The 55,783-nt window shown below is 68.9% G+C and carries 56 protein-coding genes and 2 pseudogenes (1 of these 58 cut by a window edge); 24 read left to right on the top strand and 34 right to left on the bottom strand.

Features of this window, described 5'->3' with window-relative positions; all coding sequences use genetic code 11:
• Window positions 1–98 precede the first annotated feature (98 nt).
• A complete protein-coding gene (locus OPU70_RS11580; protein ID WP_042541200.1) occupies window positions 99–1,343 on the bottom strand; it encodes an extracellular solute-binding protein in 1,245 nt (414 codons plus the stop codon).
• 290 nt (window positions 1,344–1,633) lie between these two features.
• Between OPU70_RS11580 and OPU70_RS11585 the strand changes: the two genes are divergently transcribed.
• The 5 genes from OPU70_RS11585 to OPU70_RS11605 are packed head-to-tail and all read left to right on the top strand — an operon-like array spanning window position 1,634 to window position 6,165.
• Entirely contained in the window at window positions 1,634–2,530 is an 897-nt protein-coding gene (locus OPU70_RS11585; RefSeq protein ID WP_498557833.1) for an SIS domain-containing protein, read from the top strand.
• Between the two features lie 24 nt (window positions 2,531–2,554).
• Window positions 2,555–3,547 carry an ROK family protein gene (locus tag OPU70_RS11590; protein ID WP_079111945.1) on the top strand — a complete coding sequence of 331 codons (993 nt, stop codon included), beginning with the start codon at window positions 2,555–2,557 and terminating at the stop codon, window positions 3,545–3,547.
• On the top strand, window positions 3,544–4,485 hold the full coding sequence (locus OPU70_RS11595) for a 1-phosphofructokinase family hexose kinase (RefSeq protein WP_079111946.1): 942 nt from the start codon (window positions 3,544–3,546) through the stop codon (window positions 4,483–4,485). The genes OPU70_RS11590 and OPU70_RS11595 overlap by 4 nt, the downstream gene beginning before the upstream one ends.
• Window positions 4,482–5,369 carry a class II fructose-bisphosphate aldolase gene (locus OPU70_RS11600; RefSeq protein ID WP_079111947.1) on the top strand — a complete coding sequence of 296 codons (888 nt, stop codon included), beginning with the start codon at window positions 4,482–4,484 and terminating at the stop codon, window positions 5,367–5,369. The genes OPU70_RS11595 and OPU70_RS11600 overlap by 4 nt, the downstream gene beginning before the upstream one ends.
• A gap of 19 nt (window positions 5,370–5,388) precedes the next feature.
• Window positions 5,389–6,165: a DeoR/GlpR family DNA-binding transcription regulator gene (locus tag OPU70_RS11605; RefSeq protein ID WP_079111948.1), complete on the top strand. Its 777-nt coding sequence runs from the start codon at window positions 5,389–5,391 to the stop codon at window positions 6,163–6,165.
• Between the two features lie 8 nt (window positions 6,166–6,173).
• Here OPU70_RS11605 and OPU70_RS11610 read toward each other — a convergent pair whose 3' ends face one another.
• The 5 genes from OPU70_RS11610 to OPU70_RS11630 form a co-directional block, all read right to left on the bottom strand.
• The gene (locus OPU70_RS11610) at window positions 6,174–6,602 is read right to left on the bottom strand and encodes an META domain-containing protein (protein ID WP_153302113.1); all 429 of its coding nucleotides are present in this window, start codon (window positions 6,600–6,602) and stop codon (window positions 6,174–6,176) included.
• 307 nt (window positions 6,603–6,909) lie between these two features.
• Entirely contained in the window at window positions 6,910–9,408 is a 2,499-nt protein-coding gene (locus OPU70_RS11615; RefSeq protein ID WP_228385618.1) for a CHAT domain-containing protein, read from the bottom strand.
• 184 nt (window positions 9,409–9,592) lie between these two features.
• A complete protein-coding gene (locus OPU70_RS11620) occupies window positions 9,593–11,167 on the bottom strand; it encodes a S8 family peptidase (protein WP_498557834.1) in 1,575 nt (524 codons plus the stop codon).
• A 186-nt stretch (window positions 11,168–11,353) separates the two neighbouring features.
• The gene (locus OPU70_RS11625) at window positions 11,354–11,836 is read right to left on the bottom strand and encodes a hypothetical protein (protein WP_042541211.1); all 483 of its coding nucleotides are present in this window, start codon (window positions 11,834–11,836) and stop codon (window positions 11,354–11,356) included.
• Window positions 11,833–12,459 carry an RNA polymerase sigma factor gene (locus OPU70_RS11630; protein WP_231567584.1) on the bottom strand — a complete coding sequence of 209 codons (627 nt, stop codon included), beginning with the start codon at window positions 12,457–12,459 and terminating at the stop codon, window positions 11,833–11,835. Before OPU70_RS11630 ends, OPU70_RS11625 begins: the two co-directional genes overlap by 4 nt.
• 91 nt (window positions 12,460–12,550) lie before the next feature.
• Here OPU70_RS11630 and OPU70_RS11635 point away from each other — a divergent pair, with 91 nt between their 5' ends.
• Complete coding sequence (locus OPU70_RS11635) at window positions 12,551–12,769, top strand: SCO4848 family membrane protein (RefSeq protein WP_042541213.1); 219 nt, start codon at window positions 12,551–12,553, stop codon at window positions 12,767–12,769.
• 30 nt (window positions 12,770–12,799) lie between these two features.
• On the opposite strand, the gene OPU70_RS11640 is transcribed toward OPU70_RS11635, so the two are convergent.
• Window positions 12,800–13,258: a GyrI-like domain-containing protein gene (locus OPU70_RS11640; RefSeq protein ID WP_498557835.1), complete on the bottom strand. Its 459-nt coding sequence runs from the start codon at window positions 13,256–13,258 to the stop codon at window positions 12,800–12,802.
• 224 nt (window positions 13,259–13,482) lie between these two features.
• Between OPU70_RS11640 and OPU70_RS11645 the strand changes: the two genes are divergently transcribed.
• Window positions 13,483–14,070 (top strand): hypothetical protein, encoded by a 588-nt coding sequence (locus OPU70_RS11645; RefSeq protein ID WP_498557836.1) that lies wholly within the window; start codon window positions 13,483–13,485, stop codon window positions 14,068–14,070.
• A 47-nt stretch (window positions 14,071–14,117) separates the two neighbouring features.
• On the opposite strand, the gene OPU70_RS11650 is transcribed toward OPU70_RS11645, so the two are convergent.
• Window positions 14,118–15,524 (bottom strand): MFS transporter, encoded by a 1,407-nt coding sequence (locus OPU70_RS11650; protein WP_498557837.1) that lies wholly within the window; start codon window positions 15,522–15,524, stop codon window positions 14,118–14,120.
• 75 nt (window positions 15,525–15,599) lie between these two features.
• On the opposite strand from OPU70_RS11650, the gene OPU70_RS11655 reads away from it, so the two are divergent.
• A complete protein-coding gene (locus OPU70_RS11655) occupies window positions 15,600–16,181 on the top strand; it encodes a helix-turn-helix domain-containing protein (protein WP_498557838.1) in 582 nt (193 codons plus the stop codon).
• Between the two features lie 3 nt (window positions 16,182–16,184).
• Here OPU70_RS11655 and OPU70_RS11660 read toward each other — a convergent pair whose 3' ends face one another.
• The 7 genes from OPU70_RS11660 to OPU70_RS11690 form a co-directional block, all read right to left on the bottom strand.
• Window positions 16,185–17,330: an FUSC family protein gene (locus tag OPU70_RS11660; RefSeq protein WP_498557839.1), complete on the bottom strand. Its 1,146-nt coding sequence runs from the start codon at window positions 17,328–17,330 to the stop codon at window positions 16,185–16,187.
• 158 nt (window positions 17,331–17,488) lie between these two features.
• Entirely contained in the window at window positions 17,489–18,175 is a 687-nt protein-coding gene (locus OPU70_RS11665) for a hypothetical protein (RefSeq protein WP_498557840.1), read from the bottom strand.
• Entirely contained in the window at window positions 18,175–19,092 is a 918-nt protein-coding gene (locus tag OPU70_RS11670; protein ID WP_498557841.1) for an ABC transporter ATP-binding protein, read from the bottom strand. Before OPU70_RS11670 ends, OPU70_RS11665 begins: the two co-directional genes overlap by 1 nt.
• Window positions 19,089–19,496: a GntR family transcriptional regulator gene (locus tag OPU70_RS11675; RefSeq protein WP_042541223.1), complete on the bottom strand. Its 408-nt coding sequence runs from the start codon at window positions 19,494–19,496 to the stop codon at window positions 19,089–19,091. Before OPU70_RS11675 ends, OPU70_RS11670 begins: the two co-directional genes overlap by 4 nt.
• Before the next feature lie 200 nt (window positions 19,497–19,696).
• A complete protein-coding gene (locus OPU70_RS11680; RefSeq protein ID WP_498557842.1) occupies window positions 19,697–20,497 on the bottom strand; it encodes an ABC transporter permease subunit in 801 nt (266 codons plus the stop codon).
• Window positions 20,494–21,504 (bottom strand): ABC transporter ATP-binding protein, encoded by a 1,011-nt coding sequence (locus OPU70_RS11685; RefSeq protein ID WP_498557843.1) that lies wholly within the window; start codon window positions 21,502–21,504, stop codon window positions 20,494–20,496. The genes OPU70_RS11680 and OPU70_RS11685 overlap by 4 nt, the downstream gene beginning before the upstream one ends.
• Complete coding sequence (locus OPU70_RS11690) at window positions 21,501–22,157, bottom strand: TetR/AcrR family transcriptional regulator (RefSeq protein WP_052492974.1); 657 nt, start codon at window positions 22,155–22,157, stop codon at window positions 21,501–21,503. The genes OPU70_RS11685 and OPU70_RS11690 overlap by 4 nt, the downstream gene beginning before the upstream one ends.
• 61 nt (window positions 22,158–22,218) lie before the next feature.
• Between OPU70_RS11690 and OPU70_RS11695 the strand changes: the two genes are divergently transcribed.
• The 5 genes from OPU70_RS11695 (at window position 22,219) to OPU70_RS11715 (ending at window position 28,911) form a co-directional block, all read left to right on the top strand.
• Complete coding sequence (locus OPU70_RS11695) at window positions 22,219–23,421, top strand: class I SAM-dependent methyltransferase (protein WP_498557844.1); 1,203 nt, start codon at window positions 22,219–22,221, stop codon at window positions 23,419–23,421.
• Between the two features lie 469 nt (window positions 23,422–23,890).
• On the top strand, window positions 23,891–25,192 hold the full coding sequence (locus OPU70_RS11700; RefSeq protein WP_042541227.1) for a quaternary amine ABC transporter ATP-binding protein: 1,302 nt from the start codon (window positions 23,891–23,893) through the stop codon (window positions 25,190–25,192).
• A complete protein-coding gene (locus OPU70_RS11705) occupies window positions 25,192–26,214 on the top strand; it encodes an ABC transporter permease (protein WP_042541229.1) in 1,023 nt (340 codons plus the stop codon). The genes OPU70_RS11700 and OPU70_RS11705 overlap by 1 nt, the downstream gene beginning before the upstream one ends.
• 88 nt (window positions 26,215–26,302) lie before the next feature.
• Window positions 26,303–27,220 (top strand): glycine betaine ABC transporter substrate-binding protein, encoded by a 918-nt coding sequence (locus OPU70_RS11710; RefSeq protein WP_042541230.1) that lies wholly within the window; start codon window positions 26,303–26,305, stop codon window positions 27,218–27,220.
• A 215-nt stretch (window positions 27,221–27,435) separates the two neighbouring features.
• Window positions 27,436–28,911, top strand: a complete 1,476-nt coding sequence (locus tag OPU70_RS11715) for a lipase maturation factor family protein (RefSeq protein ID WP_498557845.1) — start codon at window positions 27,436–27,438, stop codon at window positions 28,909–28,911.
• A 303-nt stretch (window positions 28,912–29,214) separates the two neighbouring features.
• Here OPU70_RS11715 and OPU70_RS11720 read toward each other — a convergent pair whose 3' ends face one another.
• Genes OPU70_RS11720 through OPU70_RS11735 form a run of 4 tightly spaced genes read right to left on the bottom strand, consistent with a single transcriptional unit; the run spans window position 29,215 to window position 31,490 of the window.
• On the bottom strand, window positions 29,215–29,982 hold the full coding sequence (locus OPU70_RS11720; protein WP_498557846.1) for an ABC transporter permease: 768 nt from the start codon (window positions 29,980–29,982) through the stop codon (window positions 29,215–29,217).
• Window positions 29,979–30,764 (bottom strand): ABC transporter ATP-binding protein, encoded by a 786-nt coding sequence (locus OPU70_RS11725; protein WP_498557847.1) that lies wholly within the window; start codon window positions 30,762–30,764, stop codon window positions 29,979–29,981. Before OPU70_RS11725 ends, OPU70_RS11720 begins: the two co-directional genes overlap by 4 nt.
• Entirely contained in the window at window positions 30,761–31,132 is a 372-nt protein-coding gene (locus tag OPU70_RS11730) for a DUF1048 domain-containing protein (protein ID WP_042540622.1), read from the bottom strand. Before OPU70_RS11730 ends, OPU70_RS11725 begins: the two co-directional genes overlap by 4 nt.
• Window position 31,133: 1 nt before the next feature.
• Complete coding sequence (locus tag OPU70_RS11735; protein ID WP_498557848.1) at window positions 31,134–31,490, bottom strand: PadR family transcriptional regulator; 357 nt, start codon at window positions 31,488–31,490, stop codon at window positions 31,134–31,136.
• 180 nt (window positions 31,491–31,670) lie between these two features.
• Between OPU70_RS11735 and OPU70_RS11740 the strand changes: the two genes are divergently transcribed.
• Complete coding sequence (locus OPU70_RS11740) at window positions 31,671–32,627, top strand: FUSC family protein (RefSeq protein WP_498557849.1); 957 nt, start codon at window positions 31,671–31,673, stop codon at window positions 32,625–32,627.
• On the opposite strand, the gene OPU70_RS11745 is transcribed toward OPU70_RS11740, so the two are convergent.
• The 4 genes from OPU70_RS11745 to OPU70_RS11760 all read right to left on the bottom strand — a co-directional run bounded on the left by OPU70_RS11745 (window position 32,624) and on the right by OPU70_RS11760 (window position 37,020).
• Entirely contained in the window at window positions 32,624–33,952 is a 1,329-nt protein-coding gene (locus tag OPU70_RS11745; protein WP_498557850.1) for a threonine/serine exporter family protein, read from the bottom strand. The genes OPU70_RS11740 and OPU70_RS11745 overlap by 4 nt on opposite strands.
• Window positions 33,953–33,969: 17 nt before the next feature.
• Window positions 33,970–35,325, bottom strand: coding sequence for an anaerobic C4-dicarboxylate transporter family protein (locus OPU70_RS11750; protein WP_498557851.1), 1,356 nt, complete (start codon window positions 35,323–35,325; stop codon window positions 33,970–33,972).
• Window positions 35,322–36,062, bottom strand: a complete 741-nt coding sequence (locus OPU70_RS11755; protein WP_498557852.1) for a Type 1 glutamine amidotransferase-like domain-containing protein — start codon at window positions 36,060–36,062, stop codon at window positions 35,322–35,324. The genes OPU70_RS11750 and OPU70_RS11755 overlap by 4 nt, the downstream gene beginning before the upstream one ends.
• Window positions 36,063–36,288: 226 nt before the next feature.
• Entirely contained in the window at window positions 36,289–37,020 is a 732-nt protein-coding gene (locus OPU70_RS11760) for an SGNH/GDSL hydrolase family protein (protein ID WP_498557853.1), read from the bottom strand.
• Between the two features lie 40 nt (window positions 37,021–37,060).
• On the opposite strand from OPU70_RS11760, the gene OPU70_RS11765 reads away from it, so the two are divergent.
• The gene (locus OPU70_RS11765) at window positions 37,061–37,588 is read left to right on the top strand and encodes a cytochrome C5 (RefSeq protein ID WP_309692829.1); all 528 of its coding nucleotides are present in this window, start codon (window positions 37,061–37,063) and stop codon (window positions 37,586–37,588) included.
• Window positions 37,589–37,600: 12 nt separating this feature from the next.
• On the opposite strand, the gene OPU70_RS11770 is transcribed toward OPU70_RS11765, so the two are convergent.
• The 4 genes from OPU70_RS11770 to OPU70_RS11785 form a co-directional block, all read right to left on the bottom strand.
• The gene (locus tag OPU70_RS11770) at window positions 37,601–38,602 is read right to left on the bottom strand and encodes a magnesium and cobalt transport protein CorA (protein WP_042540628.1); all 1,002 of its coding nucleotides are present in this window, start codon (window positions 38,600–38,602) and stop codon (window positions 37,601–37,603) included.
• Window positions 38,603–38,882: 280 nt separating this feature from the next.
• The gene (locus OPU70_RS11775) at window positions 38,883–39,722 is read right to left on the bottom strand and encodes an SDR family NAD(P)-dependent oxidoreductase (RefSeq protein WP_498557854.1); all 840 of its coding nucleotides are present in this window, start codon (window positions 39,720–39,722) and stop codon (window positions 38,883–38,885) included.
• A complete protein-coding gene (locus tag OPU70_RS11780; protein WP_079111973.1) occupies window positions 39,719–40,474 on the bottom strand; it encodes a polyamine aminopropyltransferase in 756 nt (251 codons plus the stop codon). Before OPU70_RS11780 ends, OPU70_RS11775 begins: the two co-directional genes overlap by 4 nt.
• The gene (locus OPU70_RS11785) at window positions 40,471–41,340 is read right to left on the bottom strand and encodes a hypothetical protein (RefSeq protein WP_079111974.1); all 870 of its coding nucleotides are present in this window, start codon (window positions 41,338–41,340) and stop codon (window positions 40,471–40,473) included. The genes OPU70_RS11780 and OPU70_RS11785 overlap by 4 nt, the downstream gene beginning before the upstream one ends.
• A gap of 101 nt (window positions 41,341–41,441) precedes the next feature.
• Here OPU70_RS11785 and OPU70_RS11790 point away from each other — a divergent pair, with 101 nt between their 5' ends.
• The 3 genes and pseudogenes from OPU70_RS11790 to OPU70_RS11800 all read left to right on the top strand — a co-directional run.
• On the top strand, window positions 41,442–42,014 hold the full coding sequence (locus tag OPU70_RS11790) for an ArsR/SmtB family transcription factor (protein ID WP_079111975.1): 573 nt from the start codon (window positions 41,442–41,444) through the stop codon (window positions 42,012–42,014).
• A gap of 103 nt (window positions 42,015–42,117) precedes the next feature.
• Window positions 42,118–42,444, top strand: a pseudogene (locus OPU70_RS11795) (serine hydrolase); the annotation flags it as partial.
• A 41-nt stretch (window positions 42,445–42,485) separates the two neighbouring features.
• Window positions 42,486–43,559: pseudogene (locus OPU70_RS11800) on the top strand (serine hydrolase domain-containing protein); the annotation flags it as partial.
• Window positions 43,560–43,668: 109 nt separating this feature from the next.
• Here OPU70_RS11800 and OPU70_RS11805 read toward each other — a convergent pair.
• Entirely contained in the window at window positions 43,669–44,019 is a 351-nt protein-coding gene (locus OPU70_RS11805) for a TraR/DksA family transcriptional regulator (protein ID WP_309692843.1), read from the bottom strand.
• 169 nt (window positions 44,020–44,188) lie between these two features.
• On the opposite strand from OPU70_RS11805, the gene phnD reads away from it, so the two are divergent.
• From phnD to OPU70_RS11830, 5 genes are all read left to right on the top strand, one after another.
• Window positions 44,189–45,091 carry a phosphate/phosphite/phosphonate ABC transporter substrate-binding protein gene (gene phnD, locus OPU70_RS11810; protein ID WP_042540639.1) on the top strand — a complete coding sequence of 301 codons (903 nt, stop codon included), beginning with the start codon at window positions 44,189–44,191 and terminating at the stop codon, window positions 45,089–45,091.
• Between the two features lie 140 nt (window positions 45,092–45,231).
• A complete protein-coding gene (gene phnC / locus OPU70_RS11815) occupies window positions 45,232–45,984 on the top strand; it encodes a phosphonate ABC transporter ATP-binding protein (protein WP_311877642.1) in 753 nt (250 codons plus the stop codon).
• Window positions 45,968–46,861, top strand: coding sequence for a phosphonate ABC transporter, permease protein PhnE (gene phnE / locus OPU70_RS11820; protein ID WP_231567516.1), 894 nt, complete (start codon window positions 45,968–45,970; stop codon window positions 46,859–46,861). The genes phnC and phnE overlap by 17 nt, the downstream gene beginning before the upstream one ends.
• Entirely contained in the window at window positions 46,858–47,622 is a 765-nt protein-coding gene (locus OPU70_RS11825) for a tyrosine-protein phosphatase (RefSeq protein ID WP_079111979.1), read from the top strand. The genes phnE and OPU70_RS11825 overlap by 4 nt, the downstream gene beginning before the upstream one ends.
• Window positions 47,623–47,630: 8 nt before the next feature.
• Window positions 47,631–48,257, top strand: a complete 627-nt coding sequence (locus OPU70_RS11830; protein WP_228385624.1) for a TetR/AcrR family transcriptional regulator — start codon at window positions 47,631–47,633, stop codon at window positions 48,255–48,257.
• Window positions 48,258–48,321: 64 nt separating this feature from the next.
• Here the strand turns inward: OPU70_RS11830 and OPU70_RS11835 are convergent, their stop codons facing one another.
• Window positions 48,322–48,645 (bottom strand): cupin domain-containing protein, encoded by a 324-nt coding sequence (locus OPU70_RS11835; RefSeq protein WP_153302115.1) that lies wholly within the window; start codon window positions 48,643–48,645, stop codon window positions 48,322–48,324.
• 96 nt (window positions 48,646–48,741) lie between these two features.
• Entirely contained in the window at window positions 48,742–51,282 is a 2,541-nt protein-coding gene (locus OPU70_RS11840; protein ID WP_498557855.1) for an MMPL family transporter, read from the bottom strand.
• A gap of 72 nt (window positions 51,283–51,354) precedes the next feature.
• On the opposite strand from OPU70_RS11840, the gene OPU70_RS11845 reads away from it, so the two are divergent.
• Window positions 51,355–51,924, top strand: coding sequence for a TetR/AcrR family transcriptional regulator (locus OPU70_RS11845; RefSeq protein ID WP_231567518.1), 570 nt, complete (start codon window positions 51,355–51,357; stop codon window positions 51,922–51,924).
• 223 nt (window positions 51,925–52,147) lie between these two features.
• On the opposite strand, the gene OPU70_RS11850 is transcribed toward OPU70_RS11845, so the two are convergent.
• The 4 genes from OPU70_RS11850 to OPU70_RS11865 form a co-directional block, all read right to left on the bottom strand.
• Complete coding sequence (locus OPU70_RS11850; RefSeq protein ID WP_164481679.1) at window positions 52,148–52,291, bottom strand: hypothetical protein; 144 nt, start codon at window positions 52,289–52,291, stop codon at window positions 52,148–52,150.
• Window positions 52,288–54,621, bottom strand: a complete 2,334-nt coding sequence (purL, locus tag OPU70_RS11855; RefSeq protein WP_079111983.1) for a phosphoribosylformylglycinamidine synthase subunit PurL — start codon at window positions 54,619–54,621, stop codon at window positions 52,288–52,290. The genes OPU70_RS11850 and purL overlap by 4 nt, the downstream gene beginning before the upstream one ends.
• Window positions 54,622–54,705: 84 nt before the next feature.
• Window positions 54,706–55,389 carry a helix-turn-helix domain-containing protein gene (locus tag OPU70_RS11860; RefSeq protein ID WP_498557856.1) on the bottom strand — a complete coding sequence of 228 codons (684 nt, stop codon included), beginning with the start codon at window positions 55,387–55,389 and terminating at the stop codon, window positions 54,706–54,708.
• A protein-coding gene (locus tag OPU70_RS11865) for an amino acid permease (RefSeq protein WP_475123312.1) crosses the window boundary here: on the bottom strand, window positions 55,386–55,783 show its 3' portion. It continues 1,114 nt past the right edge of the window; the window shows 398 of its 1,512 coding nt (coding positions 1,115–1,512); its start codon lies off the right edge, out of view; it ends in the stop codon at window positions 55,386–55,388. Before OPU70_RS11865 ends, OPU70_RS11860 begins: the two co-directional genes overlap by 4 nt.

The following is a 55,783-nucleotide window of genomic DNA, read 5'->3' on the forward strand; positions in this document are numbered from 1 at the left end:
GCCGGTGGCCCCCCCCGCGAGGTTCGAGGATTCTTTCGTCTGGCTCATGGGAATTCCCGAACCTCTCCGTCGCTTGATGTGGGCAGGGTCAGCGGGACTCAGCCCGCGTCGACCTGCGCCTGGATCTCGGCCAGGACGTCCTGGGCCGGCTTCGACTGCAGCTGGCCGAACAGCGCCTTGAAGGCTCCGTCGGTCGCCGACCACTTCGGGTTCGTCGACGGGTAGAACTGCGCGTCGGGCAGCACGTCGAGGAAGGGCTTGAGCGCCTCCTCGCCGGCGAGCTGCTCGGCACCCGACTTGGTGACGGGCAGGAAGCCCTCGGCCTGCACCCACGGCACGTACACGTCGGCCGAGTAGTAGTAGTCGAAGAAGGCGGTGATCGCCTCCTGCTTGTCGCCGTCGTTCTGGAACGCCATCAGCTGGTCCATGACGCCGAGCGTGAACGGGGAGCCGTCTTCGGTCGGGATCGGGACGATCGAGTAGTCGAGCTCGGGGTTGCCCTCTTCGATCTGGCCCACTGTCGGCGGCAGGCCGACCTGCATGCCGATCTTGCCCTGGATGAAGATGTCCATCAGGGGCGAGCGCTGCGTCGAACCGGGGTCTGCCTGAGTGGCGCCCGCGTCGATCATCTTCTTGATCTGCTCGGCACCTGCGAGGTTCTCGGGGGTGTCGATCGTGATCTCAGAGGCATCGCCGAACGATCCGCCGCCGCCCCACAGCCACACGGCCGCTTCGGCCTGGGCCTCTTCGGAACCGAGCGGCATGCCGTAACCGGCCACGCCGCCGCCGAGTGCCGACACCTTGGTCGCGGCATCGAGCAGCTCGTCCCAGGTGGTCGGAGCCTCGACGCCCGCCTGCTCGAGCAGCGCGTTGTTGACGAACAGGGCGCGGGCCGATGCGATCAGCGGCAGGGCGTAGGCGGTGCCGTCGACCTCGGCGTTCGCGAGGAACGCGTCCTGGAAGTCGGAGTAGGTCTCCTCCGAGACCACGTCCTCGACCGGGTAGAGCAGCTCGTCGCCGACGAATCCGGCGAAGGGTCCGCCGTTGTAGATGTCGGGCGCCTCGCCGGCCTGGATCTTGGTGGAGACGACCTTCTCGAGGTTGTCCCACGACTGCACCTCGAGGTCGACCTTGATGTCGGGGTTCTCCTTCTCGAACCCGTCGATCACGTCTTCCCACAGACCCTTGGTGGCGTCGGAGTAGCTGGGCACCAGAAGGTTGAGCGTCGTCTCGCCCTCGGCGTCTCCGCCGCCTCCTGTCGAGCCGCCGAACCCGCACGAAGCGAGCGTGAGCGTGGCGGTCGCCGCCAGGGCGACGGCACCGAATCGCAGTGACTTCTTCATGTGTATTGCATTCCTCACTGTGTAGGTGGTGCACAGTCGCAAGCACAACTCACGCGACGGTGCGTGTGATCGCCTTCGCCGGTGGCTGGGCGATCGGTTCAAGCCGGGTCGGCTCGAGGAACCCTCCGCGGACCGGATCTGCGGAGGGGCGGTGGAACTTGTTCGATTATTTGTCAGGAGAATAAACAAATCAAGAGGAACCTTGCAGGATTTCCTCGTGTCGAAATACTATGATCGAATCAGCACTTAAACGATCACAAACTTGCAACATCTGGTCCGGAGGGCCCGACATGACCGAACTTCTGCCCGGCGCACACATGCGCGAAGAACTGAACTCGCAGCCCGAGACGTGGACCCGCGCGGTCGAACTCCGCGACATGCAGGCGCTGCTGCCGGCATCCGGAGCCCGCATCGCGGTCGTCGGCTGCGGAACGTCGTGGTTCATGGCGCAGTCCTATGCGTTCCTGCGCGAGACCGCCGGGCAGGGTGAGACCGACGCGTTCGCGGCCTCCGAGTCGTTCGTCGACCGCGGCTACGACGCCGTCGTCGCGCTGACGCGCTCGGGCACGACGACCGAAGTTCTCGAACTGGTCGAGCGCATCAAGGGCCGAGTGCCCACGATCGGCGTGATCGGCGACGAGACCTCGCCGCTCGTCTCGCTGGTGGACGAAGCGGTGCTGCTGCCGTTCGCCGATGAGAAGTCGGTCGTGCAGACGCGCTTCGCGACCACCGCTCTGGCGCTGTTCCGCGCCTCGCTCGGTGAAGACCTCACGGGTGCGATCGACGATGCCGCCGCCGTGCTCGCGGCAGAGGACGACGACGAGCTGCGCGATGCCGAGCAGTACTCGTTCCTCGGCCGCGGGTGGACCGTCGGTCTCGCACACGAGGCCGCTCTGAAGATGCGCGAGTCGTCGCAGTCGTGGACCGAGTCCTACCCGTCGATGGAGTACCGCCACGGTCCGATCGCGATCGCCGCACCCGGCCGCGTGACCTGGCAGTTCGGCGAGGCGCCCGAGGGTCTGGCCGCGCAGGTCGAGGCCACGGGGGCGCGTTTCGTGCAGCATCCGATCGACCCGCTCGCCGACCTCGTGCGCCTGCACCGCGTCGCCCTCGACCGCGCTGTCGCCAAGGGTCTCGACCCCGATCAGCCTCGCAACCTCACGCGATCCGTCATCCTGGATGCATGACCCGATCCACCCGCGGAGAGTTCGATGACCAGCCCTGAGGATGCCGCGAGCATCGTCGACGACGTGAGCGACGCGTCCGGCGAGAAGCTCGCCGCCGCACGTCCTCTGGGCAGCGGCGCTCCGGTGCTGGCCTTCGACGTGGGCGGCACCGACATCAAATCGGCGCTGTTCGACGCAGACGGCACGGCGCTCGGCCTTCGTCGCACGCCGACCCCCGTGGCCGACGGCGACCGCACCGAGGTGCTGATCGAGCGACTCGGGGTGCTCGCCGCCGAGCTGCGGGCAGACCACCCGGACGTCATTCCGCAGGCCGCAGGGCTCGTGGTGCCGGGGATCGTCGACGCGGAGGCCGGGCTCGGCGTCTTCGCGAGCAACCTCGGCTGGCACGATTCTCCGCTGCGCGATCTCGCCTCGGCGAAGCTCGGCCTGCCCGTCGCCTTCGATCACGACGTGCGGGCGGCGAGCTGGGCCGAGCATCGTCTCGGTGGAGCGCGCGCGTACTCGAACTCGGTGGTGCTCGTGATCGGCACCGGCATCGCGGGTGCATTGCTCGTGGGCGGAGAGCCCTACACCGCGGGCGGCTATGCGGGTGAGATCGGCCACTCGCCGATCGCCGATGGACCGGTGTGCGCGTGCGGTGCGAGGGGCTGCCTCGAGGCGGTCGCGTCGGCAGGTGCCATCGCTCGTCGCTACCGCGATGCGACCGGCATCAGCCCCGATGGCGCGAAGGACGTGATCGCCCGTGCCGCGGCCGGCGACCGCGTCGCATCCGAGATCTGGAACTCGGCGCTCGACGCCCTCACCCTGTCGCTCGCCCAGCTCACCGCCGTCGTCGCCCCCGAGGCCATCGTGATCGGCGGCGGGCTCTCGCGCGCCGGTGGGGCGCTCTTCGACGAGCTGCGTGCCCGGCTCGCCGAACGCCTGAGCTTCCATCGACTTCCCGAGCTCGTACCGGCCGAGCTGTCGGGCAACGCCGGCATCCTGGGCGCGGCGCTGCGCGCGAGGGAGCTCGCATGATCCTCACCGTCACTCCGAACCCGGCCCTCGACCTCACCTGGCACGTCGACCGACTGACCCTCGGCGAGACGCACAGAGCGGATGCCGGCGCCGTGCGCGCCGGCGGCAAGGGCCTCAACGTCGCCAGGGTCGCGCACGCGCAGGGCGCCTCGGTGCTCGCGGTGTCGACGGCCGGAGGTCGCAGCGGCGTCGAGCTCGCCGCCGAGCTCGGTGCGAGTGGGGTGCGCCACCGGCTCGTGCCTGTGGTGGGACCGACTCGGCAGAGCATCGCCCTGGTCGACGAGGCGCTCGGAGACACGACGATCGTCAACGAACGGGGCGTGAACCCGTCCGATCCCGAGTGGGCGGCGCTGCTCGGCGAGGTCGTCGACGCCCTCCCCGGCGCACAGGTGCTGGTCATCTCGGGCAGCCTTCCGCCCGGGGCGCCTGAGACGCTCCTTCCGCTGCTCATCGGCACGGCGCGAGACGCGGGTGTGCCGGTGATCGTCGACACCTCGGGTCCGGCTCTTCTGCACGCGGCGGATGCCGGAGCATCCGTCCTCAAGCCCAACGCCGCCGAGCTCATCGAGGCGACCGGCATCACCGACCCGGTCGAGGGCGCACGCTCGCTGATCGAGCGGGGCGTCGATCTCGTGCTGCTGTCGCTCGGTGCCGACGGAATGCTCGCGGTCACGGCATCCGAGGTGCTGCACGCTCGTCTCGACGCTCCGCTCGCGGGCAACCCCACCGGCGCCGGTGATGCCGGAGTGGCCGCGTGCGCGGTGCTCTATGCCGACGGCATCCGTGATCCGGAGACGATCCTGCGCCGCGCGACCGCCTGGTCGGCTGCCGCCGTGCTCATGCCGCTCGCCGGCGAGATCTCCGACGACTGGCCGGCGCTCGAGCAGCGCCTGGTCGTCGCCCCCTATGACCCCATCGTTCGAGAGGACCCTCTGTGACCCTGGTCTCCGCCCGCGAACTGGTGACGGATGCCGCGGCACGCGGCACCGGCATCGGCGCGTTCAACGTGATCCACCTCGAGACGGCCGAGGGACTCGTGCGCGCCTCCGAGGCAGCGCGCCTGCCCGTGATCCTGCAGATCTCGCAGAACTGCGCCGACTATCACGGGGGTCTCGAGCCGATCGCGCTGGCGACTCTCGCGGTGGCGAGACGCGCGCAGACGCCGGTCGCGGTGCACCTCGATCACGCCGAGCGCCCCGAGCTCGTCGATGAGGCGATCGCCCTCGGATTCGGCTCGGTCATGTTCGACGGCGGCGCGCTGCCCTACGACGACAACGTGGCCATCACCGCGGCCGTCGCCGAGCGGGCGCATGCTGCGGGCGTCTACATCGAGGGCGAGCTGGGCGAGGTCGGCGGCAAGGACGGAGCCCACGCACCCGGTGTGCGCACCGACCCCGATGAGGCCCGCGCATTCGTGGCGGCGACCGGCGTCGACGCGCTCGCCGTGGCGGTCGGTTCGTCGCATGCGATGACCGATCGCACGGCATCCCTCGACCTCGAGCTGATCGGACGACTGCGCGAGGCGCTCGAGCGCAGCGGTCGTGACGAGCAGGCCGTGCCCCTCGTGCTGCACGGATCCTCGGGCGTCGCGGATGCCGTGATCGCCGACGCCGTGCGCGCGGGCATGACCAAGATCAACGTCTCGACGCATCTGAACGGCTTCTTCACCCGGGCGATCCGCTCGACGCTCGACACCGATGAGAAGCTCGTCGACTCGCGCAAGTACCTCTCGCCCGCGCGCGAGGCGCTCGCAGGCGAAGCCGCGCGGATGCTGCGGCTGTTCGCGCTCGAGTCCGCCGGAGTTGCGGGGCGACCCGCGTGAACACGGGCAGGATGGTGACATGAAGCGCGCCGCCCGCCTGAATGCGATCCTCGACCTGCTGGCCGAGGACGGCGAGGTGAACGTCGACGAGCTCGTCGAGCGCTTCGGCGCCTCGGCCGCCACCACCCGTCGCGATCTCGACTCGCTCGCCGAGCAGCGTCTGCTCACCCGCACGCACGGCGGGGCTGTCGCGCACTCGGTCGCCTACGAGCTGCCGATCCGCTACAAGAGCCACCAGCGCGCGCACGAGAAGGAGAGCATCGCCCTGGCGGCCGCCGCGCTCGTCGCACCGGGCATGGTCGTCGGGTTATCGGGCGGAACCACGACCACGGCCATCGCCGCAGCGCTCGCCGCTCGCGACGATCTCGCGGCGGGGCCCGGCATCACCGTCGTCACCAATGCCGTGAACATCGCCGCCCAGCTCGCGACCCGGCCTGACATCAAGGTCGTCGTCACCGGCGGGGTGATCCACTCGCGCAGCTATGAGCTGGTGGGCCCGTTCGTCGAGCAGCTGCTGAGGGGGGTGCGGCTCGACATCGCCTTCATCGGGGTCAACGGCATGGATGCGGTGGCCGGAGCCACCACGCAGGACGAGCGCGAAGCCGCGGTGAACCGCATGATGGCCGAGCGAGCCCGCCGCGCCGTGGTCGTCACCGACAGCAGCAAGATCGGCACGGTGGCGTTCGCGGCCGTCGGCGGCTCGGAGCTGTTCCCCGTTCTCCTGACCGACGACGGGGCGGATGCCGCGGCGCTCGCCGCGTTCCGCGATGCGGGCTACGAGGTCCTGACGGCCTGACCTGCCGATCAGTCCTCGGACCGCACCAGCTCGCCGGTCGGTCCATCCGTGGGCCCGAAGAGCGCGAGCGTGTCGCCGCGCATCGTCGCCCCGTCGGACAGTGCGAGCCACGGCACGACGCCCTCGGGGCAGCCGGCTTCCGTATGCCCCCCGAACTCGAGGTGGATGGTTCCACCGTCCGGGCCGCTCCAGACCCCGGTGTGCGCGTTGCAGCCGTCGAAGCCGACCAACGACCCATCTGCATTCAGAGTCAGGTTCACGTCCGGACCCTCCGCCGCGGCCCATTCGCCCACCACCGCCGCACCCGGTGAGGGTGTCGGGTCAGCGGCCGTGGGGCTCGGCGTCACGGAACCCTGCCCCTGGTCCGTGCAGCCCACGGACACCGCGGCGCAGATGAACGCCACTGCGACGACTGCAAGCACTCGTTTCGACCTCATCACGACCAGCTCTCCGCACGCCGGGGCACCCTGACGTCGGTGCCGAATGTGCCTGTGATCTTGGCACGCGGACACGAGCCTGACAAGCCGAGAACCGTGCGGACTCCTGGTGGGGGTGCCGCGACCCCTCTCGCGGCACCCCCGGAGTAGATGGTGACCTGTCGTTCCCTCACACTCCCCAGTGCACGAGGGTTTCCCCAGTTCGACTGCGCCTCCCTCGCGCTTCGTTTCCGAAGCCCTTCGCCGGCACCTTCTAGAGATAAGGAGCGGGCCACCGATGTTCTGATACATCGAGTGGAGAAAAGATTCAGAGACCGCTTCCGTGGCACTGGAACGGTGCACGGAGTCCGGTGGATTCGGCTGCGGCCGCCAGCGCGACGGCCGGGGGCGCACCGGCCGCCAACTCGACGTGCACGGCGCCGAGCAGCTCGCAGGCGATGTCGTCTGCCACCACCACCGGTGCGGCGATGACGCAGCCGGTGCCGGCGTGCAGCCAGACCCTCGTCATGCCCAATGCCTCCTCGCCCCAGCGCACCGACGAGCGGCCCAGCTCGCAGGCCGAGAGCACCACGGTGGCCGGCGCCCGCGAGATCAGGTCGACGTCGTAGCCGAACAGTGTGCCGTCGTGGAGCTCGAACCCCGAGAACAGCGGGTTGTCGACCGCGTGACGACCGTGGGCGGCGATGTGCAGCACGTCGACCTGCTCGGCGAGCTCGGTGACGGCCGACACCCGCGCGCGCTCACCGGTCAGCATCCGCGCGTCGCGCCACGCTCCGGCGGCGCGGCGCACCTCCTCTTCGGCGCGCGCGACCCGAGGGCCGGTCGCGAACCCTGCCGTCGGGGCCGGTGTGGAGGCCCCGTCCGTGCGTGAAGGCGCCATCTGCGAGGCGTCCGCCAGGCGAGATGTCGACGTGGAATCGGGACGTCGAGGCGACTCGCCGAGCCAGCGCGACACCGAGGTCGCGATCGTGAACGGCGTTCCGCGCATGCCGGGGAGCATCGCCCAGGGGATGCCGCCGAGGATGCCGGGAACCGTCAGCGTGAGACGGGCAGCCCCTCCCGCCGCCGCGCGGGCAGGCGCGAGGAGGGCCTCGTCGAGTCGGCGCAGCCTCTCGTCGAGAGACCGCTGAACGACCGGCGCCATCGGCCCGCCATGGGTGAGCGCTGCGACGTCGAGGTCGGCGCGGAGACCGTCGAGCGCAGCCTCGATGCGCGGCAGCGACAGCTCGACGATCGACGACGCGGATGCCGTCACCACGACGCAGAGCAGTTCGTCACGAGTGAAGACGTACGCGAGGATCGCCGTGTCATCGTCGAGCCGGGCCCTGGTCTCGCGCAGCCCGAGGCGTTCGTGGCTTCCGCCGACTCCGGTCGACGACCACTGCCGGTCGCGAACCCGATCCCGCAGCTCGCGCACCCGGGCATCGGTCGTCCAGTCCGACCCCGCGAGGTCGGCGCGCAGCATGCGCAGTTCGGCCAGGTCGGCCGACAGCTCCTCGTCGTGCGGTGGGCGAACGGGAGCGACCTGCTGGCTCAGATGCCTGGCGCGCTCCGACCACTCGAACAGCACCTCGGGGTCGCGTGATCGTGCGGCGGCGGCGAGTCCGGTGAACATCAGCTCGGTGCCGTGCATCGCGACGGACGCCTGCAGGTCGAGCGCGCCGAACGACTGCTGCCACGCGGTGAGCAGATCGAGGCCGGCGGCGGCGGCACGGCGGGCATCGGCATCCTTGCCTGCATACGCCGCGCGCACCGCACGGACCTCGTGCTCGCGCAGGCGCAGGGGAGTCGGGGCATCGCGGGTGAGTCGTGGCAGTCGCCCTCCGTCAGCGAGGCGTGCCGTGAGAGACAGGGCAGTGGCCTCGGTGCGGAATCCCCCGCGGGCGAGCGCTGCGGCGGTGCGCGCGAAGTCCTCGCCATTCGGCGTGGCCTTCGGGTGAGCGAGCAGTCGGGCTTCCAGTCGCACCGCCTCGGCACGCGCTGCCCAGCTCTCGCTTCCCAGCGCGGCGAAGCGGCGGGATGCGGTCGCGGCGGCACGCTCGGCAGAGGCGGCGTCGTGCCGCAGCAGCGACCGGGCGAGGTGGAACTCGGCCTCGCCGCGGGCCTGTCGCATCCGCTGTGCTCCGAACCGCACCGCGACCGTGCCGAGCAGCTCCTCGGCCTCTGTGGTGAGTCCGGCGTCGCGCAGCACCTCGGCGCGGTCGAGGTCGCTGATCGCTGCGGCGAGGTCGCTCGTGGCCGCGAGGATCGGCCGCGATCGGGTCATCAGCCCGAGCGCTGTGACGAGGTCGCCTCCGAGCAGCGCGGCGTAGCCGAGGTTGTGGCGGGCTTCGGCGAGCGGTGCGTCTGCCCCGTGGGCCTCATAGGCGGCGATGGCTCGCTGCAGGTCGGCCGAGCAGTCGTCGAGTCGGTGCCGCTGCATGCTGACGATCGACCGGCTCATCAGGCAGTTCGCGCTCTCGATCGAGCCCTCGTCGAGGCCGTCGATCGCCTTCGTGAGAAAGAGGTCGGCCTCATCGAGGCGTCCGCCGTGCATGAGCAGGGTGCCCAACTGCCCGTTCGCGAGGGCGACAGTCTCTTCGCTCAGCCCCGGTCGAGACAGCGCTGCGCGCGACAGGCGCTCGGCCTCCGCGGGCTGCCCCGTCTGAGCGAGGACGTAGGCCATGGTCCCGTCGATGCGCGCGCGCAGATCGGCGTCGTCGGTGCGCGCGGACGCGGTCGTCAGCGCACGCCGCGCCTGCGCGAACCGTCGGGAGTTGGCTGCGTCGACGCCGCGCTGATGCAGCTCGGCAGCAGACAGTGGCACTTCACCAGAATGGCGGTATGTCGCGTCTCAGGGAAGGCTTGCGGCCGCATCCGGCTTTCTGAGTCCGGATGGCTGGCCTGGGCGGGTGGCCGACCTGGGCCGGGTGGCTGGCCGATGCACGGATGGCCGCCGAACCGGCCCTGTGCGGGCAGCCATCCGGGGGATCCTCAGCCGAACTGCCCGGCTACCCGCCCGTCACCGGCGACGGCAGCGTCTTCAGCACCGCGGCTACGGCCTTGGCCGCGGCATCCGCAGTGACGCCCTGCGCGGGCACCGAGCCGAGCTGAGCGGCGACGCGCCCTGCGACGTACGGCGCCGCGAACGACGTGCCGCTCCAGATCGAGAAGCCCCCGCGGTAGTCGTCGGGGTCGATCGTCTCTCGGCGCAGGCCGTCGACATCCGCCCTGGTGGTCGCCTGCTCGCCACCGACGAAGGCGGGTGACGTGCTGACCACGGCGGCCCCGGGCGCGTACACCTGCACCCACGGGCCGACGTTCGAGAACAGCGCGACCGACCTGCCCGACGGGTTGAGGGCTCCGACCGACACGTGCGGGGCGTCCTTGTCGCGAGGGATGCCGTTGTCGGCTCCGGGCCACGGCCAGAGGGAGGCCGGGAACGACGGCCGGTCGATGGCGTCGTTGCCCGCCGAGCAGACCACCACGCACCCGAGCTCCCGCGCCTTCGTCAACAGGGCGTGCAGCGTCCTGCTGAAGAGGCCATCCGTCGGCGTCTCGTGGTAATACCCGAGGGACAGGTTGAGGACGTCGATCGGATGCCCCGTCGAGGGGTCCTCGCGGTGCCGCCGCAGCAGTTCGACGACCTGGGCGACCGTGGTCAGGAAGGTGCTCTCGTCGATCACGCCGAGCGCGCCGGCCATGCGGATCGAGAGGATGTCGGCATCCGGTGCCGTCTGGCGGATGATTCCCGCGATGAACGTGCCGTGCCCGGCGACCGCGTCGATCTCGCCGTCGAGCTGCCCGTAGAGGTCGGGATAGCGCTCGGGGTCGGCATCGTCGGTGAGGCCGATCGGCACGCCGTCGATCTCGAGGTGCCGGGTGACGATGTCGTCCGGCAGCCAGTCGTGCACTCCGCATCCGGTGTCGAGCACCGCCACCACGGGGCGGCGGCCGCGCTTCGGGGCGGCGGTGCGTCGCGGTGCCGGCCCGAGCCAGGTCACCGGTTGGCGCGCGCCGCGCCCCGGCTCGAGGTAGTCGTCGCTGCCGCCGGCGCCTCCGCCCGCGCCGCGCACCGGGTTGGTGCGGCTGAACGGGTTGGTGCGGCTGAAGGGATTCGTGCGGCTGAACGGATTGAGGCCGACAGGGTCGATCGACAGCACGTGCTCGAGGCTGGTCCTCGCCATCGGCGTGCCGGAGCTGCGGCGGGCGCGCTGCAGGACGCGCCAGGCGTCGGGCGGCACCGGAGACTCGCCGCGGGTCGGCTCATCGGGGGTGGTGAGGCGGGCGCGGACGAAGCCGGGCACCCCGGGAACCAGCGGACCGGCGGCGCGGACAGCATCCGGCGATTCGATCTCGAGGTTCCAGCCGAACGACCCGGCCGCTTCGCGCAGCTCGTGGATCTCCTGGTCGTATTCCTCCTGGCCGTTCTCCTGATCCTGCGTGATCAGCAGACGCTCCTGCAGGTAGGCCGTGGGAAACGCCCTGACGCCGTCGACGGGCTCGACCGACGGATCGAGTGCCGTGCCGCGTCTGATCGATCCCTCAGCTCTGTCCTGCCAGCTCCACCCCTTGGGCTGCTCCATCGTCGGTCCTCTCCTCGCGGGCGGACCCGCGTCCTGTGCGGGCGGACCCGCGTCCTGTGCGGGATCACCCGCAATGTGTGCGGGATGCCCCGCGTCCCGTGAGGAGGATCCTGCGAGGTGCGGGAGTCGCCCAGCGGTGGTCTGCGCGGGTCACCCCGCATCGTGCGCGGGTCGCCCCGCGGTGGATCACAACTCGAACTGCGGGGTCGACACGATTCGTTCCTGATCGCCGACCGTGGTGCTGAGACGCACGAGAGTCAGTCCGTCCGGGACGTCGTCGAACACGAAGCGACCTGTGTCGTTGGCCGTCGTCGTGCGGATGCGCTCGCCCTGCGCGAGTTCGATCCCACCTGATGTCGAGTCGACCCAGCCGTCGACGCGGTGTGCGCCGGTCGCGGTGCGGGTGACGTGGAGCAGGATGCTGGTGGTGCCGTCGCTGAACTGCAGGGTCAAAGCGTCGGCGTCGCCGCGCACGGCACCGAGCGGTTCGTCGACGAGGGTGAGCAGCGCGTACTCCTCCGACAGGCCCTCGGCCGCGACGGCCGCGATCATGCGATCGATCAGGGCGGCGGGCATCGGGTCGACGTCGCGCCAGAGTGAACGCAGCTGCGCGAACAGCTCGGCATCTTCGTGGTTGTCGCCGCCGTTGGCGCCATCGTTCTCGCTCATGGGCCGCCCTCCGTTCGTGGTGTCGGTGCGTCGAGCAGGTCGCGCAGCTTCGCGAGGCAACGCTGGCGGGTGGGGCCGATGCTGCCGACCGGCATCGCGAGGTCGGCGGCGAGGCGGGCGTAGTCGGGTCGGTCCTCGAAGGCGATCACCCTCAGCAGGCGCTGGCACCGGTCGGCGAGGCGATGCACCGCAGCCCACAGCCGGCGATTCTCCTCTCCGACGGTGGCGTGATGCTCGGCCGACTGCTGCTCAGGAAGCAGCGCGTCGAGAGCATCCGACTCCGTGGTGTCGACCCTGTTGTGCGCTTTGCCGGCCCGCCAGGCCTCGCGGCGTGCGGTGGTGGTGAGCCAGGCTGAGACCGCCTTCGGATCGGTGATGGCGCGGTGCCCCCGAACCAGTTGCAGCCACGTCGTCTGGATGACGTCTTCGGCGAGGGTGCGCTCGAGTCCGTAGGCCCGCACGACATGCCAGAGCACAGGAGTCATCAGCCGCACGAGGTCGTCCATCGCGCGGCTGTCGCCGTCTCGCCAAGCGTCGAAGAACTCGGCGGCTCGCCTCCAGCGAGCCGCACCGTCGTCCGGTGCAGGATCGAGGCCGGCGCCGTCGGGTGCCCCGTCGATCATGAGTCCCATTGTGATCACACCAGTCAGGAGCACGGCAAGAGCCTGCTGATACATGGACTCGGTATTTTTTCCGAGGCGTTAGCGTGGGGAGGTGATCGCTCTCGCTGTCGTCCTGTTCCTCAACGCCGCCTTCAACGTGCTGGTGTGGCCCCGTTTCTACAAGCGCGTCGCGACGGACCCCCGGGCTCGGGATGCCGACGGCAAGGCCACGACGTTCTTGAAGGTGCATGCCGTGCTGATCGCGATCGCCCTGGTGCTCGCACTGATCTCGGTGATCGTCGGCATCGCGGGGCTCGCCGGAGCGCTCTGATGGTCAGCGCCCTGGTCAGCCCGAAGGCGGTCAGGAGCGGGTGACCGGCTGCTGGAGCTCGGTGATCCAGTCGGCCTGATCTTCGGATTCCGACCGCAGATAGACCTCTCGGCACGCACCGACGGCGGTGACGCCGCCGTTGCTGATCGCCTCGTTCAGCGCATGCCAGCTGTCGTCGATGGTCGCCATGGTGCCGAGGTGCGTGGTGGTGAACGCGGACTCGACGGCCGGCAGCTCGATGATGACGAGCCCGTCGACGGCGGGGCCGTCGTAGACGAAACCGACCGTGATGCGCACGCCGTGCTTGTTCATGTCGTACTCGGCGATCGGGAGCCCCGGCGTCGCCCCCGCATCACTCAGGGCGTCGGCGACCTGGTCGAACAGAGGGCCCACGACGGCCGCGACCTCGGGTTGCGACGCCACCGTCTCGGTCAGCGACGCGAGTCGGACGAACGGGAGGGGCTTCTCGGTGATCTCCAGAGCTGACATCGTCGTCTCCTCAGTTCGTGTGCGTGCCAGGGCGTATGCGCGTGCCGCCGATCCTACGCAGAGGCGCCGACATCGGCCAGCGTGGTGTGGCGGACCAGAAATGGTGGACGTAGGGTGAGGACGCCGGGGGCGCTGGCCCCGCGATGGAGCTGGGGGGCCTGATGCGAAGTGCGACGAGTGAGAATGGGGCGGGGCGCCGGGATTCTCGGGAGAGCCGAGGGCCGTTGCCCAATCGGACGCTGCTGTGGGGAGGGGCGCTGTTGCTCGCTGCCGCTCTGAGTCAGGCAGCCCATTTCGCGGTCTACCCGCTGTTGACCTGGCAGTATCGAGTCGCCTATCTTCCCGGTGCGCTCATACCGAGCCTCGTGCTTGCGGCTCTGATCGTGTTCGCGGTGGGGGTGCGCGGCGGCGGCAGCGTGGTAGGCAAGAGCATCGTGGGCAGGATCGCCCTGATCGGCTTCGGTATCTGCCACGCGTACGCCGGGTGGTTCGACTTTCTGCGGCTCCCACTCTCCGAACCTCTTGCGCACGGTTTGATCGTGGCGCCTGTCCTGGGCTCAGGGCTCCTGATCGTCTCCGTGATCGTCATCGCATGGCGGGGAGCTCTGCCCGGCCTGTGGCGCTATGTTCCGGCGCTCATCGCAGCGGCTCTCTTCGCACGGTTCTGGCACGCACTCACTGTCAGCCAAGACGTCATCACCTTCATCAGCATCGATGCTTCCGTGATCATCGCCCAGCTTCTGCTCGGGAGCCTGTCGCTGTTCCTTTCATTGCGTGTCGCGAAGCTCGAGAACTCCCGATCGTCGACGTGAACCACCGCGAGAGGCCGACGACGCGGCAGGCGGCGCGAACGTACGGCTCAGGCGTTCTCGTACTGCTTCGCGTGCTCGGCCCAGCGCGCCTCGACCGGCAGGGCGCGCAGCGCGCGGTTGCCGAGCGCGAGGGCGACGGCGACGATGCAGAGCGCCGCGCACACGAGGATCGTCCATTCGCGGCCGATCCAGGTGAGGCCGAAGCCCGCGATCAGCGGCGCGAGCGGCAGCGCGCCCATGCCGAGAACGCCCGCGGCACTGTTCGCCCGTCCGAGCAGCTGTGTCGGCGTCGCGACCATGAAGTAGCCCATCATCCCCGCGTTGAGAGCGGGAAGCAGCAGCACCGAGGCGCCGAGCACGACGACGATCGCCCACGGTTCGGTGACCATCGAGAGCAGGATCGAGCCGATCGCGCCCCCGGAGAGGCCCGCGATGGCGAGGACTCCCGTGCGGATGCGCGGCACGAGCATCGGGGCCACGATCGCCCCGACGAGCATGACCGCACCCACGCCAGCGCCCAGTGAGCCGATCAGGAGCTCGGAGTAGCCGGCCTGCTGGAGTGCGTACATGACAGTCGTGATCGCGGCGTTGAAGCCGAGGTTGATGATCGTGATGATCAGGAGCACGCCGCCCAGGTCGGGTCGGGAGAACAACCAGGCGAAGCCCTCGCGGAGCTCTGCCCATGCGCTGGTCTTGCCTCGCGCACCGGCATCCGATGCGGTGTCTGGGGGGAGGCCCAGACCGTCTGCCGGATCCACGGCGAGCCCCGCGGCGATACGCCCGTCGCTGTTCGGATGCTCTCCGGACGGCCGCTCGGCAGCTGCGTCGGCCTCCGCCCCCGTGTCGGTGATTCCGGCGCGGCGCGCCGCTCGCCGCAGCATCCATGCCGTCACCGCGGCGACGGCGTGGCAGAGAGTCATGACGGCGCCGACCAGCCAGCCGCCCACGCCGAGAAGCAGTCCGCCCAGAGGGCCGCCGGCCAGCTGCAGCGCGGCATCCCGCCCCTGGTTCGCCGCCTGAGCCCTGCCCATCGCGTCGTCGGGCACGATCTCCTTGATCGCGCTCTCGCCGGCGACGTCGAAGAGACCGCTGCGCGCGGCCAGCAGCACGTTCGCCGCGAGCAGGGTGCCGAAGGTGAGAGCATCGGCGAGAGCCAGCAGTGTGAAGGCCCCCGCCAGCAGGATGCCGATCAGAGAGCCGATGAGCATGAGGACGATGCGCCGGTGCCGATCGGCCAGGATGCCGCCGGCGAGCGTGAGGATCAGTCGCGCGACCATGCCCGCACCGCCGATGATGCCCGCTTGAGCGGGGTCATCGGTGACCACCAGGGCGAGCAGGGGGATCGCGAAGGCGAACAGCGTCGCCGCGAGACCCCTGCTCGTGTCGCTCACGAGCCAGGTCAGATACCGGGCGTTCCGCCAGAGCCGGTGTGGTGCGGTCACGGTCGTCGTCATGCTCTAGAGAGTAGTTCCGCAAGAAGACTTGCGCAACTACTCTTGCGCAATGACTCGTGCGAGTAGGATCTGAGCATGGGCGACGGCATTCACGGCGAAGATCCCGTATGGATGACGACGGCCATGCTCAAGGCCTACACGCATCCGCTGCGGCGAAGGATCCTTCGCCTGCTCGCCCGACGCCACCACATGCGCGCCGCCGACATCGCCGCCGAGCTCGACGTCGCCGCGAACAGCGTCAGCTTCCACCTGCGCACCCTCGCTGATGCGGGCCTCATCGTCGAGGCTCCGGAGCACGCGCGAGATCGTCGAGACCGCGTCTGGGCGCCGGTGAAGGGTGCGATGAGCGTGGGCGACCCCGACCACCCGGTGGCCGACGAGGAGCTCGGCGACGCCGTCGTGCGAGCCGTGGCCACCGAGCACCAGGACCTTCTCCAGCGTGTGATCGCGTGGTCGCCCGAGTACTACGGAGGTCGAGCCTCGGGCATCCACGCCGTGTTCCAGCAGCGGACCACCCGGCTCACCGAGGCCGAGTTCACGGCGGTCATGGAGATCTTCGACAAGGCGGTGGCCGAGGCTGAAGCCGCGCATGACGATGACGATCCTGAAGGCCGCTTCTGGCAGATCGATCTCGTCGCCGCCGACGACACGATCTGACCGCTACGCGCCCTCCGGCTCCGTCGCGGCCTCGTCCTCCGCTGTCTCTTCCGGCTCCCGATGGCCGCTGAGGATGAGGATGCGGCGCAGCTGCATGGCCGCGAGCACGCCGGGGCCCATCGAGCGCCGCACATCGATCGTGCGGTCGTCGACGGTCGCGAGCAGCAGCCTGATCGCACGGGCCGCCTCCCCGCGAGCGCGGTGATCTGCGGGCGTGAGCGGATCCTGCTGCACGATGACCTCGGCGACGGCGTGGCACGCGGCCGAGAGCGGTTCGGGCAGCGCCGCATCCAGTTCGAGCGCGCCAGGGCGATCCCAGATGGTGTCGGCGACCTCGTCGGAGATGTCGCGGATCAGGTGGGCGATGCGATCGAGTCGCGCGAGTTCGGCGTGGATGTGCTGCGTCTCTCCGCGGCGCCCGGACGCACGTGGGTTGCCTCGCCGGCTGTCGTCGGCGTCAGACAGCGCGGTGCGAAGCTCTGACGTCGTGTCGGCGAGCGATGACGCATCGTCGGCCCACTTCTCGTTCTCCGGGGGCCAGGATTCCGAGACGGCCGATCCGATGTCGTGCAGGTGCTCGCTCAGCTGCGTGCGGAAGGCGTCGACCTTGGCCGCGGCGGCGAGAGTGAGCGGCGCGGGGGCGATCACCAGGTTCACGATGAGGCCGACGATCACTCCGACCCCCATCTGCACGAGGTAGCCGAGCGAGTACTCGTCGGCGTTCTGGCCGCCGACGATCAGCACGAACAGCGCGGCCATCGGCACGTACTCTCGGCCGACGCCGAACCAGCCGGTGCCCGAGACCAGCACGCCGACGCCGACCACGGCCGGGATCGACCACCACGTCGGCCCTACGGTCAACACGACGATCGCGGCGAGTCCGATGCCGGTGGCGAGTCCGAGCAGGGTCTGCAGGCCCGATCGCACCGATCCCATCAGCGTCGGATACATGCTGACCAGCGCGCCGAGCGGCGCGTAGTACGGGTACTCGTCGGTGACTCCGGGCGTGTGAGGGGCGATCAGCCACGCGAGTCCGACCGCCAGTGCGGTCTTGGTGACGAGCAGCAGCCGGGCGGGGTCGACCGCCTCGCGCAGCGAGCGCACGATGCCAGGGCGGCGCGCGCGCACTCGTGTTCTGATGTTCGTCACGGCATCCTCTCGTCATCCTCCCCGAAGGGATGACGCTAGCCGTTCGGCATCCGTCCTCGCACCTGGTTGCATCTGGCGGTGAGGGCGGGTATCGGTCGGAACGCGACGACGCCGGCCGCCCCATGAGGAGCGACCGGCGCCGAGTGATCAAAGGGTGATCAGGGGATGGCCCTGCGGAAGGCGAGGAACGATATGCCCGCGAGCACCGCGGTCGCGACGAGGCCCCACAGTGCGAGTCCGAGCGCGCCGGCGTCGAGGATCCCCCGCCACACCTCATCCCACAGCTCGAGTCTCGTCGCGAGGAAGGCGAGCCCCACGAGGACGAGGCCCAGGCCGACGCTCGCGATGGTGAGAACGGTGGGTCCCCAGCTCTTGTAGATCGTCGCCCCGGTGAACCCGACGACGAACAGGAAGAGGGCGAGGGTGAAGTACACGGTGAACGCCCCCAGCGGACCCGCCTCCCAGAGCCACGGCAGGTAGAACACGTAGCCGTTGATGCCGTATCCGTTCGTCAGCGTCTCGATGCCCCCGCCGATCAGGAACACGATCCCCAGGAACGCGCTGCCCAGGATCGCCGTGAGCATGGTCCCGAAGAAGAAGTCGCGCCGGGTGATGCTCATCGCCTGCGAGAACGGGAAGGTCAGTGTCATCGCCGAGAGGCCGATGGCGAAGAAGTACCAGAGCGGAGCCTGGCCGCCGCCGCCGTACTTCGGGCCCTCGGTCGGGATCATCGCGTAGATGAGTATCGAGATGACCACCGCGGAGCCGAGGATGATCAGCGGCACCCAGATGAACGTCTGGCGGTTGATCAGCTGCAGGCGGATGACGTTGAGTGTGCGTCGCATCAGCGGGCCTCCTCTTTCGCGGCTGAGGCTCTGGTGGCAGTGCCCGCCTCGGCCTTCTGGGTGAGACGCACGATCAGCTGCTGCAGCGACACCGGAGCGAGATCGAGACCGGATGCCGTGACCTCGGCGCGGTCGGCGGCAGACAGCGCCCCGAGCACGGTGACGGAGGCGACTCGGCCGAGGGACTCCCGGTGCAGAACCTCGCGGCCGGATGCCCAGGCGTCGACCTTGGCGGCGTCGCCGACCACGGTGACGGCGCGGTCGCGCACGGCATCCGTGTCTTCGTCGAGCAGGATCTGCCCGTTGTCGATCACGATGACCTTCTCGATGAGGTTCGACACCTCGTCGATCAGGTGCGACGAGAGGACGATGGTTCGAGGGTGCTCGGCGTAGTCCTCGAGCAGGCGGTCGTAGAAGATCTGTCTGGCGACCGCGTCGAGACCCAGGTAGGGCTCGTCGAAGAAGGTCAGCTCGGCGCGCGAGGCGAGACCGATGATGACCCCGACGGCCGAGAGCTGGCCGCGCGAGAGCTTCTTGATCGTCTGCTTCATCGGCAGCTGGAACTGCTCGATGAGCTCGTCGGCGAGTTCCTGGCTCCAGTTGCGGAAGAACAGGCTCGCAGCCTTGAACGCGTGACGCGGGTATGCGTCGTCGGGGTACTTCTGGCTCTCGCGCACGAAGCAGATGCGGTTGAGGACGTGCGTGTTCTCGTAGGGGTGCTCGCCGAAGACGCGCACGGTGCCCGACGACTCGAAGTTCTGCGCGGTCAGGATCGACATGAGCGTGGTCTTGCCCGCCCCGTTGCGGCCGAGCAGTCCATAGATCGCGCCGCCCTCGAGGGTGAGCGACACGTTGTCGAGTGCGTTCTTCTCCTTGTAGTGCTTCGTGAGGTTCTGCACCTCGATGACGGCGGTCATGCGGGGGTCTTCCCTTCTGTCTGGGGTGTCTGCGATGTCTGGGCTGCCTGCGCTGCCCGCTCGCGGAGCAGGGCGGCGAGGTCTTCGGCGCCGAGCCCCAGCGTGCGGGCCTCGGCGAGGAGCGGGTCGATGTAGCGGTCGGCGAATGCGGCGCGGCGCTCGCCGAGGAGCAGATCCTTCGCTCCGGCGGCGACGAACATGCCGATGCCGCGGCGCTTGTACAGCACTCCCTTGTCGGTGAGCATGGCGACTCCCTTGGCTGCTGTCGCGGGGTTGATCCGGTAGAAGCCGGCGAGCTCGTTGGTCGAGGGCGCCTGCGATTCCTCCGAGAGTGAGCCGTCGAGGATCGAGTCCTCGATCTGCTCGGCGATCTGGAGGAAGAGCGGCTTGCCTTCTTCGATCACGAGTCCTCCGCTGTGGTTGATGGGTTAGTTACTCGACTAGGTAACCACTGAACCTCGATCGTGTCAACGGTCTCTTCCGCCTGCGGCGCGCCCGTGGTCAGAAAAGCACCCGAAGTCGCCGATTCGGGTGCGTTTTTGACCACGCCAGGGGCAGTGGGTGGGGGCGGGGAGGTCGCGCGGGGCAGTGGACGCGAACGGGGTCAGCCGCGGAGGTCGCGAGCGCGCAACGCGAAGACCGAGGCGACGACGAACACGATCGCGAGGCCCCAGGTGAGGGCGAGCCCGCCGAGGTCGACGCCCTCGGAGAGCGGCGGTCGCTGGTAGACCCATGCGTAGGGGGAGAGTGCGTTCAGCCACTCGAGGTCCTTCGACTGCTTCGCCAGCGCCTGCAGGATGTAGCCGAGCACGGCGATGCCCGCGCCGACCCCGGTCGCCCAGATGCGGCGACCGGTCGCGGCGCCGGCGAGCAGGGCGGCGGATGCCGTGAGGAACGCGAGACCCGTGAGCGCAGCGCTCGCTCCCACGATGTTGCGGTCGTCGATGCCGAGTTCGGAGGGGCCGTTCAGCGCCCAGACGACGAGGCCCGCGAAGGCGCCGAGCCACAGCAGCCTGACGAGCACGGCCAGAGCGGACTCGAGTGCATACTGACCGCGGCCGATGCCGTGCGCGAGATCGAGCTCTGCTCGTCCGCTCTCTTCGGCGCCGGCGATGGCCGCGGACCCCCAGATCACCGCCGCGATCGTCAGCAGCAGAAAGCCGATCAGGCCGAAGAACGTGCTCTGCGCGTATCCGGCACCCGTCGAGATCTGGTCGTATCCGAGCGTGTCGACGAGCTCCTTCGGCAGCGAAGAGATCATCGCCTCGAGCTGACCGTCGCCGCCGAGACTCGAATACAGCGGCAGATAGAGGAACAGCACGGCGGAGATGCCGATGGTCCACCCGAGGAGGCTGCGCCACGACTCGCGCAGGTTGCGTCGGAACACCGGCAGGATGCCGTTCATCGCCGGCCCTCCCTGCCGCGGCGGGCGCGTCTCGTCGGCGGCTCGTTCGTGGAGGCCGCCTCGCTCGTGGCAGCGCCGGCGTTCGCGGCAGAGGCGCCGTAGAGCCGCAGCACGGACTCCTCGAGGTCTGGTTCCTCCACGGTCAGGTCGCGCACCTCGAAGCGGGCGAGCACCTTGATGAACGGATCGATCGCGCCGTCCACGGTGCCGGAGATGCTCAGGATGCCGTCGGAGTCATGCACCTCGACTCCGCCGAGACCGGGCACGCGATCGAAGTCGGCGCGGGCGGCCGCGGCATCCGTCGTCGAGATCTCGGCTCGCACGCGGCGGATCGATCCCAGGCGCAGCGAGGCGACATCGCCGTCGGCGACGACCCGCCCGTTCGCGAGCACGGCGACCTCGTCTGCGGTCTGCTGGATCTCGCTGAGCACGTGCGAACTCAGCAGCACGGTCTGCCCGGCACTCTTCGCCTCGCGGACCATCTGCAGGAACTCGCGCTGCACCAGCGGATCGAGGCCGCTGGTGGGCTCGTCGAGGATGAGCAGCTCGGGTCGGTGCATGAACGCCTGGATCAGCCCGACCTTCTGCTTGTTGCCCTTCGACAGGGTGCGCACGGGTCGCGACAGGTCGACCCCGAGCCGGTCGGCCAGCTCGCGGCCGGTGCGCAGCGTCGTCGCAGAATCGCGCTCGCCCGAGACCTGGGCGTAGAACGACAGCATCCGGTGTCCGCTCGATCGCCCTTCGAGGTGCAGCTCTCCCGGAACGTAGCCGATGCGCCGTCGCAGCGCGGCGCCGCCGTGGCGGGGGTCTTCACCGAGCACGCGCACCGAGCCTGATGACGGGCGGATGACGTCGACGAGTGTGCGCAGCGTCGTCGTCTTGCCGGCGCCGTTGGGGCCGATGAGTCCGAAGACGGTGCCTGGTCGCACGTGCAGGTCGAGCTCGTGCAGCGCGATGCGACTGCCGTAGCGCTTCTGCAGACGGTCGATCTCGATCGTGTCGGTCATGATGCGTCTCCTCCCGAGGTGTTCCCCTCAGCCGCGAGTGCGTCTCGCGCACCGTCGAGCAGCGCGGTCGTCGAATAGATGCCGTGGGTGAGCAGCTCCAGCGTCGGCAGCGTGGTGCGCAGGAGCCCAGCGGGGCTCAGCTGGTCCATTCCGAGGGTGCGGGCGATCTGGGCGCGCATCACGACGGGTCCGAGGCCGATCAGGGTCAGCAGCAGAGTCGTCATCTCGGGGTCGCTCATCGGTTCGAGCATCCCGGCGTCGCGCTGTTCGGCGAGCACGGCGCGGGTGTGGGAGAGGAAGCTGTCGAACAGTCGATCGGAAGCAGCCGAACCGTCGACGAGCATCCTCGCGAGGTAGTCGATGTAGGGGCCGTAGCGCTCGAGGTCGTTGAGGGCGGTGCGGATGCGGTCGCGGGTCGGCGCGACGATGAGGTCGTGCTCCTCGTCGATGAAGACGCCGACCACGTAGTCGTCGCACTCGCTGCGGAGGGCGTTCTTGTCGCCGAAGTGATGCACGATCAGAGCCGGGCTGACACCGGCCTCCCTGGCGATCGCGCGCAGGCTCGCGGCGTCGTAGCCGTCGCGGGCGAAGGCGGCGATGGCGGTGTCGCGGATGCGGGCGCGAGCCGTGATGTCGTCGGAGACTGAACGCATGTACAGCAGACTAAACACGTGTTCAGTCCGTGTCAAGAGAGGGCGCTCCTAGGCTGAAGGGGTGGACTTCCCCTTCAATCGACTGCGCCGTTGGCCCGACGTCGAGGCCGACAACCTGCAGGCCCACGACGCGACCGATCTGCTGCTGGTCGAGCGGGCTCTCGCGCTCGGGATCGCCGGGTCGGAGATCGCGGTGATCGGCGACGAATACGGCGCGATCACCCTCGCGCTGACGGATGCCGGTCTCGACGGCATCCGCGTGCACCAGGACCTCGCGACCGGTCGCCGTGCGCTCGCTCGCAACGCCGACGAGCTGGGCCTCTCGGGCTTCTCGTCGCACGAGCTCGATGCCTCTCTGCTCAGCAGCGCCCGACTCGTGCTGCTGCAGCTGCCGAAGGCGCTGGCAGAGCTCGAAGAGATCGCGGATGCCGTGGCGCGCTGGGCAGCCCCGGACGTCGTGCTCGTCGCCGGCGGCCGCGTGAAGCACATGACCATCGCGCAGAACGAGGTGCTGGGGCGCAGCTTCGCGCGTGTGCAGGCCGAGCGGGCGGAGCGCAAGTCACGGCTGGTCGTCGCATCCGGGCCGCGACCGGTGCCGTCAGAGCCGCCGTTCCCCGTGACAGCGCGGCACGGCGGCCTGACCCTCGTCGCGCACGGCGGTGCCTTCGCGGGGGCTCGCCTCGATATCGGCACGCGTGTGCTGCTCGAGGTGCTCGGCCCCGATGGTTCACAATTCAGCGCGGATGAGCCGGCACGGACTGAAAACGCCCCGGAACCGGCCGATGCGGCCGATTCATGCTGCGTTGTGAACGCCGAAGAGCCGAGCCCGACCCCGGTCGTCGTCGATCTGGGCTGCGGAACCGGCGCGCTCGCCGCCTCGTACGCTCTCGCGCACCCCGAATCCCACGTGATCGCGACCGACAGATCGGCAGCGGCAGTGGCCTCCGCCCGCGCAACGGTCGCCGCGAACGGCGTCGCAGACCGCGTCACCGTCATGCACGACGACGCGGGCTCCGAGATCGCGGACGCCAGTGCCGATGTCGTGCTTCTCAACCCGCCTTTCCATCTCGGCAGCAGCGTGCACACCGGGGCAGCGACCCGTCTGTTCGAGGCCGCGGCCCGCATCCTCCGGCCCGGCGGAGAGCTGTTCACGGTCTACAACTCGTCGCTCGGCTACCGCGCCGAGCTCACCCGCCTCGTCGGCGCCACCGAGCAGGTGCATCGCACTCCGAAGTTCACCGTGACGCGCAGCATCCGTCGCTGATCGCGTGCGCCTCGCGAGTCCGAAAGCGCCTCGCGAGTCCGACTTCCCGGCATCCGGACTTCACAGGTGCACATGGACGTCGGATGCGCACGCCACGGTCTCGCGGCGCGCCCGCTGACCCGTGTCGCACCCCCGCCACGCCCGACCTCGCACGCGCGTCCGAAACCCGCGCAATCCCCCGGTCAGCCGACGAAACTGAACGTCGATAAAATTGACGGATTTGCCCCTGACCGGCCATTTCGTTACGTTGGTTGGTGGGCCTGACGGCCCGAAGACCAGTCCGCGATCACGTCCTTCTTTCGAATGTGCTGTGCTGCGAAGAGGCGTGGACGTACGGTCGATGCTCTATCGCGGTGGATCCGAAATCCGCCGTCCGCGCCGCCACAGCACCATGTCGAAACGGCCGGGAGGATCACCCGGGCGTAACCGAAGCAGGCTCAGCCACCCGAAGGCGAGCCGCAGGGGAAACGTGTCCGAAATCGCTCTTGAAGCGCGCAATCTGTACAAGGTGTTCGGGAAGAATCCGAGCAGTGCCGTCCGTCGACTGAAGGCCGGTGAGAGCAGATCCGAGGTCGGCGACGCAGGAACCGCCGCCGTCATCGACGCCAGTTTCACCGTGAACCGCGGCGAGATCTTCGTGATCATGGGCCTCTCGGGTTCCGGCAAATCCACCATCATCCGCATGCTCAACGGGCTGCACGACGCGACCGACGGATCGGTCGTCGTGAACGGCGACCCCATCACCGGCATCCCGTCGTCGCGTCTGCGTGAGATCCGCCGCGACCGCATCTCGATGGTGTTCCAGCACTTCGCACTGCTGCCGCACCGTACGGTCGCCGCGAACGTCGCCTACCCCCTCGAGCTGAAGGGTGTCGGCAAGGACGAGCGCCTGAAGAAGGCCGAGGAGATCCTCACCCTGGTCGGCCTCGAGGGACAGGCCGACAAGCTGCCGTCCGAGCTGTCGGGAGGCATGCAGCAGCGCGTGGGCATCGCCCGTGCGCTCGCGGCCGACTCCGACATCCTGCTCATGGACGAGGCGTTCAGCGCCCTCGACCCGCTGATCCGTCGCGAGATGCAGGAGCAGCTGCTCGAACTCCAGGAGAAGCTGCAGAAGACGATCGTCTTCATCACCCACGACCTCAACGAGGCCATGTTCCTCGGCGACCGCATCGCCGTGATGCGCGACGGCCGCATCGTGCAGATCGGCACGCCCGAAGACATCCTCATGGACCCCGCCAACGACTACGTCGAGCAGTTCGTGCAGGATGTCGACCGCGCTCGTGTGCTCACGGCCGCGAACGTCATGGAGCGCCCGCGCCCGGTCGTCGCCGAGACCGCCGGCCCCCGCACGGCACTGCGCCAGATGCGCGACGCGTTCATGTCGGCCACGTACGTCACGGGCCGCGACCGCAAGCTGCTCGGCATCGTCACCGACCGCGACGCCGTCAGGCTGGTCCGCCAGGGCGTGTCGACCCTCGCGTCGATCATCAAGCCGGTGCCGCAGAGCGTCAGCGAAGACGAGGTCCTCATGAACCTCTTCATCCCGTCGGTGGAGTCGCCGCTGCCGCTGGCAGTGGTGGATGCCACGGGGCGCCTGACCGGCGTGATTCCGCGCATCACCCTGCTCGCCGCCCTGGGCCCCGGCCCCGGAGCGACCGGCGAGCTCACCCTGCCGCTCCTTCCGATGCCGCAGGCCGAGATCGATGCAGTGCTCGATGACGGGTGGACCGCCGACCCGGCGGACGCCGTGAAGACAGAGGAGGTGCGCTGATGGATGGTTTCCGCATTCCCCTCGGCAGCTGGGTCGCGACCGGAGTCGACTGGATCAAGACGAACCTCGACGGTCTGCTCGACGTCATCTCCTTCGTCGTCAGCTTCCTGGTCGACGGACTCACCCGCGCGCTCCTGAGCCCGCATTTCGTCGTCATCATCGTGATCGCCGCGTTCATCGCGTGGCTCGTCCGCTCGTGGCAGCTGGCGATCGGCACGGTCATCTCCTTCGGACTGATCGTGGCCATGGGTCTCTGGGTGCCGGCGATGCAGACGCTCGCCCTGGTTCTCGTCGCGGCGGCGATCGCGGTGCTCATCGCGGTGCCCCTGGGCATCTGGTCTGCCCGCAACGCCACCGTGCGTGCGGTGCTGAAGCCCGTGCTCGACTTCATGCAGACCATGCCCGCGTTCGTCTACCTGATCCCGGCGATCGTGTTCTTCAGCATCGGCGTCGTCCCCGGACTCGTCGCCACCGTGATCTTCGCTCTGCCTCCCGGTGTGCGACTGACCGAGCTCGGCATCCGCGGAGTCGACTCCGAGACCGTCGAGGCCGGCCAGGCGTTCGGCGCCAAGCCGGGTCAGATCCTTCGCGGCATCCAGCTTCCGCTCGCGATGCCGACGATCCTCGCCGGCGTCAACCAGGTCATCATGCTCGCGCTGTCGATGGCGGTCATCGCCGGTATGGCCGGTGCTGACGGCCTCGGAAAGATCGTCGTCGAGGCGATCTCGACCATCAACATCGCCAAGGGCGTCGAGGCGGGACTGGGCGTCGTGCTCATCGCCGTCTTCCTCGACCGTGTCACGGCAGCGCTCGGCGACCTGGGCAGCAACCGCTCGTCGCTGCTCGGCCTGCTGGCTCGTCGTCGTACGCAGAAGCGCCTCGCCGCGGCATCCGCCGAGGTGCCGGCCACAGCATCCGCCCCCGCATCGGCCGAGGCAGCCGCTGCGAAGGATGCCGAAGACGAGGCCGAGCGCATGAAGGCCTCCCCGCGCCGCGCCCCCGTCGGCGGCGGCGTGCACTGACTCATCCCTCCCGCAAGAGAACACGCAACACAGCAGTACACAGCAACACAGCAACACAGCACATATATACGGAACGAGAGAGATACACATGAAGAAGAAGATCCTGACGATCGCGGCCATCGGCGCCGCAGCGACCCTCACCCTCGCCGGCTGCAGCGGCGACGGCATGGGCGGAACCGGCGGCGACACCGGCGGCAGCGAGTCCGGCTCGGGCGACAAGGGCACGATCACCCTGGGCTTCCTGCCCTCGTGGACCGACGGCCTGAGCACCGCGTACCTGCTGCAGGACCAGCTCGAGAAGATCGGCTACACGGTCGAGATGAAGACGCTGACCGAGGCCGGCCCCCTGTATACGGGTCTCGCGCAGGGTGACGTCGACATCTACCCGTCGGCCTGGCCCGAGCTCACGCACGCCGAGTACATGAACACCTACGGCGATGACATCGAGGATCTCGGTGCGTACTACGAGAACGCCAAGCTGACGCTCGCGGTTCCCGAGTACTCCGACCTGAACTCGATCGAGGATCTCGCCGGCAAGGGCGCAGAGCTCGACGGCAAGATCTTCGGCATCGAGCCCGGGGCCGGCCTCACGGCGCAGACCCAGAAGATGATGCCCGAGTACGGTCTCGACAGCGAGTACGAGCTCGTCACCTCGTCGACCGCGGCGATGCTCACCGAGCTGAAGTCTGCGACCGACAAGCAGGAGGACATCGTCGTGACGCTGTGGCGTCCGTTCTGGGCCAACGACGCCTTCCCCGTGAAGGACCTCGAAGACCCCAAGGGCGCCATGGGCGAGGCCGAGGCCCTGCACTTCCTCGGTACGAAGGGCTTCGCCGAGGAGTACCCCGAGGCCGCTGAGCTGATCGAGCAGATCAAGCTCGACGACGCGCAGTACGGCTCGCTCGAAGACCTCGTCGTCAACGAGTACGGCGAGGGCAAGGAAGCGGATGCCGTCGACGCATGGCTCGAAGAGCACGGCGACGACTTCGACTGGGTCGTCAGCTGACCTGACCCGCCTGTCGACCGTCGACATCCCGCCGGTCGTCGAGCGAAGACGACGGAGTCGACTGAGACGAAACGTGGCGAGCCGATAGCGCATCGGTACCGCGTTTCGTCTCGCTCGGCTTCGCCGGGGTCGCTCGACGGCCGCCGGGGCGGGTGGCGGTGCCGGCTGTCCGCAACCCCCTCCTGCGCTGTGCGGTCGGGGCGTAGCCTGTGGCCGTGGACGGGTTCGCGGCGGTCGACTTCGGTTTCGCCCGTGAGGTCCTTCAGCGGGGCATCGCGGCGCTGTACCTCGTCGCGTTCGTCTCGACTCTGAACCAGTTCCGGGCGCTTCTCGGCGACAACGGGCTGCTGCCGGCGCCGGTGCTGCTCGACTGGATCGGCGAGAAGCGAGAGCGGCGGCGGATGCTGCATCCGACCCTCTTCGTCCGCATCCGGTACTCCGATCGACGACTCGCGCTGCTGTGCGGGGCAGGGATCGTCGTGTCGGCGCTGCTCGTCATCGGCGTGCCGCAGTGGGGTCCGCCGTGGGTGCCGATGCTGTGCTTCCTCGCGCTGTGGCTCGGATACATGTCGGTGGTCAGCATCGGGCAGACCTTCTACTCGTTCGGCTGGGAGATGCTGCTGCTCGAGGCGGGGTTCCTGGCCGCGTTCCTCGGGTCGAACGGCCAGCCGGCGCCGACCGTCGTGATCGTGCTGTTCTGGTGGCTGCTGTTCCGGGTCGAGTTCGGCGCCGGCATGATCAAGATCCGCGGTGGGCAGGAGTGGCGAGACCTCACTGCCCTTACCTATCACCACGAGACGCAGCCGATGCCGGGGCCGCTCAGCCGTCAGGCGCACCTGCTGCCCCGGTGGTTCCATCGCGGTGAGGTCGTCGGCAACCACTTCGCGCAGCTCGTGGTGCCCTTCTTCGTGTTCGCGCCGCTGCTGTCGGTGTGGGTCCCCGGGCCGGTGCCGCAGATCGTCGGGGCCGGAGCCGCCGTGATCGTGATCGCGACGCAGGTGTGGCTCGTCGCGACGGGCAACTTCGCCTGGCTGAACTGGGTGACCATCGTCATCGCGTTCTCGGCGATCGGGATGCCGGGGGTGGGCGCTCGGGTCGCCGATCGAACGGACCCGGACGAGTCGCTGTGGCCCGGCATCCCCCTGTACTGGTTCGTGATCACCACGGCCGTCGGGACCCTCGTCGTGGCCCTGAGCTGGCGGGCCCTGCGCAACCTGTTCGCGCGTCGCCAGCTGATGAACGCGAGCTTCAACAGGTGGCAGATCGGCAACGCCTACGGCGCCTTCGGCACCGTGACAAAGGAGCGCATCGAGATCGTCGTCGAGGGATCGGTCGATGACGACGGACTGCTGTGGCGCGAATACGAGTTCAAGGGCAAGCCGGGCGACGTGCGCCGCATCCCTCGCCAGTTCGCGCCGTACCATCTGCGGCTCGACTGGTTGATGTGGTTCCTGCCGCTCGGGCGCTCACTCGACGACTGGTTCACGGTGTTCCTGCTGCGACTTCTCGAAGCGGATGCGCCGACCCTCGCGCTGCTGCGCTCCGACCCGTTCGACGGCGAGCAGCCTCGGTGGGTGCGAGCGGTGTCGTATCGCTACCGCTTCGCCACCCGAGCCGAACGGCGCGCCGACGGTGTGGTCTGGGTGCGCACGCGCCAGCGGATCGTGCTCGGCCCCCTCGGGTTGCGGTAGGGCGGGTGCCAGCCTCTGCTCTGTTCGGCATCCGTGCCTGCCCTCGCCCCTTCCTCGCCCTCGCCCCTTCCTCGCCCTCACCCCTTCCTCGCCCTCACCTCGTCCTCGCCCTCACCTCCTCGGGAGGAGGACTGCTCTTCGGGAGGAGGTTTCGCGCTGATCCGTCCTCCCGAAGGGCAGATCTCCTCCCCGAAGGGCGTCACATGGCCACGGCCGAGCGCCACGAACTCCGACGCCGAGCGCGGCGAAACGCCCCGGCCGGGCGCGGGGCCCGGACGGAGCGTTCCGTCTCACTGCAGACGTTCAACTGACCTTCTTGCGGTACGCGATGATCGCGAACACGTAGGCGACGATCAGGATGCCGACGCACCAGGCGAGGGCGACCCAGATGTCGGTGCCGACCGGCTCCTCGGCGAACAGCGCCTGGATGGTGTCGACGATCGAGGTGACCGGCTGATTCTCGGCGAACCACTGCACCGGACCGGGCATGGTCTCGGTCGGCACGAACGCAGAGCTGATGAACGGCAGGAAGATCAGCGGATACGAGAAGGCGCTCGCCCCGTCGACCGTCTTGGCGCTCAGGCCGGCGATGATGGCCAGCCAGGTGAGGGCGAGGGTGAAGAGGAACAGGATGCCGATGACGGCGAGCCACGCGAGCGGACCGGCTCCGGTGCGGAACCCCATCAGGAATCCGACGCCGAAGATGATCGCCAGCGTGATGCCGTTGGCGGTGAGCGAGGTGAGGACGTGCGCCCAGAGCACGCTCGATCGCGCGATCGGCATGGAGTGGAACCGCTCGAAGATGCCGCTCCGCAGATCGTTGAAGAGCCGGAAGGCCGTGTAGGCGATGCCGGACGCGATGGCGATGAGCAGGATGCCGGGGAGCAGGTAGTTCACGTAGTTCTCGGAGCCGGTGCTCTCGCGGAGCGCGCCTCCGAAGACGTACACGAACAGCAGCATCAGCGCGATCGGTGTGACCGCCGTGGTGATGATGGTGTCTGGACTGCGGAAGATGTGCCGCATCGAGCGGCCGGTGAGCGTCGCGGTGTCTGCGACGAAGTGCGTGCTCATGCTGCGTTCTCCTTTCCGGTTGCGGAGCCCGACTTCGGGCCGACGAGGGTGAGGAAGATCTCCTCGAGGGTGGGCTGCTTCTCGACGTACTCGACCTTGGCCGCCGGCAGCAGGCGCTTGAGGTCTGCCAGGGTGCCGTCGACGATGATCCGACCCTCGTGGAGGATCGCGATGCGGTCGGCCAGATGCTCGGCCTCGTCGAGGTACTGAGTCGTGAGCAGCACCGTGGTGCCGGTGTTCGCGAGCTCTGTGATGACGTCCCACACCTCGATGCGGGACTCGGGGTCGAGCCCGGTCGTCGGCTCATCGAGGTAGATGACCTCGGGGTGGCCGACCAGGCTCATGGCGATGTCGAGGCGACGGCGCATGCCGCCCGAGTAGGTGCCGACCTTGCGAGCTCCGGCATCCGTCAGGCGGAACGTCGTGAGCAGATCGTCTGCCACCTTCGCGGCGTCGGGCAGGTGCCGCAGCTTCGCGACGAGCATGAGGTTCTCTCGTCCGGTCAGGATCTCGTCGACCGCGGCGAACTGGCCGGTGAGGCTGATCCTCTGCCGCACGGCGAGCGGGTCGGCGGTGACATCGACTCCCTGCACCACGGCCGTGCCGGCATCCGGCTTCAGCAGCGTCGAGAGGATGCGCACCACGGTGGTCTTGCCTGCGCCGTTCGAGCCGAGCAGGGCGAAGATCGATCCCTTCTCGACGTCGAAGTCGACGCCGCGCAGGACGTGAAGGTCCTTGTAGGACTTCTCGAGGCTGCGAACGGCGATGGCGGGGCTGGTCATGATCGGGTCTCCTTCTTCTTCGCGTCGTCGACCGCCGCGGTCAGGCGGGCGCGTTCCTTGTCGATCCAGTGGGTTCCGCCGTACGCTTCGGCGTAGGTCTCGGCGAAGGCGACGGGGTCATCGCCGACGATGTCGTCGATCGGGGTGCCGTCGATGGCGGCGCGCTCCCACAGGTCGGCGAGATCGAGGAAGATCTGCACGAGGATGTCGCCGTCGGTGATGCCGCCGTAGTACATCGTGTAGCGGTGCTGGGCGTTGGCGACCGTGCGGTAGGGCTCGGGGAGGGCGTCGATGCGCTTCTTCGCATCGCGGTACTGCTTCTTCTGCTCGAGCGATCCGGTGAGCGCTTCGATCCATTTCGCGGCCATGTCAGTTCTCCTTGTTGGTCGTGTCGGTGTTTGTGTTTGCAATGCGCAGGCTGTCGATGCGCTGCGTGAGGAAGCTCCAGGTCTTCCAGAACTCCTCGAGTTCCTGCGTTCCCGCCGGGTTGAGGGAGTACACCTTGCGGGGCGGCCCCTTCTCGCTCGGCACCTTCTCGACGTCGACGAGCTTCTTCTGCTCGACGCGCACGAGCAGGGCGTAGATCGTGCCCTCGGCGATGTCTGTGAATCCGTGGTCACGCACGCGGGTGGTGATCTCGTATCCGTATGCCGGCTGCTCGGCGAGGAGGGCCAGAACGATGCCTTCCAAGGTGCCCTTGAGCATCTCGGTCATCTGCTTGCCCATGAAGGCCTCCTCTCGTTGGTCGGTACTCAGTGTTGCTGGGTACCAGTACAAAGTAACACTGAGTACCGGTACTTAGCAACACCGAATACTGATCATTCTCGTGTGGCCCCCGGTGGGCGCATGCGCATCACGCCGCGCGTGGTTCTGTACTTCCGGGGCGGGAGACTCCAGAGTGAGCACATGGCGGCACTGGCCTGGTCGTGGAGGAACGCCCTGCATGGGGCGGTGATCGGTCTGCCAGCGGGCATCGCGACGCTGAGCGACCCGCAGATCGGGCTGGCGCTCGCGGTCGGCGTGCTCCCCGCGGCGGGGCTCGGGGTGTCGAGCACTCGCAGGCAGCGGGCGATGAGTCTCGTCGTCGGCGGCATCGCGGCGATCTCGGTTCTGCTCGGGTCGGCGGTGACGCGCACCCCCGCGCTGGCGGTGCTCGTGGTGTTCGCGCTGTGCGTGGTCGTCGCCGTGCTGGCCGCCGATCGTTCACGGCACCTCGCGACACCGGTGCTCGTGCTCGGGGTGCCGCTGCTCGGCGTCGGGCTCTCGTTCCCGTCGGTTGCGACCGGGCTCGCCGGTGCGGGGCTCATCCTCGCGGGGTCGCTCTACGCATTCCTCGTGTCGCTGGTCTGGCCGGACTCGTCATCCGGCCCGCGCCCCTCGCCACCCCCGACGACGCGCTCGGCCATGCTCGTCTACGGCATCCAGATCGGTCTCGCGGGGGCGATCGGCGCCGCGATCGGCTTCGCGCTGGGCGTCGACCACCCCGGATGGGCGTGCACCGCGGCGCTCATGGTGAGTCGGCCGAATCACGCGATGCTGATCACACGCGGATGGGGCAGGCCCGTGGCGGTCGTCGCCGGAGCTCTGCTCGCGATCGCCGTCGCGGCCCTGCATCCGCTCCCCGCGGTCTCGGCGATACTCCTCGTCGTGATCCTGACACTCGGCACCGGCACGGCAGGCAGTCGGTGGTACGTCTTCCCGCTGTTCTCGACATTCATCGTGCTGTCGTTGCTGCTGCTCGAAGACAGCGGCACACCCGCCCACTGGTTCGTGGAACGCGTCGGAATGACACTCGTCGGCGTGGCACTCGCGCTCGCCGCGGCGGCGATCGTGCCACGGGTTGCCCGGCGAGTGCGTCGCTAGGGCGCGTCGGCCCTTCTCCGCCACCACGGCAGGAGTCGCTCCCACAGGCGCGGCTGCACGGCATCCGTCACCGCTGTCGGCACCGCGACGGCGAACTGCACGATCTCCTCCGCGCCATGGTGCACGACGCGGTAGAGCGCGGTGCCGATCAGAACGCCGAGCGCGATCGACATGACCGAGACGAGCGCCTCCATGAAGTCGGCGAGTCCGCCGTCGGTGGCGACGGCCTCGGTGAGCCCGACCAGCCCCGCAGCCCCCGGAACCAGCAGCCAGAACGCCGGCAGGAAGGTGATCTGCACCGGTGTGCCGTGCCGCAGTGAACCGATCCAGAACACCACGACGGCCATCGCGACGGCGCCGACGAAGCCGCCCACGAGGGGGCCCAGCAACGCCGCCCCCACCCACTGTCCTGCATAGGCGACGATGAGCGCGAGCAGCACCCAGCCGAACGTCGAGGCGGGTGCGGAGAAATGCAGGTAGTTGCCGAGCGCGAAGACCAGGATGCCGATCAACGCGACCCACCACGGCAGCGAGGACGCCACTTCGAGCGGCTCGTAGGTGCGGGACTCGACACCCACGACGGTGCCGGCCGCGAGGATGCCGAAGGCGAGCAGCGCCAGCTGCACGAAGCCGTAGACCAGGCGGGAGGCGCCGGAGATCATCTGCCCCGACGCGAGCTCCACGGTCGCCGTGGTGAGCACGCCCCCGGGAAGGAACGTGACCAACGGCGCGATGAGCAGGCGGATCGGATCGCCGATCTCGATGACCTCGGCGAGCAGGAACACCGCGGCCGCGCAGACGAACGCCGCCGCGATCGGCATGATCAGCTGCAGAGTGGGAGAGCGCACGAGCTTGAGCAGACCGATGCCCGCCCCCAGGGCGAACGCGACGATCGCTCCCTGCCAGGTCGGAGCGAGCAGCAGGGCGAGGCCGGTCGTCAGAACGGCGTGCCCGAACGTGCGGGTGACCCAGCCCAGGCGAGGTCGCATGGCTCCGATCTCGTTCAGGCGGCGGATGCCGTCGAGGGGCGACACCGACGCCGTGCGCGCCTGCGCTATCAGCTCGTACAGAGCGGCGATCTGGTCGAACCGGAACGACGCGTTGGTCGCCGAGCGGATCGCGACGCGAGAATCCTCGTCGTCACCCGTCTCGACGATGATGATCGTCGGGAGCACGACGAAGTCCGTGTCGTCGGCGCCGTAGGCCTCTGCGACCGTCGTCACCGTGTCGCGGATGCGGTCGACCGACTCGGCTGACGCGTTCATGCCCTGCGCGAGTCCCAGGAGGAACTGGCGCAGGGCCGAGCGATCGAGGTCCACCGGCATCTCAGGGGACCCTCGCGTCACGAGAACAGGAAGGAGAGCACCACACCCACGACGATCGCGACGCCGACGTAGACGAGGTTCGGCAGCTGGAACGAGTGGTCGAAGACGAACTTGCCCATCTTCGTCGTGCCGGTCTGGTCGAACGCCACGGTCGCGACCTGGCTGCCGTTGGCCGGCAGCGTGTAGATGCCCATGGTCGACGGCCAGAGCCCCACCAGCAGCGGCGCGGGCAGTCCGATCGTGATGCCGATCGGGACGATCGCGTTGGTCGCACTGGATTGGCTCGTGGTCAGCATCGCGACGGCGAACAGGGCGAGCGCGAAGAGCAGCGCGCCGAGGAACGCCGACGATCCCGAGACCACCGAGCCGAGGCCATCGACGATGAGCGTCTGGTTCGCCGCGACGAACGTGTTGGCGAGCCAGGCGATGCCGAACAGGGCGATCGCACCGACGATACCGGCGGGGAACGTCGGCTGCTTCGGCACGTCTGCGGCCTTGACCTTGCAGAACACGAAGATGAGAGCCGCGATGATGCCCATCACCACCTCGATGATGACGGTCACGCTCAGACGAACGGGGTCGCCGGCGTCATCCGTGCCGATCACCGGGCGCAGCCCCTCGAAGAGCCCGAACAGCACGATGACGCCGACGCCGATCAGGAACAGCGCGGCCGACAGCACCGCGGTGCGCGGCAGCTTCGTGTCGTGCGCGTCCACCACCGGTGGCTTGATCTGGTGACTCTCGAGACGGCGCTGGAATTCGGGGTCGTCCTCGAGGTCTTTGCCGTGCCGCATCATCACGAGTGCGGCGACGAAGAGACCGGCGATCGACGCCGGCCACATGATCAGCAGCAGTCCACCGAGATCGACGCCCTGGGGCGCCAGCAGCACGACCATCGAGGCCGTAGCGGCGGAGACGGGGGAGCAGAGGATGCCGACCTGCGAGGCCACGGCCGAGACCGACAGCGCGCGCTCCGGTCGGATCTTCTGCTGGTACGACACGTCGTAGATCACCGGGAGCAACGGGTAGAAGATGTTCCCGGTGCCCGCTCCGACCGTGAAGAGGAACGACATCGCCGGTGCGAGGAAGACGACCGACTTGGGTTTGCGCCTGATCACCTTGGCGGCGACCGAGACCATCCAGTCGATGCCTCCGGCGGCCTGCATGGTGGATGCGGCGGTGATCACCGTGATGACGATGAAGACCGCATCCACCGGGGCGTTGCCCGGGGCCTCTCCGAAGACGAAGATGAGCACGGCCACACCGACGAGACCCCACACTCCCAGACCGATCCCGCTGGTGCGGGTACCCATGTAGATCGCGAGGATGACGACGATCAGTTGGGCGATGAGGAGCCACACGTTGTCGTTCATGTCGACGGCCCCTTCGTGATGGGGCCAGAGCCGGTGAGGATCTCGGTGGCCAGCTCTGTCTCGACGATCTTGCCGTCGATGGCTTCGACGCGCAGGGCGAGCGGGTTCTCGACCGGGCTGATCGCCGTCACGAACTCGGAGTTCTCGAAGTGCAGTGACTGCAGGTTGCCGACCGCGTATCCCGTGGCGAGCTCGCCGCTCAGCAGCGATGCGTGGAACAGCGGGCGGCGCTGATCCTCGGCGTCGTAATGCGGGCAGAAGCTGCCGTGCAGGAATCCGAGCCCTTCGGGGAGCACCTGCAGCGTGGGTCCGTAGCTGTCGGTCGTGCCGCCCTCGAACCAGCAGATGCCGCCGGCGCTGCCTCCGGTGAAGACGACGTTCGAGTCGGGGTCCTCCCACATCTCGCGCATGATCTCGTCGAGGCCCTGCCGCTTCCACACGTCGAGCATGTTCGCCGTGTTGCCGCCGCCGACGTGGATGACGTCGAATCCCTTCACGAAGCCCGCGAGGTCGTCGACCGAGCGGTGGAAGAGCGGCAGGTGATGCGGCGCGCAGCGGTCGGAGTCATACGTCGAGTAGAAACTCACGATGTAGGCCGCGTCGTCGCCGGTCGCGGTGCCGACGAACAGCACGCGCGGTCTCTTCTTTCGAGTGAGCCCGAGGATGTAGTCGTGCGTCGGATCGTTCCGGCGCTCCATCATCGCCTTGCCTGCACCTGTTGCCACTACATGAGACACAGCGTCCCCCCTTCATCGCTCCCCCGCGGTACGACTTCGGATGCGGTTCAAGATACTGGTATACGAATCGATGCACCAGTGCATCTTGCGGGTCGAGTCCTGAGGGGCGGGCGAGAGGTGGGTGGTCGGAAAAGCAGCGCTGTCAGGGCTGGGGGATGCGTTTTCGACCACCCACCGAGTGCCGGATGCGCGTGTGACCAGCCGCCACGGGGTGGGCGGAGTCGGCTCAGGCGTTGAGGCGCGCCATCGCGACCTGCGCCTCGAGCAGCGGCAGAGTGCGGTCGCGGTCGTGCGGCGGGCAGATGTCGAGCGCGTTCGCGAGCTCGAGCGCCAGTGCGGCATGACCCGCGGCGTTCGGGTGGAACGGGTCGCCCATCAGCCCCCACGGCACACCGCCGTTGCCGAGCTCGGTGAAACGGGCGTGCTGGTCGACGGGGATCACGTCCTCCGATGCGGCGACCTCGCGCACGGCATCCGCGAACTCGATGATCCGCTCGCGCCCGGGTGCGTTCGCCACGTCGATCGACGGCGGGGTCTGCAGCACCGGAACAGCGCCGGACGCGCGCACCCGCGAGACGAACTCGCGCAGCGAGGCGGCGAACGCGGCGGGCTCGACGGTGACCTGGCCGGGGCCGGTCGCCATGTCGTTCGTGCCGATCATGAGGGTGACGATGTCCGGCTGCCAGGACGCGACGCGGCGATCCCAGTCGTCCAGGATGTCGGTGATGCGGTGCCCGCTGATCGCGGTGTTGATGACGGCGTCACGGGTGCGCGCGAGTTCGCCGCGGATCAGCTCGTGCAGATGCTCGGCATAGCTGCGACCGCCCTGCGTGTGGACGAGTCCGTGGGTGATCGAGTCGCCGGTGATGACCCAGTTCAGCGGATCGGGGCCGACGAGCGACGCCGCGATGCGGCTGAGGTCGGATGCGGCGGAGGCGGGGGCGTCTGCATTCGGCACGCACACGAGCCTAGCGGCGGCGACGTGGAAGACTGGTCTCATGGCCTCGTCACTGCTCGACCACCTTCTCGCCCGCATCGTCGACAGCGGCCTTCTCGATGATCCGGTCGCCGAGAACGGTCTCATCTACGGCCGCGCGACCATCGATGCCGCCGGCGCGGTGGTGACGGTCAACGTCGATCCCGAGCTGGAGGACGACGAGGAGACACTCGACGACGACGCGCTGCTCGAGGCGATCACGCGCATCCTGTCGGTGTCCGAGACGCGGTGGCGTGCGGTGATCGACGAGGTCGCCGACGACATCGACGAGGCTGTCGACGACGAGCCGGTGCTCGAGCAGATCGACCTGCGCGACGATCTCGAGGCCACCTCCGTGGTGGTGTTCGCCGACGCGGTGCTGATCGCCTTCGACGCGCCGAAGCAGTTCCCGGACTCGCGGATCCTCGTGCAGCTCGACGACGACCTCGAGGTCGCCAACATCGAGGTGCGCGATCGCGCCGAGGTCGAGACCGTCGAGGTCGACGACATCGACGACCTGCTCGACAGGCTCAGCGGCGACGACCGCTGAGCCCGCCCGGCCTCACAACCACTTCTTGTACTTGAACACCCCGTAGAGGGCGACCGCGAAGGCGGCCATCGCTCCGATCGCCATCGGGTATCCGTGTGCCCAGTGCAGCTCGGGCATGACCTCGAAGTTCATGCCGTAGACCGTGCCGACGAGCGTGGGCGCGAAGATGATCGCCGCCCACGAGGAGATCTTCTTGATCTCGTCGTTCTGGGCCAGCCCCGCCTCGGTCTGCCGTCGTGCGACGAGAGCGGAATGCACCGTGAGGGCGTTCTCGAGGATCGCGCGGAACGAGTCGACGCGCTCGTTGACGCGGATGACGTGGTCGAGCACGTCGCGCAGCGACCGCTGCAGCTCCTCGTCGATGCGGTACTTCTCGGAGCCGCGGCGGAGCCACTCCAGCATCCCGGCGAGCGGGTGCACCGCACGCTGGAAGTTGATGACCTCGCGCGAGAGCTCGTAGATGCGCCGGGACAGGGCGTCGTCGTCGCTGTCGCCGAAGAGCTGGTCCTCGATCTCGTCGATGTCGTTGAGCAGCCCGGTGACGATCGGCTCGTAGCCGTCGACGACCTCGTCGAGGATCGCGTAGAACACCGCCTCCGGTCCCATCGCGAGCAGCTCGGGGTGCGCCTCCATGCGGCGGCGGACGGCCGCGAGGTCGGGCGACTCCGCGTGCCGGATCGTCACCACGAAGTCGGGGCCGACGAACAGGTGCAGCTCGCCGAACTCGATCGACTCCTGCTCGTCGCGGTAGCGAGCGGGGCGCAGCACGGCGAAGAGCGTGTCGCCGTAGCGCTCGACCTTCGATCGCTGGTGGCCCGAGAGCGCGTCTTCGACGGCGAGCGGATGCAGGTCGAATTCGCGCGCGACCGAGGCGACCTCGACGGGGCTCGGTCGATACAGGCCGATCCACGCGATGCCGCCGTGGGCGTCGAGCGACCGGTAGGTCTCGTCGAGGTTCTTCGGGGTCTCCACGCGGCGTCCGTGCACGTACACGCCGTTGTCGATGAGGGCCATGGCTGGCTCCGTTCTCGCAGGCGCACGCCGGATCAGAGAGGGCGTGCGCAGAATTCGTCAGGGGGCGGAAGACGCCGCCGACGGCTGCGAAGCAGGACGTGCAGGTGCGGGGCCGAAGCTCAACGCACGGATGCCGTCAGACGCGACGCAACGGGGGCGGCGTCGCAACTATCACCGGACATCGCCGTCACCGCCTCTCGCGCTCTGAACGGGTCACGTGACCCGACTCGCCAGCATACTCCTGCATCCTGGACGCGATCTCCGGGCGGAGCGGAGGCGTTCAGGCGCTGATGCCGACGAGTTCGGCGCTCTTCTGCCACAGCGCCTCGGCGAGTGCGGCATCCTCGATGCGCGGATTCACGCGACGCGTCAGCACCCGCTCGTCGTAGTACTCGCCCGAGATCCAGGTCTCGTCGGGCGTTCCCTCGATGAACCAGCTCAGCGTGCTGCCGCCCTTCTCGCTGCTGATCAGCAGCAGACGCTTGAGCGGGGTGCGGTAGACGAACCGCATGAGTGTGTTCGAGTCCGAGGCGAAGTTCGTCTGCACGGTGCCGGGGTGAAAGGCGACCGAGCTCAGGCCCTCGCCGTGGAACTTGGTGTGGAGACTCTTCGTGAACAACACGTTGGCGAGCTTCGCGTCGCCATAGGCCCTGTTCGCGCTGAAGTTCTTGCGATTGTCGAGGTCGTCGATGTCCAGCCGCGCGAACAGGCGGTGCGCGACGCTCGACGTGTTGATGATCGATGCGCGGCCGGCGCGCAGCTGGGGCAGCAGCAGGTTCGTCAGCAGGAACGGCGCCAGGTGGTTCACCTGCAGGGTCTTCTCGAAGCCGTCGACCGTCGGGGTCCGATCGCCGAAGATGCCACCGGCGTTGTTCGCGAGCACGTCGATCCCGCCGTCGCCCACCGTGTCGGCGATCTTCGTCGCGAGCTCGCGCACGTCGTCGAGTCTGGCGAAGTCGGCGGTGAACCACTCGGCACCGGTGTCGGCGGCGACCGCCCTCGTCTTCTCGACAGAGCGGCCGACGAGGATGAGTCGGTGACCGGATGCGGTGAGCTGGCGCGCTGCGGCTGCGCCGATGCCGTCGGATGCTCCGGTGAGCACGACCGTCTTCGGGGTCACGAGGCCACCCTCTGTGCATGCCCGGCGGTCGCATCCGCATCCGCCGCACGGCGGCTGCGCGCGACATAGACGGTGTTCGAGGAGGTGCCGCCCGTGACGGCGTTCGCGAAGTCGACCACGTGGGCGACCGCATCATCGAACACGGCGTGCATCAGGCCCATGAAGTCCTCGTCGGGCGGATCGTCCGACCACAGGGCGAAGACGCCGGCGGCGGCGAGGTGCCGGTCGAGCGCACGCAAGCCGTCCGCGGTGTAGAGGTCGGCGTGCGTGGGGTCGAGTTGGTGGCGCGGCGAATGGTCGACGTCCAGCAGTATCGCGGAGTATCCGGGGTGGTCTTCACGGGGTGCTGCCCGGACCAGGGCGAAGAAGTCGTCTTCGACCAGACTGGTGCGCGGGTCGTCGACGAGCTCTGCCGACACGGGCAGCAGGCGGCGCTGGTGCCAGCTGATCACAGCCCCGAGCCGATCGACCACGGTGAGCGAAGCCACGCGCTCGTCTCGCAGTGCGGCGACCGCCGTGTATCCGAGCCCGAGCCCTCCGACGAGGACCGAGAGACCGTCGCCGCCGACAGCAGCCAGACCCAGGTTCGAGAGCTCCTCCTCGGCCACCGTGAACAGGCTCGACATGAGGTATTCGTCGCCGAGCCTGACCTCGTAGATCTCCTGGCCGACTGCAGGCTCGGTGCGTCGGCGCAGCGTCAGCTCGCCGATCGGGGTCTTCTGCCAGTCGAGCTCTTCGAATCGGGTGATCACTGCGGGGTCTCCCGGTCGTCGTTCGCGTTCGGCTGCGCGGGCTCGGCTGTTCTGGTTCGGGGCGGGGGTGTCTTCGTCGCGGAGGGCAGGACGATCCTCTCGGGCTCCGGAGCAGGCGAGGCGGCGGCCGTCGCGTGCTCGGGCAGCTCACGGGCCACCTGCTTCTCGAGCACCTGCACGGCCTCGTCGCTCAGCAGGATCAGCCCTTCCAGTTCGTCGCGCACGCGGCGGTAGGCGACGTTGCGTTCGGCCTGCGTGGCGGATTCGTCGACCGCGACCTTGAGCAGCTGCTGCGCACGGTCCAGACGTTTGCGCTCGGGTTCGGTGAAGGTCGAGTCGCGCAGCCTGCGCGCATCCCTCTCGGCGATCTCGAATGCCACGGCATACGCGCCGACCGCGTCGAGGTACTCCGAGACCTGCCGCTCGGTCACGGTCGAGTCGGCAGACGGCGGGCGCAGCGCATCCGCCGTCTTCTTGGCCCGCAGGAAGGCGGCGACCAGCGGCTGGCGGCCGTCGCTCATGGCGGGGAAGGCGATGAGCTTCGCGACGTCGAGCTCGTAGTCGAGCCAGCGGGCGGTGATCTCGTCGTGCTCGGAGAAGAGACGCTCGAGCAGGGTGTTCGGTGTGACCGATGCCGTGGTGTCGACGACGGCCGGGCCGATGCGCTTCGCACGGCCGTTGCGCGCCTCGAGTTGGGCGGTCTTGATCTCGGCCTTGAGGCGCAGAGTCTCGATGCGTCGTTCGTGGCGGCGCTTCGCGCTGCGCTCCCACGCCTTCGCGGCACCTCCGGCCATGCCGAGGATCGGGAAGGCGAGCCACCAGTAGTTGCCCGCAAAGATCCAGAAGCCCCGGATGAACTCGTCCATGATGTCCTCAGCCTACTTCTCGGGCTTCGCGGCGTCGCCCGCGGTTCCGCCTTCTCACGCATCTGTTTTCCGTAATTACGTACTTTTGATAGGTTCGAACCATGGAACCCGACGACCAGAGCACGATCGAGCGCCGACTGGCCGACCTCGAGCACGAGGTCGCACGGCTGTCCGCACTCGCTGCTCACGTCTCCGCACCCGCTGATCGTGCGGAATCGGGTGCGGAATCGGGTGCGGAACCGCAGGCGGCGGATGCTGCGCCCGAGCCGACCGGCGCCGACGATCCGCTCTGGTTCGTGAACGAGCTCGGACGCCGCGCGCCCGGCGCGGTGATGATGGCCGGTGCGGTCGAGACGCAGGCGGGGCCGGTGCGCTGGCAGTACGGCCTGCACGCCGAAGGGCTGCTCGCGCACGACTGGAGCGATCTCGCCCGTCCGCTCGAAGCCCTGGGGCACCCGGCACGCATCGAGCTCGTGCGGCAGGTGATGCGCGGAGCGCACACGACGGCCGAGTTGCTGCAGCTCGAGCACCTCGCCTCGTCGGGGCAGCTCTACCACCACCTGCGGCAGCTCGTCACTGCGGGGTGGCTCGTCTCTCCGCGCCGCGGGTACTACGAGGTGCCGGCTGCCCGCGTGGTGCCCCTTCTCGTCCTGACCATGATCGCTTCGAGCTGAGGAGCCCACCGTGACCACCCCCTCGATCCCGTCCCCAGACCTGCAGGACCGCCAGAGCGCAGCGGATGCCCCGCGCCGCCGCCCCACGCGAGCGATCCTCGCCGTGATCGGCGTCGCTGCGGTCGTCGGCGTCGCGCTCGGTGCGGCGATCGGTCCGCAGCAGCAGACCGTCAGCGCGTCGACCGCAGGCGATGAGGCGCTCGCCGACCGCATCCGCTCGCTTCCCGGCAGTCTCGACAGCTTCCGGGCGCTCTCGGTCGCCGAGATCGGCCCGGACGGAGCGGTCTTCGCCGGGCTCGGCGACGCCGACCCGTCATACACTGGAGCCCCGACCGCCGACACGGTGTTCGAGCTCGGATCCATCACCAAGACCTTCACCGGCGCACTCTTCGCCGACGCGATCGAGCGCGGAGAGGTCAGCCCGACGATCAGCTCGCCGAACATCTTCCCGACCTCGAGGGCACGGCCGCCGGCGAGGTGACGCTCGCGTCGTTGTCGCAGCACTCGTCGGGGCTGCCCGGACTCGGCGCCACGGCGGAGGCGGAGGCACTGAGCGGCGTCCTCCTCAACGAGAACCCCTACGCGACCACGACGACCGAGCAGCTGATCGCCGACGCCGCAGTCGCCCCGGTCGACCCCGATCAGGGGTCGGTCTATTCGAACTTCGCCGTCTCGCTGCTCGGAACGGCGCTGGTCGAGGCAGCGGATGCCGACGACTACGCGGCCCTGCTGAGGGAGCGCATCACGGAACCGCTCGGCATGGACGACACGGTCGTCACGGCGACGGCCGACGAGGTGCCGGCTGATGCCGTGCCCGGATTCCTGATCAACGGCGTCCCCGCTCCTCGGTGGTGGGGAGAGGGCTACCTGCCCGCCGGTGCGTCGACGTTCACCACCGCGGCAGACCTCGCGCTGTGGGCGCAGGCCAACCTCGACGGCACCGCCCCAGGCTCAGCAGCCCTCGACCCGACCGCGCCCATGGGAGAGGGGGCTGAGATCGGATGGGGATGGATCACGTCGGCATCGTTCGACGGCGACGGCCTGCAGACCTGGCACAACGGCGGAACCGGCGGATTCCGCACCATGCTCACCCTCGACCGGGAGGCCGGCACCGCCTTCCTCGCGCTGTCGAACACCGTGGCCCCGGCCGACTACATCGCCATGTCGTATGTGTCGGGCGCGCCGATTCCCGCGGTCGACAGTGCATCCGTCGGCATCGCGTGGGGCATCTTCGGGCTCGCACTGCTGTTGAGCCTGGTCGCCCTGATCCGCGCGTTCCGCGGGAAGGCGCTGCTGCCGTCGATCGGCGACCTGATCTGGGCGGCCTTCGGCCTCCTGCTGCTCTGGCACAGCGGACCGTGGTTCTCCGTCGGCGGCTGGCTGTGGGGCATCGCGTTCGCGCCGGCGCTCGCCGCGATCGGCCTCCTCGTCCTCCGTGGGTCGCGGGCTCGCCTGCCCTTCCTCCCTCGCCGGCGGGCGTGGTACTGGTGGGCGGTCGCCGTGCTCGGAGCGGTGCTCACCGTGGGCGTCACGTTCCTCTGGTGACCCGGTGACCTGGTGACCTGGTGTCGGGCGTCGCGGCGCGTTCAGTCGTCGAGCGACGACGGCTGAGCCGTCCGCGATGACACGTCGTCAGGTCGGCAAGAGCTCCGGCTCAGAGGCCGAGCTTCTCGGCACAGGCGACGCAGTGCGTCGCGAACGGGCGGACCTCGAGGCGAGCCTGCGGAATCGGGCGGCCGCAGTTCGCGCAGATTCCGTAGGTGCCGGCATCCCACCGAGCGATCGCATCGTCGACCTGCGCGAGTTCGGATGCCGCCGCCTCGGCGAGCCCCGTCAGCCGTGACCACTCCGACGAGAGCGTGACGCCCTCGGGGTCGTGCTCGTCGTCGTCGTTCGACCCCTCCCGGTCGTGCATCAGCTCGGCGAGGGTGGCCCCGGTCGCTGCGACCCGCTCTGCCGCCCGGGCGCGCAGCTGCTCGAGGCGAGCACGGACGTCAGGGGTCATCCGCACACTCTAGGCCCGGTCACCGACATCCGTGCCCGCGAGCACCGACACCAGCCGTTCACTCAGCGTTCCGTTTCGAGTACGGCGGTCTCGTAATTCCCTGTCACCTTCGCGAGTTGGAATACTCCTGTTCTCGGAATTCGGGAACGCCTCCTCCCGAAAGGTCATCATGCGCCGCCTCACCCTGCCCGCCGTCGGCCTCCTCGGCCTCGCCGCCCTCGCCCTGACCGGCTGCCAGAGCCCGACCGCCGAAGCGGCTCCCGCCGACCCGAACGCTCCCATCACGATCGCGACGCTTCCCGTCGGCGACGACCCCACCGCTGAGAACCCGATCGAGGTCTTCGCCGAACTCCTCGAAGAGTCCACCGGCCGCGATGTCGAGATCACCGATGTGCCCGACTACCTGAGCGTGGTCGAGGCGATCCGCGCCGACCACGTCGACATCGGCATCATGAGCGGTTTCCCCTCGGCGCTCGCCGTCAACACGGGCGAGGTCGACGCACTCGTCGCCTTCCAGGGAGACGGCAAGCCCGTCTCGACCTGCGTCGTGCTGAACGATTCGCCGATCGAGACCGTCGAGGACCTCGAGGGCAAGACCGTCGCCTTCGCCGACCAGGCGTCGAGCTCGGGCTACTTCATGCCGGTGTACATGCTGCACGAGGCAGGGCTCGAGCAGGGGACCGACTACGAGGCGATCTTCGCGGGCGGCCACGAGGGCAGTTTCGCGGCGCTGCAGCAGGGGCAGGTCGATGCCGCGTGCACCGCTGTCATGCTCACCGAGCTGGGCGCCCCGATGTTCCCCTTCGCCGACGGCGAGTGGCGCGCGGTGGGCGAGAGCCCGGCCATGGACATCCAGGGCGCGGTGCTCGGACGTCAGTCGCTCGACGACGAGACGCGCAAGCTCATCCAGGACGGCATCGCCGAGGTCTTCTCCCCCGAGAACGCCGAAGCTCTCGGAGCCTACGGTGCCTTCGCCGCGGCCGAGCAGACGGTCGACCCCGACGGCTCGTCGTTCGAGTCGTTCGCCGAGATCGCGGCGGTCGCCGGTGTCGAGCTCAAGGACCTGAAATGACGAGTGCGAGCGTTTCGTCTCGCTCCGCTCGCTCAACGAGCAAAGAAGTCCTGGTCGTTGAGCGAGGAGCGGAGCGACGAGACGAAACGTCCGCCCCCGGCCGCACGCCCACGGCCGAAGTCCGGCAGGCGCTCCCGCTCGTGTCGGTGCGCGACCTCAGCGTCGCGTATGACGCCACCACGGTGCTCGACGGCGTGGACCTCGACCTGTTCCCCGGTGAGATGGTCGCGCTTCTCGGCGCCTCGGGTTCAGGCAAATCGACCCTCATGCGCAGCCTCACCGGGTTCGCCCCGATCTCTGCGGGGTCGGTCAGGGTCGCCGGCCATGACGTCACCAACCTCGCGCGCGGCGAGCTGCGCACGCTGCGTTCGGATGTCGGCCAGGTCTTCCAGCAGTTCAACCTGATCCCGCGGCTCAGCGTCATGACGAACGTGCTCACCGGAGCGTTGCACGGCGCCGGCGCGATCAATCTGGTGGGCGGCTTCTCGACCGCGCATCGCCGCCGCGCGCTCGAACTGCTCGACCGCGTCGGCATCGCTCACAAGGCCACTGCCCCTGCGCGGTCGCTCTCGGGCGGCCAGCAGCAGCGCGTGGCGATCGCCAGGGCGCTCATGCAGCAGCCCAAGGTGATCCTCGCCGACGAGCCGGTCGCATCGCTCGACCCCAAGCTCGCCGATTCGGTGCTCGAACTGCTGCGCGAGATCGCCACCGAAGACGGCATCCCGGTGCTCGTCAGCCTGCATGTGCTGCCGCTCGCCCTCGCGCACAGCGACCGCATCATCGGCCTGCGGCACGGACGGATGCTGGTCGCCGGCGCCACATCGCAGCTGGATGCCGCGGCACTCGCGCCGCTCTATGACGACGAGGAGCACGACGATGACGCTCACCACTGATCCCCGTTCGACGGATGGCCCGGCGGGCCGCTCGACGGATGGCCCAGGCGGCAAGGCCGACCGGCCGTCCACTCGCCCGACCCTGGATGCCGGGGAGCGCTCGCGCCTGGAGCGCGCGTTCCGCATCCCGCGGGCTCGCTTCCTGATCGGCCTGCCTATCGCCGCGCTGCTGCTGATCTGGTCGTTCAACGGCGCCGAGTTCAACTTCATCAAGCTGGGTGACGGCGCCATCAACATGGGCGAGTTCCTCTCCCGGCTGTTCCCGCCGGACTTCTCGAAGATCGGCACCATCCTCGCGCTGCTGCTCGAGACGTTCCAGATGGCTGTCGTCGGCACGGTGCTCGGCGCCGTGCTGTCGCTGCTCGCCGCGTTCGGCGCATCGTCGAACATCGCGCCGAAGTGGGTCTACTACCCGACGAGATGGGTGATGAACATCATCCGCTCGGTGCCCGATCTCGTGTTCGCGCTCATGTTCGTCTCGGCCGTCGGACTCGGCCCGTTCGCCGGCATCCTGGCCATGACCCTCGGATCGATCGGATCGATCGGCAAGATCTTCGCCGAGGCCATGGAGCAGGTCGACCGCGGGCCGGTCGTCGCGATGGAGGCCGTCGGCGCCTCGAAGCGGCAGGTCATCCAATACGGCATCCTGCCGCAGTCCGCACCCCTGCTGACCTCGTACACGCTGCTGCTGTTCGAGGGCAACGTGCGCGGCGCGACCATCCTGGGTCTCGTCGGCGCCGGTGGCATCGGCCTCGAGCTGACGACCGCGATGCGCATGTACGACTACGGACACCTCAGCGCCATCATCATCTGCATCATCGTGCTCGTCACGGCGATCGACCAGGGCAGCGCCCTCATCCGAAGGAGAATCACATGACCATCGCCGACATCGACCTGGTGCTCAGCGCCCCCGTCAACCTGCGCGATCTCGGCGGCATTCCGATCGACGGCGGCGTGCTGCGCGAGGGCCTCGCCATTCGCACCGACGACCTCGCCTACGTCACGACGGACGTCGCCGCACAGCTCGTCGCCGCGGGGCTCACCGCGATCATCGACCTGCGCTCGCCGCTGGAGGTGTCTGTCACCGGTCGCGGCCCTCTCGCCGAGTACCCCGTGGCCTACCACCACCTGCCGTTGATCGCGGATGTCGGAGAGTCGATGAACCGGGATGCCCCCGAGCTCACCCACGACGCGATGGGGCGGATGTACCTGCGCATGGTCGAGGTCGCCGCACCGCAGCTGGTCACGGCGCTGAACGTGATCGCGCACACACCGGGAACCGCGGCGTTCCACTGCGCGGCCGGGCGCGATCGCACCGGTGTGGTCGCGGCGATGCTGCTGCTCGCTCTCGGTGCGGCGGATGACGACATCGTCGCCGACTATGCCCTCACCGGCGGCAACATGGTCGCGATCATGCAGCGCACCGCTCCGGTGATGGGCGCGATGTGGAAGGCGCTCGGGTTCGACGCGGGTGCCGCCGGGGCCAGCGCGGCGCTGCTCGAAGGCTCGATGGAGGTGTCGATGCGCACCCTGCTCGACACGCTGCGCGAGCAGCACGGCGATGCTCTCGCACCGCTGCGAGCGGCAGGGCTGTCGGACGCGACGATCACGCGTCTTCGCGAGCGGGCGCTGGTGTGATCACGGCTGTGGCACAGGATGCTGTCGGGGCTGCGGTTCGCCGCCGCCCCGGCCGTCCGCGTGATGAGGACATCGACGGGCAGATCGTCGCCGCGACGCTCGAGATCATCGACGCGGGGGAGGAGGTGACCGTCAGCCGCGTGGTCGCGCGGAGCGGGGTGAGTCGGGCGGCGCTGTACCGCCGATGGCCGTCGCTCACGACGTTGATCGCGGCCGCGCTCGACGTGGGTCGCATGGTGCCGCCGGAGTATCCGGACGATGTCGATCTTCGCGATGCGCTGTTCGACGGGCTCGGGCTCGGCGAGAGCGGAGTGGCTCTGTCGGTCGCGGCATCCGGGTATGCGGAGGAGCGATTCCGTCAGCGCATCCGGCTCGTGATGTCGGACCGTGCACTGCAGAAGGCGTACTGGCAGTCACATGTGTCGCGAAGGCGGGTGCCGCTGCTGAACGCGCTGCGCGCAGGGATCGCGCGCGGTGAGCTGCGCCCGGATCTCGACGTCGACGCGTGCTTCGATGCGATCGCCGGCACCGCGTACTACCAGATCGTCGTGCGCGGCGACCGGATGGACGACCCTGCGGTCGCCGCCCGTCTGAGGGCTGCCGTCGAGGTGATCTGGCGCGGGATGGTGGTCTGACCGGGTGTGCGGGTCGCCGAGTTCATCCGGCTGGAGATCGCACGCCTGGTGACGAGAAGAGTGACTACTCCAGCCACTCCGTGATGAACCGATCGCTCGAATGGATGTGGGTGGCCTCATAGGTGCCGCCGTCGAGCACCTCGAAACGGTGGCTGACGAGCGCCGGGACGACGAGCACCTGTCCTCCGGATCCGACGACCTGCTCGTCGCCCACGGTGAAGAGCGCGCGGCCTCGGTGGATCACGAAGGTCTCGACGTACGGATGCCGGTGCAGTCGCGGCCCGCTGCCGAGGGTCGAGGTGAACTCGCGGATGATGCTGACGGGTGAGCCGATCAGGTGGCCCTCGATGTTCGCATCGAGGGCCACGTCGACGGGTGCGATGGCCATGGGTCCTCCTTGCTGGCCGAGGCTAGCCACGCTCGATCGTCCGCGGAAGAGGCGGCGTGCTGTTGCCGCCTCATCCGGGTTCCGGGGTGCGTGACGTCAGCGCGCTTCTGCGTCGTCTGCGGCCGCGACGACCTGAACCGTGTCGGTCCGCACGCCGGGGTGGTCGCGCTCGAGCGCTGCACCTTCCATGTCGACGTTGGGGAGGATGCGGTCGAGCCACCGCGGCAGCCACCAGGCCGAACGGCCGAGCAGGTGCATGAGGGCTGGCATGAGCAGCATCCGCACGACGAAGGCGTCGAGCAGCACACCGAAGGCGAGGCCGAAGCCGATCGAGCGGATGATCGTCGACTCCGAGAAGATGAACCCGCCGAAGACCGAGACCATGATGAGTGCCGCGGCGACGACGACCGAGCGTCCGGCTCGGAAGCCCTGGGCCACCGCATCCCGGGCTGAGGCGCCGTGCACATACGCCTCGCGCATGCCCGAGGCGAGGAACAGCTGGTAGTCCATCGCGAGCCCGAACAGGATGCCGACGAGGATCACCGGCAGGAAGCTCAGGATCGGACCGGTGCTGTGCAGACCGATGATCTCGGCGCCCCAGCCCCACTGGAACACGGCGACGATCAGGCCGTAGGTCGCGAAGAGCGAGAGCACGAAGCCTCCGGTCGCGATGATGGGCACGAGCAGCGAGCGGAACACGACGATCATGATGAGCAGCGAGAGCCCGACCACGACCACGAGGTAGAGCGGCAGCACGCCGGCCAGCGCCTCGGAGATGTCGATGTTGGTGGCCGCCTGGCCGGCGACTCCGAGAGTGATGCCGCCGTCGAGCTGCGGCAGTGCGCGGATGTCCTGCACGAGCTTCTCTGTGGAGGCGCTGTTCGGGCCCTCTGCGGGGAGCACCTGGAACGCGAGCAGCGTGTTGTCGTCGGACGTCGCGATCGGGGCGACGCCGACGACGTCGTCCTGGTCGGAGAGAGTCTGGGCGATCTCGACCTGCGTGGCGAGCAGGTCGTCGTCGTCGACCGCGTCGTCGAGAGTGGCGGTGACGAGCAGCGGGCCGTTCGCCCCCTCGCCGAACTGCTCGTCGACGATGTGGAACGCGCGGTAGCTGGTCGAGTCGGAGGGCTCGCTCGCGCCGTCGGGCAGGCCGAGGCGCATCGACATCGACGGGATCGCGACGATCAGCAGCGCGATGACGCTGACGAGCACGGTGACGATCGCACGCAGCGTCGACATCTGCTTCACGGGCTTGCCCGCGGCATGCGGCTGCCCGATCATGGCGCGGGCCTTGCCGCTGAGCAGGCGAGTGCCGACGAGTCCGAGGATCGCGGGGGCGAGCGTGATCGCGACGAGCACGGCGACCGCGACGCAGACTGCGCCGACCGTGCCCATGAGGCCGAGGAACGGCACGCCCGTCACGTTGAGGGCGAGCAGAGCGACGATGACCGTGGTGCCGGCGAACACGACGGCGGTGCCCGAGGTGCCGGTGGCGAGGCCGATGGACTCCCTCACCGGCACACCGTTCAGCAGCTGCTTGCGGTGCCGGTTCACGATGAAGAGCGAGTAGTCGATGCCGACCGCGAGGCCCAGCATCACACCCAGCACCGGGGTGACGGATGCCATGTCGACGACGCCCGAGAAGGCGAGGGATGCGGTCACGCCGACGCCCACGCCGACGACTGCCGTGACGATCGGCAGGGCCGCGCCGATCAGCGTGCCGAGCATCACGATCAGCACGACCGCAGCGAACGCGAGGCCGATCGCCTCTCCGACGCCGAAGATCTCGGGGACCCCCTGCGCGATGTCGGTGCCGAAGTTCACCTCGACGCCATCGATCGGGGAGGAGTCGAAGTGCTCGATCGTGCCCTGCTTGACCTCTTCGGAGAGCTCGAGGCGGGGGTCTTCGAACGAGACGTTGACGATCGCGGTCGAGCCGTCTTCGGATACGACGCCGATGCCGTTCGTGAGATCGAGGAGCGTGGATCCGAGGTCGACCTTCTCGGCGTTGGCGTCGAGCTCGTCGCGCGACTCGTCGATCGTCTTCTGCTGGGCGTCGAGCTCGGTGAGCTGGCCATTGAGGGCGGCGATCTGAGCGTCCAACGCCGCGAGCTGCTCGGCGGGAGCACCGCCCGCCTCGGCCTGTGATCGAGCGGTGGTGAGCTGTTCGAGACCCGCATCGAGCTGGGTGCGTCCGTCATCGAGCTGGGTCTGACCGGCATCCAGCTGGGCGCGGCCGCCGTCGATCTGGTCCTTGCCGTCAGCGAGGTCCTGCGCCTGCACGGCCTGCTGCTGCTGAGCGTCGAACGGATCGATCACGGATGCGACGCCGTCGAGATCCTCGGCGCTCGACGCGAGATCCGAGATCTCCTGCTTCTGCTGTTCGGTGAAGGCCGATCCGTCGGTCGTCTGGTAGACCACGGTTCCCGTGCCGCCGGCGGTGTCGGGCAGCTTCTCGGCGAGCTGGTCGGTCACGGCACCCGAGGCAGTGCCGGGGATGTCGAAGCTGTTGCTCAGTGTGCCCCCGAGGGTGAGGAACGCGCCGACACCCAGGCCGAGGATGACGACCCACGAGACGATCACCGTCCACGCCTTGCGTGCAGCGAACGAACCCAGGCGGTACAGCAGTGCAGCCACAACGATCTCCTTCAGACGGATAGATCATACGGGGCGTCTCGTCTAGTGTTCTGTGGTTATCCTGAACGTGTGGTGAACGAGCATCGAAGCGGACCCGTGCGCAGTACTGCTGCCCGTGAAGCGATCCTCGACGCGACCTCTCGTCTGTTCCACAACCAGGGGTACGACCGGCTCACGATCGAAGGCATCGCGAAAGAGGCCGGCGTCGGCAAACAGACCATCTATCGCTGGTGGCCGTCGCGCGGAGCCCTCATCGGCGAATGCCTTGCGGAAGGTCGGCTCATCCCCGTCGACTTCGTCGTTCCCGACACCGGAGACCTCGCCGCCGATGTCGAGACCTGGCTGCGCAGCGTGCTGTCGATCCTCGAGGCGCCCGAGGGAGGCGCTCTTCTGCGCTCGCTCGTCGCCGCGGCGACGGAGGACGCCGGAGTCGGAGCGCACCTCGGCGACAGCCTCGGGGTCGAGAAGTACCTCACCGAACGCCTCCGAGGTGGCATCCGCGACGGGCAGCTCGCTGAGGAGGCGCCTGTCGAGCAGCTCGGACGAGCGATCCTCGGCGCGATCATCGTCGAATCGCTGGGGCGCGAGCACCACGATCCGGATTCGATCGTGCGGCTGACCCGCTTCTTCTTCTCGCGGTAGTCGTCCGGGTCACCGAGCCACCGCTGTCTGGCCACCTGTCTGCGCATCCAGACCCGATCGATGCCCGTACGCGAACGACGTCGCATCCGCTCCTCGCCTCGGCCGGGCGGCCTTCGTCGCCATCTCGTCGACTGCTTCGTCGACCCGGCTCCGACGGGAGACGAGCACGAGGCGCGAAGGAGCACACGACCCGCCCCGGCACCCGAAGGAGGAGGACCCGAACTCAGCCGAGCAGCAGCGTGATGACGGTCGCGCCGCCGCCGCCGAGGATGAGGGCGATGATGACGCTCCAGGCGACGATGCGCAGGCGGCGATTGCGCTTCTCGCCCAGGTCGCCGTAGTCCTCGCTCAGGCCGTCGCCGCTCATGCGCTGACCGGCTCGCTGACGGTCGGGCCGAAGGCGGCGGGCAGGGTGGCCTGCGAGCGCTCGCGGATCTCGGCGACGGGAACCGTGAAGACGTCCTGCACCTCGAGCTTCGCGCCCTCGGAGTCGGTCACGCCGATGCGCATCACGGGGTAGTCGCGGCCTTCGCAGAGCCCACGGAACTTCACGTCGTCCTCACGCGGGACCGTCACGATGACGCGACCGGTCGACTCGGAGAACAGTGCGGTCGCAGCATCCACTCCGTCGCGCTCGATGATCTCGTTGAGCCAGACGCGTGCGCCGACGCCGAAGCGCGAGACGCCCTCGGCGAGGGCCTGTGCGAGGCCACCCTCCGACACGTCGTGCGCCGACGAGATCAGCCACTCGTCGCGGGCCGCGCCGAGCAGACCTGCGAGGCGCTTCTCGCCCGCGAGGTCGACCTTCGGGGGCAGTCCGCCGAGGTGCTGGTGCACGGTCTCGGCCCACGCAGAACCCGACAGCTCGGTCGAGGTCGTGCCGAGCAGGTAGATGTTCTGGCCCTCGTCCTGCCATCCCGAGGGGATGCGTCGAGAGACGTCGTCGATGATGCCGAGCACACCGACGAGCGGGGTCGGGTGGATCGGCACGTCGCCGGTCTGGTTGTAGAACGAGACGTTGCCGCCGGTGACCGGGGTGCCGAGCTCGTAGCATCCGTCGGCGAGACCGTCGACGGTCTGCCCGAACTGCCACATGACCTCGGGGTTCTCGGGAGAGCCGAAGTTCAGGCAGTCGGTGATCGCGGTGGGCACGGCGCCGGTGACGGCGACGTTGCGGTACGCCTCGGCCAGGGCCAGCTGCGCACCTGCATACGGGTCGAGCTGGCAGTAGCGGCCGTTCGCGTCGGTCGAGATCGCGAAGCCGAGACCCGACTCCTCGTCGACGCGGATCATGCCGGCGTCATCGGGGAACGAGAGGGCCGTGTTGCCGAGCACGTAGTAGTCGTACTGGTTGGTGATCCAGCGGGTGTCGGCCAGGTTCGGCGAGGCGACCAGGTTGAGGAACTGCTCGCGCAGCACCTCGGGGTCGTTCGAGCGGGGCAGGTTCTCGGCGGCATCCGCCTGCAGTGCGTCGATCCACGTCGGGTAGGCGACCGGGCGGTCGTAGACCGGGCCGTCGACCGCGACGGTCGAGGGGTCGACGTCGACGATGCGCTCGCCCTGCCAGTCGATGATGAGGCGGCCGTCTCCGGTGACCTCACCGAGCACCGACGTCTCGACGTCCCACTTCTGCACGACCGCGAGGAACGCGTCGAGCTTCTCGGGGGCGACGATCGCCATCATGCGCTCCTGCGACTCCGACATGAGGATCTCCTCAGCCGTGAGCGAGGGGTCGCGCAGCAGGACGTTGTCGAGCGAGACCTTCATGCCGCTGTTGCCGTTGGCCGCGAGCTCGCTGGTCGCGCACGAGATTCCCGCGGCGCCGAGGTCTTGGATCGCCTCGACGAGCTCGTCGCGGTACAGCTCGAGGCAGCACTCGATGAGCACCTTCTCGGCGAACGGGTCGCCCACCTGCACCGCGGGGCGCTTGGTGGGTCCGGTGCTGTCGAACGAGTCGGATGCCAGGATGCTGGCGCCGCCGATGCCGTCGCCGCCCGTGCGGGCACCGAACAGCACGACCTTGTTGCCGACGCCGGTCGCGTTGGCGAGCTTGAGGTCTTCGTGACGCAGAACGCCGACCGCGAGCGCGTTGACGAGCGGGTTGGCCTGGTAGACGGAGTCGAAGACCGTCTCGCCGCCGATGTTCGGAAGGCCCAGGCAGTTGCCGTAGAAGCTGATGCCGCTGGTCACGCCGTGCACGACGCGGGCGGTGTCGGGGTGGTCGATCGCGCCGAAACGCAGGGCGTCCATGATCGCGACCGGGCGCGCGCCCATCGAGATGATGTCGCGGACGATGCCGCCGACGCCGGTGGCCGCTCCCTGGAACGGCTCGATGAACGAGGGGTGGTTGTGCGACTCGGCCTTGAAGGTGACGGCCCAGCCCTCGCCGACGTCGATGACGCCCGCGTTCTGGCCCATGCCCACCATCAGGCGTTCCTTCATCTCGTCTGAGACCTTCTGGCCGAAACGGCGCAGGTAGTTCTTCGACGACTTGTAGGAACAGTGCTCCGACCACATCACGGAGTACATGGCCAGCTCACCGGAGGTGGGGCGGCGGCCCAGGATCTCCCTGATGCGGGCGTACTCGTCGTCCTTGAGGCCCAGCGCTGCGTAGGGCTGTTCCTTCTCCGGAGTCGCGGCTGCGTTCTCGACGGAGTCGGGGACGTGCTTGTGGGCAGGTGCAGGGGCGGTGGTCACGCGCACTCCTAGATGAGGGGCCGGCGGGGCATGGCCAGTCTACCGGGGGATGCTGTGGCTGATCGCCCGGGCGGATTGCGGGGTCTACGTCAGGAGCGGCCCGAGCTCGCGTGCAGCCGCGACGAGGGAGAGGGCGATCGAGTCGGAGCTGTCGATCTGCCGGCGCGGACCCGAGTAGGAGAGCGCTCCGGCGAGCGTGCCGGAGGCGTCGGTGATCGGCGCGGCCAGGCAGCCACGCTGACCCTCGCCGGCGCGGATCACCCCCTGCGAGCGGAGCTCGGTGACCAGGTCGTCGGCGACGCCCTCTCCGCGCACGACCAGCGGCAGCAGGCCGAGGGCGTAGCGGGTGGGCTCCTGCTGCAGACCCTGTCGATTCGAGAGGGGGAAGTCGGGATCCTCGTCGGCGACGACGACCCGGTCGTCACGATAGAGCACGAGGTGGATGCCGCCCCGCGCGCTCGCCCTGGTGCGCTCGAGGACGTCCCGCGCGGCGCGCGGGATGCGCTCGACGCCGATGCTGCCGGCCAGCAGCGCGACCTTCGTGCCCAGGGCGAATCCGGTGAGATCCGGCGTCCGGACGAGGTACTCGTCCTGCACCAGCAGGTTGAGCAGGCGATAGGTGGTCGCGCGCGGAATCCCGAGCCGCTCGGCCAGCTGCCGCGCTGTGACGCCGGCACCCATCGCAGCGACGGCCTCCAGCATCGACAGCGCGCTGTGGATGGCGGCGGGCTGGCGGGCCGTGATCGATACCGCGTCGCCAGCCGTCATCCGTCGGCGTCCCCCGGTTCGCCCCCGCGCGCGCCACCGCCGCCGGTTCGGGCCACGCCGCCGAGAACGTGGGCGGCGACCGGCTCGTCGTAGCGCCCGACCTCGCCAAGAGGCGAGCGCCGTCGCCACCGGATCAGCACCGCCGCGATCAGGGCGAAGCCGAGAGCGAACCAGACCCCGGGGTTTCCCGCGGCCGCCTCCGCGACGAGATAGACCGTCAGGCATGCCGTGAGCGCCGCCGCCGCGCTGACGGCGGCGATGACGGAACCGGCGGTGACCTCCCCGATACGGCGCAGGAAGAGGGGAGCGGCGATGCAGACCAGCACGTAGGCGACGATGTAGCCCGCTGCCGAGATCAAGAGGACGGCCTTCATCGCGTCCCACGGTGACACGC

Source organism: Microbacterium sp. SWDP-B6, assembly GCF_059803615.1.

Excerpts from the sequence above, each read along its gene's own strand:
- OPU70_RS11580 (WP_042541200.1), bottom strand. The coding sequence starts at position 1,343 with ATGAAGAAGTCACTGCGATTCGGTGCCGTCGCCCTGGCGGCGACCGCC.
- OPU70_RS11665 (WP_498557840.1), bottom strand. The coding sequence starts at position 18,175 with ATGCGACGCACACTCAACGTCATCCGCCTGCAGCTGATCAACCGCCAG.
- OPU70_RS11765 (WP_309692829.1), top strand. The coding sequence starts at position 37,061 with ATGGCCTCGTCACTGCTCGACCACCTTCTCGCCCGCATCGTCGACAGC.
- OPU70_RS11670 (WP_498557841.1), bottom strand. The coding sequence starts at position 19,092 with ATGACCGCCGTCATCGAGGTGCAGAACCTCACGAAGCACTACAAGGAG.
- OPU70_RS11690 (WP_052492974.1), bottom strand. The coding sequence starts at position 22,157 with ATGCGTTCAGTCTCCGACGACATCACGGCTCGCGCCCGCATCCGCGAC.
- OPU70_RS11740 (WP_498557849.1), top strand. The coding sequence starts at position 31,671 with ATGGCGGCACTGGCCTGGTCGTGGAGGAACGCCCTGCATGGGGCGGTG.
- OPU70_RS11650 (WP_498557837.1), bottom strand. The coding sequence starts at position 15,524 with ATGACGACGACCGTGACCGCACCACACCGGCTCTGGCGGAACGCCCGG.
- OPU70_RS11860 (WP_498557856.1), bottom strand. The coding sequence starts at position 55,389 with ATGACGGCTGGCGACGCGGTATCGATCACGGCCCGCCAGCCCGCCGCC.
- OPU70_RS11825 (WP_079111979.1), top strand. The coding sequence starts at position 46,858 with ATGACCATCGCCGACATCGACCTGGTGCTCAGCGCCCCCGTCAACCTG.
- OPU70_RS11790 (WP_079111975.1), top strand. The coding sequence starts at position 41,442 with ATGGAACCCGACGACCAGAGCACGATCGAGCGCCGACTGGCCGACCTC.
- OPU70_RS11785 (WP_079111974.1), bottom strand. The coding sequence starts at position 41,340 with ATGGACGAGTTCATCCGGGGCTTCTGGATCTTTGCGGGCAACTACTGG.
- OPU70_RS11725 (WP_498557847.1), bottom strand. The coding sequence starts at position 30,764 with ATGACCAGCCCCGCCATCGCCGTTCGCAGCCTCGAGAAGTCCTACAAG.
- OPU70_RS11730 (WP_042540622.1), bottom strand. The coding sequence starts at position 31,132 with ATGGCCGCGAAATGGATCGAAGCGCTCACCGGATCGCTCGAGCAGAAG.
- OPU70_RS11805 (WP_309692843.1), bottom strand. The coding sequence starts at position 44,019 with ATGACCCCTGACGTCCGTGCTCGCCTCGAGCAGCTGCGCGCCCGGGCG.
- OPU70_RS11640 (WP_498557835.1), bottom strand. The coding sequence starts at position 13,258 with ATGTCAGCTCTGGAGATCACCGAGAAGCCCCTCCCGTTCGTCCGACTC.
- OPU70_RS11655 (WP_498557838.1), top strand. The coding sequence starts at position 15,600 with ATGGGCGACGGCATTCACGGCGAAGATCCCGTATGGATGACGACGGCC.
- OPU70_RS11835 (WP_153302115.1), bottom strand. The coding sequence starts at position 48,645 with ATGGCCATCGCACCCGTCGACGTGGCCCTCGATGCGAACATCGAGGGC.
- OPU70_RS11745 (WP_498557850.1), bottom strand. The coding sequence starts at position 33,952 with ATGCCGGTGGACCTCGATCGCTCGGCCCTGCGCCAGTTCCTCCTGGGA.
- phnE (WP_231567516.1), top strand. The coding sequence starts at position 45,968 with ATGACGCTCACCACTGATCCCCGTTCGACGGATGGCCCGGCGGGCCGC.
- OPU70_RS11705 (WP_042541229.1), top strand. The coding sequence starts at position 25,192 with ATGGATGGTTTCCGCATTCCCCTCGGCAGCTGGGTCGCGACCGGAGTC.
- OPU70_RS11610 (WP_153302113.1), bottom strand. The coding sequence starts at position 6,602 with ATGAGGTCGAAACGAGTGCTTGCAGTCGTCGCAGTGGCGTTCATCTGC.
- OPU70_RS11585 (WP_498557833.1), top strand. The coding sequence starts at position 1,634 with ATGACCGAACTTCTGCCCGGCGCACACATGCGCGAAGAACTGAACTCG.
- OPU70_RS11850 (WP_164481679.1), bottom strand. The coding sequence starts at position 52,291 with ATGAGCGGCGACGGCCTGAGCGAGGACTACGGCGACCTGGGCGAGAAG.
- OPU70_RS11595 (WP_079111946.1), top strand. The coding sequence starts at position 3,544 with ATGATCCTCACCGTCACTCCGAACCCGGCCCTCGACCTCACCTGGCAC.
- OPU70_RS11625 (WP_042541211.1), bottom strand. The coding sequence starts at position 11,836 with ATGAGCGAGAACGATGGCGCCAACGGCGGCGACAACCACGAAGATGCC.
- OPU70_RS11735 (WP_498557848.1), bottom strand. The coding sequence starts at position 31,490 with ATGGGCAAGCAGATGACCGAGATGCTCAAGGGCACCTTGGAAGGCATC.
- OPU70_RS11680 (WP_498557842.1), bottom strand. The coding sequence starts at position 20,497 with ATGAACGGCATCCTGCCGGTGTTCCGACGCAACCTGCGCGAGTCGTGG.
- phnD (WP_042540639.1), top strand. The coding sequence starts at position 44,189 with ATGCGCCGCCTCACCCTGCCCGCCGTCGGCCTCCTCGGCCTCGCCGCC.
- OPU70_RS11620 (WP_498557834.1), bottom strand. The coding sequence starts at position 11,167 with ATGGAGCAGCCCAAGGGGTGGAGCTGGCAGGACAGAGCTGAGGGATCG.
- OPU70_RS11605 (WP_079111948.1), top strand. The coding sequence starts at position 5,389 with ATGAAGCGCGCCGCCCGCCTGAATGCGATCCTCGACCTGCTGGCCGAG.
- OPU70_RS11710 (WP_042541230.1), top strand. The coding sequence starts at position 26,303 with ATGAAGAAGAAGATCCTGACGATCGCGGCCATCGGCGCCGCAGCGACC.
- OPU70_RS11630 (WP_231567584.1), bottom strand. The coding sequence starts at position 12,459 with ATGATCGACGGGGCACCCGACGGCGCCGGCCTCGATCCTGCACCGGAC.
- OPU70_RS11590 (WP_079111945.1), top strand. The coding sequence starts at position 2,555 with ATGACCAGCCCTGAGGATGCCGCGAGCATCGTCGACGACGTGAGCGAC.
- OPU70_RS11770 (WP_042540628.1), bottom strand. The coding sequence starts at position 38,602 with ATGGCCCTCATCGACAACGGCGTGTACGTGCACGGACGCCGCGTGGAG.
- OPU70_RS11685 (WP_498557843.1), bottom strand. The coding sequence starts at position 21,504 with ATGACCGACACGATCGAGATCGACCGTCTGCAGAAGCGCTACGGCAGT.
- OPU70_RS11750 (WP_498557851.1), bottom strand. The coding sequence starts at position 35,325 with ATGAACGACAACGTGTGGCTCCTCATCGCCCAACTGATCGTCGTCATC.
- OPU70_RS11720 (WP_498557846.1), bottom strand. The coding sequence starts at position 29,982 with ATGAGCACGCACTTCGTCGCAGACACCGCGACGCTCACCGGCCGCTCG.